Annotated in this window: 51 protein-coding genes and 2 tRNA genes (1 of these 53 cut by a window edge); 27 read left to right on the forward strand and 26 right to left on the reverse strand. The window is 64.2% G+C overall.

Annotated elements, in window-relative coordinates:
• Positions 1-1,301 precede the first annotated feature (1,301 nt).
• From JQ566_RS23870 to fliI, 6 genes are all read right to left on the reverse strand, one after another.
• Positions 1,302-2,528: an NAD(P)/FAD-dependent oxidoreductase gene (locus JQ566_RS23870; RefSeq protein ID WP_212376429.1), complete on the reverse strand. Its 1,227-nt coding sequence runs from the start codon at positions 2,526-2,528 to the stop codon at positions 1,302-1,304.
• Between the two features lie 616 nt (positions 2,529-3,144).
• The gene (locus JQ566_RS23875; protein WP_212376432.1) at positions 3,145-4,104 is read right to left on the reverse strand and encodes a helix-turn-helix transcriptional regulator; all 960 of its coding nucleotides are present in this window, start codon (positions 4,102-4,104) and stop codon (positions 3,145-3,147) included.
• Positions 4,105-4,329: 225 nt separating this feature from the next.
• On the reverse strand, positions 4,330-5,364 hold the full coding sequence (locus JQ566_RS23880) for an anti-sigma factor (protein WP_212376435.1): 1,035 nt from the start codon (positions 5,362-5,364) through the stop codon (positions 4,330-4,332).
• A 37-nt stretch (positions 5,365-5,401) separates the two neighbouring features.
• Positions 5,402-5,947 carry a sigma-70 family RNA polymerase sigma factor gene (locus JQ566_RS23885; RefSeq protein WP_212376438.1) on the reverse strand — a complete coding sequence of 182 codons (546 nt, stop codon included), beginning with the start codon at positions 5,945-5,947 and terminating at the stop codon, positions 5,402-5,404.
• 244 nt (positions 5,948-6,191) lie between these two features.
• Positions 6,192-6,611 carry a flagellar export protein FliJ gene (fliJ, locus tag JQ566_RS23890; protein ID WP_011084990.1) on the reverse strand — a complete coding sequence of 140 codons (420 nt, stop codon included), beginning with the start codon at positions 6,609-6,611 and terminating at the stop codon, positions 6,192-6,194.
• A 121-nt stretch (positions 6,612-6,732) separates the two neighbouring features.
• Complete coding sequence (gene fliI, locus JQ566_RS23895) at positions 6,733-8,058, reverse strand: flagellar protein export ATPase FliI (protein WP_212376441.1); 1,326 nt, start codon at positions 8,056-8,058, stop codon at positions 6,733-6,735.
• Positions 8,059-8,509: 451 nt separating this feature from the next.
• On the opposite strand from fliI, the gene ctrA reads away from it, so the two are divergent.
• The 4 genes from ctrA (at position 8,510) to JQ566_RS23915 (ending at position 11,458) form a co-directional block, all read left to right on the forward strand.
• Positions 8,510-9,211, forward strand: a complete 702-nt coding sequence (gene ctrA, locus JQ566_RS23900) for a response regulator transcription factor CtrA (RefSeq protein ID WP_016848562.1) — start codon at positions 8,510-8,512, stop codon at positions 9,209-9,211.
• A 202-nt stretch (positions 9,212-9,413) separates the two neighbouring features.
• The gene (locus tag JQ566_RS23905; RefSeq protein ID WP_212376443.1) at positions 9,414-9,818 is read left to right on the forward strand and encodes a DUF350 domain-containing protein; all 405 of its coding nucleotides are present in this window, start codon (positions 9,414-9,416) and stop codon (positions 9,816-9,818) included.
• A gap of 1 nt (position 9,819) precedes the next feature.
• Positions 9,820-10,212, forward strand: a complete 393-nt coding sequence (locus JQ566_RS23910; protein ID WP_212376446.1) for a hypothetical protein — start codon at positions 9,820-9,822, stop codon at positions 10,210-10,212.
• 85 nt (positions 10,213-10,297) lie between these two features.
• The gene (locus JQ566_RS23915) at positions 10,298-11,458 is read left to right on the forward strand and encodes a glutathionylspermidine synthase family protein (protein WP_212376450.1); all 1,161 of its coding nucleotides are present in this window, start codon (positions 10,298-10,300) and stop codon (positions 11,456-11,458) included.
• A gap of 51 nt (positions 11,459-11,509) precedes the next feature.
• Here the strand turns inward: JQ566_RS23915 and JQ566_RS23920 are convergent, their stop codons facing one another.
• The 6 genes from JQ566_RS23920 to JQ566_RS23945 form a co-directional block, all read right to left on the reverse strand.
• Entirely contained in the window at positions 11,510-12,382 is an 873-nt protein-coding gene (locus JQ566_RS23920; protein ID WP_212376453.1) for a CheR family methyltransferase, read from the reverse strand.
• Positions 12,379-13,578, reverse strand: a complete 1,200-nt coding sequence (locus tag JQ566_RS23925) for a protein-glutamate methylesterase/protein-glutamine glutaminase (RefSeq protein WP_212376456.1) — start codon at positions 13,576-13,578, stop codon at positions 12,379-12,381. Before JQ566_RS23925 ends, JQ566_RS23920 begins: the two co-directional genes overlap by 4 nt.
• Before the next feature lie 75 nt (positions 13,579-13,653).
• Positions 13,654-14,019 carry a response regulator gene (locus JQ566_RS23930; RefSeq protein WP_007600538.1) on the reverse strand — a complete coding sequence of 122 codons (366 nt, stop codon included), beginning with the start codon at positions 14,017-14,019 and terminating at the stop codon, positions 13,654-13,656.
• 71 nt (positions 14,020-14,090) lie between these two features.
• Complete coding sequence (locus JQ566_RS23935) at positions 14,091-14,561, reverse strand: chemotaxis protein CheW (protein ID WP_100231461.1); 471 nt, start codon at positions 14,559-14,561, stop codon at positions 14,091-14,093.
• A gap of 21 nt (positions 14,562-14,582) precedes the next feature.
• Complete coding sequence (locus tag JQ566_RS23940) at positions 14,583-17,408, reverse strand: hybrid sensor histidine kinase/response regulator (RefSeq protein ID WP_212376460.1); 2,826 nt, start codon at positions 17,406-17,408, stop codon at positions 14,583-14,585.
• Between the two features lie 425 nt (positions 17,409-17,833).
• The gene (locus tag JQ566_RS23945) at positions 17,834-18,316 is read right to left on the reverse strand and encodes a response regulator (protein ID WP_434057841.1); all 483 of its coding nucleotides are present in this window, start codon (positions 18,314-18,316) and stop codon (positions 17,834-17,836) included.
• A 435-nt stretch (positions 18,317-18,751) separates the two neighbouring features.
• On the opposite strand from JQ566_RS23945, the gene JQ566_RS34680 reads away from it, so the two are divergent.
• The 4 genes from JQ566_RS34680 to JQ566_RS23965 all read left to right on the forward strand — a co-directional run bounded on the left by JQ566_RS34680 (position 18,752) and on the right by JQ566_RS23965 (position 20,866).
• Positions 18,752-19,183 carry a cyclic nucleotide-binding domain-containing protein gene (locus tag JQ566_RS34680; protein WP_249139769.1) on the forward strand — a complete coding sequence of 144 codons (432 nt, stop codon included), beginning with the start codon at positions 18,752-18,754 and terminating at the stop codon, positions 19,181-19,183.
• A gap of 41 nt (positions 19,184-19,224) precedes the next feature.
• Complete coding sequence (locus JQ566_RS23955; protein WP_212376463.1) at positions 19,225-19,932, forward strand: Crp/Fnr family transcriptional regulator; 708 nt, start codon at positions 19,225-19,227, stop codon at positions 19,930-19,932.
• 156 nt (positions 19,933-20,088) lie between these two features.
• Complete coding sequence (locus tag JQ566_RS23960; protein ID WP_212376466.1) at positions 20,089-20,466, forward strand: Hpt domain-containing protein; 378 nt, start codon at positions 20,089-20,091, stop codon at positions 20,464-20,466.
• 151 nt (positions 20,467-20,617) lie between these two features.
• The gene (locus JQ566_RS23965; RefSeq protein ID WP_212376468.1) at positions 20,618-20,866 is read left to right on the forward strand and encodes a hypothetical protein; all 249 of its coding nucleotides are present in this window, start codon (positions 20,618-20,620) and stop codon (positions 20,864-20,866) included.
• A gap of 58 nt (positions 20,867-20,924) precedes the next feature.
• Here the strand turns inward: JQ566_RS23965 and JQ566_RS23970 are convergent, their stop codons facing one another.
• A complete protein-coding gene (locus tag JQ566_RS23970; protein ID WP_212376470.1) occupies positions 20,925-21,548 on the reverse strand; it encodes a helix-turn-helix domain-containing protein in 624 nt (207 codons plus the stop codon).
• A 328-nt stretch (positions 21,549-21,876) separates the two neighbouring features.
• On the opposite strand from JQ566_RS23970, the gene JQ566_RS23975 reads away from it, so the two are divergent.
• Positions 21,877-23,040, forward strand: coding sequence for a hypothetical protein (locus JQ566_RS23975; RefSeq protein WP_212376472.1), 1,164 nt, complete (start codon positions 21,877-21,879; stop codon positions 23,038-23,040).
• 499 nt (positions 23,041-23,539) lie between these two features.
• Positions 23,540-24,754, forward strand: coding sequence for an EAL domain-containing response regulator (locus JQ566_RS23980; RefSeq protein WP_212376473.1), 1,215 nt, complete (start codon positions 23,540-23,542; stop codon positions 24,752-24,754).
• Positions 24,755-24,764: 10 nt separating this feature from the next.
• On the opposite strand, the gene JQ566_RS23985 is transcribed toward JQ566_RS23980, so the two are convergent.
• Together JQ566_RS23985 and JQ566_RS23990 are read right to left on the reverse strand one after the other, a co-directional pair.
• On the reverse strand, positions 24,765-25,625 hold the full coding sequence (locus JQ566_RS23985; protein WP_212376474.1) for a DMT family transporter: 861 nt from the start codon (positions 25,623-25,625) through the stop codon (positions 24,765-24,767).
• 428 nt (positions 25,626-26,053) lie between these two features.
• Positions 26,054-27,193 (reverse strand): FAD-dependent oxidoreductase, encoded by a 1,140-nt coding sequence (locus JQ566_RS23990; protein ID WP_212376477.1) that lies wholly within the window; start codon positions 27,191-27,193, stop codon positions 26,054-26,056.
• Positions 27,194-27,749: 556 nt separating this feature from the next.
• Between JQ566_RS23990 and JQ566_RS23995 the strand changes: the two genes are divergently transcribed.
• The gene (locus JQ566_RS23995; RefSeq protein ID WP_212376479.1) at positions 27,750-32,225 is read left to right on the forward strand and encodes an NACHT domain-containing protein; all 4,476 of its coding nucleotides are present in this window, start codon (positions 27,750-27,752) and stop codon (positions 32,223-32,225) included.
• A gap of 6 nt (positions 32,226-32,231) precedes the next feature.
• Here JQ566_RS23995 and JQ566_RS24000 read toward each other — a convergent pair.
• From JQ566_RS24000 to JQ566_RS24015, 4 genes are all read right to left on the reverse strand, one after another.
• Positions 32,232-32,320: transfer RNA gene (locus JQ566_RS24000), tRNA-Ser, on the reverse strand.
• 92 nt (positions 32,321-32,412) lie between these two features.
• Positions 32,413-33,018, reverse strand: coding sequence for a GDYXXLXY domain-containing protein (locus JQ566_RS24005; protein ID WP_212376480.1), 606 nt, complete (start codon positions 33,016-33,018; stop codon positions 32,413-32,415).
• A complete protein-coding gene (locus tag JQ566_RS24010; protein WP_212376482.1) occupies positions 33,015-34,286 on the reverse strand; it encodes a DUF2157 domain-containing protein in 1,272 nt (423 codons plus the stop codon). The genes JQ566_RS24005 and JQ566_RS24010 overlap by 4 nt, the downstream gene beginning before the upstream one ends.
• Before the next feature lie 340 nt (positions 34,287-34,626).
• Positions 34,627-35,547, reverse strand: a complete 921-nt coding sequence (locus tag JQ566_RS24015; protein ID WP_212376490.1) for a LysR family transcriptional regulator — start codon at positions 35,545-35,547, stop codon at positions 34,627-34,629.
• A gap of 140 nt (positions 35,548-35,687) precedes the next feature.
• Between JQ566_RS24015 and JQ566_RS24020 the strand changes: the two genes are divergently transcribed.
• The 6 genes from JQ566_RS24020 to JQ566_RS24045 are packed head-to-tail and all read left to right on the forward strand — an operon-like array spanning position 35,688 to position 40,255.
• Entirely contained in the window at positions 35,688-36,701 is a 1,014-nt protein-coding gene (locus JQ566_RS24020) for an ABC transporter substrate-binding protein (RefSeq protein WP_212376493.1), read from the forward strand.
• On the forward strand, positions 36,701-37,441 hold the full coding sequence (gene rutB / locus JQ566_RS24025; RefSeq protein WP_212376497.1) for a pyrimidine utilization protein B: 741 nt from the start codon (positions 36,701-36,703) through the stop codon (positions 37,439-37,441). Before JQ566_RS24020 ends, rutB begins: the two co-directional genes overlap by 1 nt.
• Positions 37,438-37,824, forward strand: a complete 387-nt coding sequence (gene rutC / locus JQ566_RS24030; protein WP_212376499.1) for a pyrimidine utilization protein C — start codon at positions 37,438-37,440, stop codon at positions 37,822-37,824. The genes rutB and rutC overlap by 4 nt, the downstream gene beginning before the upstream one ends.
• A gap of 1 nt (position 37,825) precedes the next feature.
• Positions 37,826-38,623, forward strand: a complete 798-nt coding sequence (locus tag JQ566_RS24035) for an ABC transporter permease (protein WP_212376502.1) — start codon at positions 37,826-37,828, stop codon at positions 38,621-38,623.
• Between the two features lie 34 nt (positions 38,624-38,657).
• Complete coding sequence (gene rutD / locus JQ566_RS24040; protein ID WP_212376505.1) at positions 38,658-39,449, forward strand: pyrimidine utilization protein D; 792 nt, start codon at positions 38,658-38,660, stop codon at positions 39,447-39,449.
• Positions 39,446-40,255, forward strand: a complete 810-nt coding sequence (locus JQ566_RS24045) for an ABC transporter ATP-binding protein (RefSeq protein WP_212376522.1) — start codon at positions 39,446-39,448, stop codon at positions 40,253-40,255. The genes rutD and JQ566_RS24045 overlap by 4 nt, the downstream gene beginning before the upstream one ends.
• A 9-nt stretch (positions 40,256-40,264) precedes the next feature.
• Here the strand turns inward: JQ566_RS24045 and JQ566_RS24050 are convergent, their stop codons facing one another.
• Positions 40,265-41,245, reverse strand: a complete 981-nt coding sequence (locus JQ566_RS24050; RefSeq protein ID WP_212376524.1) for a Bug family tripartite tricarboxylate transporter substrate binding protein — start codon at positions 41,243-41,245, stop codon at positions 40,265-40,267.
• 79 nt (positions 41,246-41,324) lie between these two features.
• Positions 41,325-42,965: an FAD-dependent oxidoreductase gene (locus tag JQ566_RS24055; RefSeq protein WP_212376526.1), complete on the reverse strand. Its 1,641-nt coding sequence runs from the start codon at positions 42,963-42,965 to the stop codon at positions 41,325-41,327.
• 110 nt (positions 42,966-43,075) lie between these two features.
• Here JQ566_RS24055 and JQ566_RS24060 point away from each other — a divergent pair, with 110 nt between their 5' ends.
• Entirely contained in the window at positions 43,076-43,987 is a 912-nt protein-coding gene (locus JQ566_RS24060; protein WP_212376529.1) for a LysR family transcriptional regulator, read from the forward strand.
• Positions 43,988-44,260: 273 nt separating this feature from the next.
• Here JQ566_RS24060 and JQ566_RS24065 read toward each other — a convergent pair whose 3' ends face one another.
• On the reverse strand, positions 44,261-45,157 hold the full coding sequence (locus tag JQ566_RS24065) for a DMT family transporter (protein ID WP_212376532.1): 897 nt from the start codon (positions 45,155-45,157) through the stop codon (positions 44,261-44,263).
• A gap of 133 nt (positions 45,158-45,290) precedes the next feature.
• On the opposite strand from JQ566_RS24065, the gene JQ566_RS24070 reads away from it, so the two are divergent.
• Positions 45,291-45,854 (forward strand): bifunctional transcriptional activator/DNA repair enzyme AdaA, encoded by a 564-nt coding sequence (locus tag JQ566_RS24070; protein WP_212376535.1) that lies wholly within the window; start codon positions 45,291-45,293, stop codon positions 45,852-45,854.
• 271 nt (positions 45,855-46,125) lie between these two features.
• Here the strand turns inward: JQ566_RS24070 and JQ566_RS24075 are convergent.
• Positions 46,126-46,215, reverse strand: a tRNA-Ser gene (locus JQ566_RS24075).
• A gap of 135 nt (positions 46,216-46,350) precedes the next feature.
• Here JQ566_RS24075 and JQ566_RS24080 point away from each other — a divergent pair.
• On the forward strand, positions 46,351-47,214 hold the full coding sequence (locus JQ566_RS24080) for an alpha/beta fold hydrolase (RefSeq protein WP_212376537.1): 864 nt from the start codon (positions 46,351-46,353) through the stop codon (positions 47,212-47,214).
• Between the two features lie 274 nt (positions 47,215-47,488).
• Here JQ566_RS24080 and JQ566_RS24085 read toward each other — a convergent pair whose 3' ends face one another.
• Positions 47,489-48,625 carry an ROK family protein gene (locus JQ566_RS24085; protein WP_212376540.1) on the reverse strand — a complete coding sequence of 379 codons (1,137 nt, stop codon included), beginning with the start codon at positions 48,623-48,625 and terminating at the stop codon, positions 47,489-47,491.
• Positions 48,626-48,960: 335 nt separating this feature from the next.
• Here JQ566_RS24085 and rplU point away from each other — a divergent pair, with 335 nt between their 5' ends.
• From rplU to JQ566_RS24100, 3 genes are all read left to right on the forward strand, one after another.
• Positions 48,961-49,347, forward strand: coding sequence for a 50S ribosomal protein L21 (rplU, locus tag JQ566_RS24090; RefSeq protein WP_212376543.1), 387 nt, complete (start codon positions 48,961-48,963; stop codon positions 49,345-49,347).
• 103 nt (positions 49,348-49,450) lie between these two features.
• Positions 49,451-49,720, forward strand: a complete 270-nt coding sequence (rpmA, locus tag JQ566_RS24095; RefSeq protein ID WP_018643862.1) for a 50S ribosomal protein L27 — start codon at positions 49,451-49,453, stop codon at positions 49,718-49,720.
• Positions 49,721-49,871: 151 nt separating this feature from the next.
• Positions 49,872-50,465: a GNAT family N-acetyltransferase gene (locus JQ566_RS24100; RefSeq protein ID WP_212376545.1), complete on the forward strand. Its 594-nt coding sequence runs from the start codon at positions 49,872-49,874 to the stop codon at positions 50,463-50,465.
• A gap of 167 nt (positions 50,466-50,632) precedes the next feature.
• Here the strand turns inward: JQ566_RS24100 and JQ566_RS24105 are convergent, their stop codons facing one another.
• Positions 50,633-51,547, reverse strand: a complete 915-nt coding sequence (locus tag JQ566_RS24105; protein ID WP_212376548.1) for a DMT family transporter — start codon at positions 51,545-51,547, stop codon at positions 50,633-50,635.
• Positions 51,548-51,787: 240 nt separating this feature from the next.
• On the opposite strand from JQ566_RS24105, the gene JQ566_RS24110 reads away from it, so the two are divergent.
• The 3 genes from JQ566_RS24110 (at position 51,788) to JQ566_RS24120 (ending at position 55,178) form a co-directional block, all read left to right on the forward strand.
• Positions 51,788-52,270, forward strand: a complete 483-nt coding sequence (locus tag JQ566_RS24110) for a MaoC family dehydratase (protein WP_212376551.1) — start codon at positions 51,788-51,790, stop codon at positions 52,268-52,270.
• A gap of 84 nt (positions 52,271-52,354) precedes the next feature.
• Complete coding sequence (obgE, locus tag JQ566_RS24115; protein WP_212376554.1) at positions 52,355-53,395, forward strand: GTPase ObgE; 1,041 nt, start codon at positions 52,355-52,357, stop codon at positions 53,393-53,395.
• A 148-nt stretch (positions 53,396-53,543) separates the two neighbouring features.
• Positions 53,544-55,178 (forward strand): alkaline phosphatase family protein, encoded by a 1,635-nt coding sequence (locus tag JQ566_RS24120; RefSeq protein WP_212376557.1) that lies wholly within the window; start codon positions 53,544-53,546, stop codon positions 55,176-55,178.
• A gap of 168 nt (positions 55,179-55,346) precedes the next feature.
• Here JQ566_RS24120 and JQ566_RS24125 read toward each other — a convergent pair whose 3' ends face one another.
• A complete protein-coding gene (locus JQ566_RS24125; protein WP_212376560.1) occupies positions 55,347-56,312 on the reverse strand; it encodes a Bug family tripartite tricarboxylate transporter substrate binding protein in 966 nt (321 codons plus the stop codon).
• 196 nt (positions 56,313-56,508) lie between these two features.
• Between JQ566_RS24125 and proB the strand changes: the two genes are divergently transcribed.
• Positions 56,509-56,821, forward strand: the 5' portion of a protein-coding gene (gene proB, locus JQ566_RS24130; protein ID WP_212376562.1) for a glutamate 5-kinase. Its footprint extends 809 nt past the window's final position; the window shows 313 of its 1,122 coding nt (coding positions 1-313); its start codon is at positions 56,509-56,511; the stop codon falls past the right edge of the window.

Raw genomic sequence — 56,821 nt, forward strand, 5'->3', positions numbered from 1 at the left:
GCGCTTGGGCGGCACCTGCGCGAGCCTCCCCGAAAACGTCGGTATCAATCCATGCCTGCGCTACCTTAACGCCTATGGGGAAGACCGGGTGCCGGCCGGGCACCCACGGTCCACTGTGCGAGAGATGGCAACAAGAATTTGCACAGCGGCATACAGGTGAAGCCAGGACATCCGGCCTTCCCTGCGCAGTGGTTTTACGGCTTATGTCGTGCTCTCCCCGGGGAGCGATGCACTATTGCCCCCGTCGCCTTGCGGATGACTGATGCGCCTGCCCGGTTGGGCCGCCACATCACCGCAAGACTTGGCGCACAGACCCCGGGCGCCAGGACCACACGATTTCGTCGTACGCCGATCACACCGGTCGTATGCGCGACGGCCCTTGCTCACGGTTGCCCGCCCTGCAAAACCCTTCGCGCCGATGCAATCAGCGTCCACCGCCGCCCAGCCCGCGTTCGTGACGATCGCGATACGCCCCTCTTCCTTGGGCCGGGTTGCCACGATGGATACGCCATTTCCGAATTTCGGTAAAGTGGAATATTTTTAGCGAGGTACATTGACTGGCATCTGGGTGTTTTGCCCGTCGGGCAACGCAAAGGCTTGTAGCTGGGTTCACCTCCGCCAAATTGGTTCGATCGGTAGCCCCTGTGCCAGATTTCGGGAGTTGAAACCAAAGCGCACGGTTCGCGAACCGGACCGCGAGGTCAGCTACGGGCCAGAAGGGGACATTCCATGCAAGGCTTGCTATGCTCTAAGAGCAGGATGGAGACAATGAGGTTGCCCCGCGCAAAGACAGTGGAATATTTGGCTTTCCTGCTGCTCACTACGCTGCTTGCAGGCGTGTTCGCTTTTGTCTGGCCATTCTCGGCGTTGGGCTGGGGCTTTCAGGCCGGACCAGCCAACCCGACTATTAGGAAAATTGCCCTGGCAATGATCGCGGCCTCGTATTTTGTTGGGATGCCTGCGCTCTTAATAGGGCAAGCCGCTTCTCCAATACTTTGGTTTCTTGGGCGCACGCGAGGCGCATATATCGTCCCGCTCTTGAGCATGAGCGTGTTCTTGCTTTGCGCAATTGCGGCGTCTTTGCTCTGGTAATTGCTTCGTCGGGCGGTTGGCAGACACCCGCGAGCCCCATCGCTGACGTCCGCAACGGGTCAGAAGGCGACCTCTCGGCAGCGAGCCGCAAAGTCGGCTAAGGGACTCCGGAGCGGACAAAGGCTGGCAGCTGCTCCGCTGCGGCCGACCGCGCAAACCCGTCGCCTTCGTTTCATCATTTCGCTTGGCTGGTGGACCCACGAGCCGGCTCAACGACGCGGTGCCCCATATGTCGGCGGCGGCGCCTGCACCGTCGGTGCTGCCGCCGCGAACAGATCGTCCTTGCTGCCGCTCATCGGCGGATAGATCCGCTTGCGGTTGATGGTCTGCTTGGTGGCCTTTGCGGCCGCGCCGGTCGTCTTGACCTCGCGATCCCAGCCTTCCGTGTAGAGCGCGCCCCAGGCGCCGAGATCGAGCACGGTCACGTACCAGTCGATCCGCAGCGGCAGCAGCGGCAGGCCCGCGAGATCGGCCACCACGTTGTGGCCGGCGAAGCGGCCCATGGGGCGCGCGAACTGGCAGGACATCACGGTCGGATGCAAGCCGTCGACCACGCTCGAGGCGACGTCGCCGGCCGCGAACACGCCAGGCACATCCGCAACCCGCATGAAGGGATCGACCAGCAGCCGCCCGAGGCGATCGCGCGCGCCTGCAAGGCTCCCGGCGAGCCGGCTCGCGCGCATCCCGGCGCACCAGATCACCGTCTGCGCCGCAACGAACTCGCCGGAGCTGAGGTGCACGCCGGCGGCCTCGACGGACGCGACACGCACGCCAAGCCGTGTCTCGACCTGCAATGACGACAATGCCGTCTCGATGACGGGACGCGCATGCGCGCCGATGGTGGTGCCGACCGCCGGATTGGGATCGACCAGGATGATGCGGCGGCTGCCGGTGAGGCCGGCGCGCGCGAGCCTGTCCGGCATCTCGGCCGCGACCTCGATGCCGGTGAAGCCGGCGCCGACCACCACCACCGTCGAACGCCCCGGCGACGGCGCGCTGCGGCCGAGCGAGACGAGATGATCCTCGAGGCGGAGCGCCGCGGTATAGGTGTCGACATCGAAGGCGTGCTCGGCAAGTCCGGGAATGTCGGGACGCATCACCTCGCTGCCGAGCGCCAGCACCAGGCGGTCATAGCCCAGCGTCGCCTTGCCGCTGCTGGTGACCAGCGAAATTTCGCGCCGGGCCGAATCGATGGCCTCGACCTCGCCGATCCCGTGGCTGACACCGATCGGATCGAGCAATTGCGGCAGCGGAAGCGCGACCTCGCTGAGGTCGGCCTCGTAATTGCGCACGCGGATATTGTGATAGGGGTTGCGGTCGATGAGACGGATCTCGATGTCGCGGTCGCTTGCGCCGATCTCGTCACGCTTGCGCGCAGCGCCGATGGCCGCCCACAGGCCTGCAAACCCGGCGCCGAGCACGACGATACGCGCCATCACCACCTACTGCACCTTCCAGAGGAATCCTGCGGCCTGCCCGCGCGGACAGACTAGCTCAACAGCCGGCATCGACCAAATGCGGCAGCGCGGCCGTAGGAAGGGTGGAGCGAAGCGATACCCATCGTTTCAGCCGCACAAGACGATGGGTTTCGCAGGGCTCAACCCATCCTACGGGCTGTCATTGCGAACGCTGCGACGTGTCCGCCGAGGCCTTTGGTGAAGGCGGAATCAATCGAGACTGCTGCCGCGGACAGACTCTGGATTGCTTCGCTGCGCTCGCAATGACGGAGTGTGAAGTAGCAGCGCCCACACTCTCGTGTCCCGGACGCGCTGCAGCGTTCTTACGCTGCTGCGCAGAGCCGGGACCCAGGAAGCCACAGCACGTGCTGCCACATGGGCCCCGGCACCGCCGAAGGGGCGCTGCGCAGCGTCCGGGGCACGAGACCTTTGTTACATAGCTCGTCATTGGGCCGGGTTGCGGCGACATATACGAGATTTCCGAATTTCGGTAAAGCGGAATATTTTCGGCGACACGCGTTGACCTACCGCTCGGGTGTTTTGCCCGTCGGGCAACGCAAGGGATCGTGGTCTCGTAGCGTCTACGAGTCGCCGCTTACGCCTCGCGCACCTCCGACGGCGTCGCGCCAAAACGCTTGCGGAAGGCACGGTTGAAATAGGACAGATCGGAGAAGCCGGACGAATGTGCGATGTCGCTGATCTTGCGCGCCCTGGCGCGGGGATCGCCGAGCAGCTTGCGCGCGTGGAGCAGGCGCTGCTCCAGCACGAATTCGGTGAAGGTCGTGCCGGCCTGCTCGAACAGGCGCTGTGCCTGGCGTGGGCTCAATCCCGAGCGCGTCGCGACTTCGGCGAGGCAGAGATCGTTGCGGCCGAGTGCGGCCATCACATCGGCGCGCATGAGATCGAGGCGCGCCGCCGCCTGCCCCCGGCCGCGTGCGCGGCTTGCGTGCTCCGCATCGGTGCCGAGCAGCAGGCCGACGAGATCGACCATGTGCTGCGCCGTCAGGCGCTGGCCGACCGCATCGAGATGCGGCGCGTGGTTGGCGGCGAGCGCGTGGTAGCGGAAGATGGTCTCGGCGACCGCGCCGTCTGCGAGCACCTGCGAGAGCTTGTCCTCGGCGCGCGGACTGATATCGAGCAGCGCACGGCGCGGCATGCGAATGGTGGTGAAGCGGTCCGCATCGGTGTGGCCGACGGTCCCCGTCACGCTCATGTCGACGAGCACCATCTGCGCGGGCGCGAGCTCGACGGTGTGGCCGTTCTGCCCGACGCGGACGAGCCCTGCATGGGCCGATATCAGGACGAGATCGTCGCTGCCGTCGGCAAGATGGCTCTGCGTGCGGGAATATTGCGCCGAGGCGCCTTCCGGAATGGCCAGCGCGATGTTGTCGACGACGCTGATCTGCAGCCGGCAATCGATGCTATCGCCATGGCTCGGCCCGATATCGAGGCCGCAGGGACCGACCGCCCGCTCGCGCCAATGTTCGAATGCCGCACCGTGCGGCAGCCCCGCATATTGGTGAACGAAGATGCCCGGCGTTCTCGCTGCATCCATCTGATTTTCTCGCCCTTTCCGGCATCACGGACTTCAAATTCCGGGGATTTGACGCGGCGGATGGAGCAGAGGTTCAAATCAGGGGCGGATTCAGGGGCAATTGTCGGGATGCGACGGCGGGATGGACCGTGGCGACAGCAAGGCGCCCTTGTAGCCCGCATGGAGCAAAGCGGAATGCGGGGACAGCGGTCCCGGATTACGCTGCGCTCCATCCGGGCTACGCACCTATTTCTGCGCGGGCGCCGGCGGCACGGTCTCGATCAGCTTGCCGGAAAACACCGGGGCCGAGGTCGGCTGGCCGCTCTGCGAACCGCCGGCCTGCTCGACGGTGACGGCGTAGGTCGCGCCGTTGACGACGTCGGCATCGTAGCCGGCGAGCAGCGGACGCGCGGTGAAATCGCTGGCGCCGATGACGCCGAGCGAGCGCGGGCGCGGCAGCTTGTCCGAGATCAGCCAGAGCTCGAAGCTCTTGCCCGGCTCCGGCGTCGCGCCGACCTTGCGAACCGTGAAATTCCGCGTCGCGCCGTCGATGGTGAGGATGAAGGCGGGGCCACCGCCCTGGCCCTGCAGCAGCGCGACATATTGCGCGGAGGCGGCGAGCGGCGCGGCCGGGGTCTTCACCTCGACCGTCTGGATGCGCGGCGCGGGACGCAAGGCGCCCGGCAGCGCGTCGGGCAGGAAGATCTGCAGCGACAGCGTGACCAGCAGCGCGGCCGCAAGCGCGCCGACCGCGGATGCGACGTTGCGCCAGCGCTTCACGCGGCCCTCGAGGCGAATCACATTGCCATCGTCGACGACCGGCGCCTGCGGCGCACGGACGACGTTGATATCCGGAGCATGGACCTGCGGGATGAATTGCGGCGCGATGTCGGGGATGGCGTCCGGCTCGGGACGCGGCGTCTCAGGTGCCCCGGCCTCGGGCTCTGCCGATTGCGAGCTCTCGGCCGGGGCCTCCGCAGTCTGCAGCGAGGATGACTCCGGCACAGGCGGCGGTGGCGAAGCCTCGGCAAGCGCGGGCGGCTCCTGCGCAAGGACCGTGCGCGCGATCTCGGACCTGATGTTCTCCCACACGATCGGACGCGGCTCGACCGAGCCGACCATCTGGTTGAGCGCGCCGAGCCGGTAGGACCAGGCCTGCACGATCCCGGCGAACGCCTCGTCCACCGCCATCATGGTCTCGACCTGCGCGCGCTCATCGGCGTCGAGCGTGCCGAGCGCGTATTCCGCGGCGAGCGCGATATGGTCCTCCGTGTAGGCCATCAACTGCAGTCCAGAACCTTCCTCATCGTCCGGGCCATCACAATCCGAGGCACTCCCGGATATCCAGCATGCTGCGCCGCAGCCACGTCTTCACCGTGTTGACGGGCGCGACAAATTTCTCCGCCAATTGCTCGCGGCTCCAGCCGTTGTAATAGGCGAGCAGCACGAGCTTCTGACGGTCCGGCTCGAGCCGGCCGATACATTCCAGGAGCCGCTTCAGCTCCTCGGTCATCTCGCGGCGCGCCAGCGGATCGGGACTCTCGGCCGCAACCTCCATCGCCTGGGGCTCATCCTCGATGGAGGCTTCCGACTTCTTGCGAACGATGTCGATCGCCCGGTTGCGCGCGATCGAGGCCATCCACGTGATCGGCGACGACAGCGCCGGATTGAACCGGCCGGCGCTGTTCCAGATCTTGACGTAGGTCTCCTGAATGACCTCCTCTGCGAGATCCTGCCGACGCAAGATACGGAGCACGACGCCATAGAGTTTCGCGCGCGTGGCGGCGTAGAGGCGCTCGAACGCGGCCTGATCGCCCTTCGCCACCGCCTCGATCAACCCGACCAGCTCTGCTGGCGTCAGCATTCAGCCCCCCAACACGCAGGCTCAGGCGCGTTCCGCGGAAGCCCTGGCACCGCACCACCATAGCGCGCGGCAAACCCGACCACCAAGGGTGCGCGGCGCCATGCTGTGGACAGCAGATACGAAAACCCGGACCTTGCGGGTCCGGGTTTTGGCAAATTCCTGGATAGTCCGGCTTAGATTATTGTTTGAGCATGATCTTTTCGGAAAACCGCTGCGCACTTTTCCGGATCATGCTCTGGCGCCGTCAGGCGACGGCGCCGATGCGGGCACGCATCAGGCCGATGCTGTCGAGGTCGGCCTGCTCACGGGCGTTTTCCTCGGCGCGCTCGCGGGCCTGGTCGCGCTCGTCCAGGAGCTCGACCTTCTTCAGCTCCTCGAAGGCCTCGGCCAGCGCGGCCTTGGCTTCGTCGAGCTGACCCTTGAGCTCGTCGGCCGAACGGGTCAGGTTCTCGCGGCGCTGGATCGCGGCTTTGGCATAAGTCGGATAGGCAAAGTGCGAGGGATCGTTGATCCCGGCGCGCTCCTGCTCGGTCTGGATCTCGCGTTCGAGATCGACCGACATCCGCTGGAAATCGGCGATCATGGTCTCGATCTGGGTGACCCGGCGGCGCTTCTCGTCGACCTGAAACTTCTTCAGGCGGATGAGGGTATCTCGTGACTTCATCGACTCGTACTCCCCAGAAGTCCCCCCGCTGCACGTGGGACGGCACCGGTCACCCCATAGGCCCTGTTAGGGCCAAGACCGGCTCTGCTACTCTGTGGGATCGGATGATGACCTGACAAAGTTAGCGTTCCGTTTCCAAATTGCCCAGGATTTGCGCCAACTGCCGATAGCCGTCCGCCAGCGAGGCATTCTCGTCCTTGCGCTGCCGCAGGAACGCTTCCAGCGGCTCGTGCAGGCGGATCGCCTCGTCCACCTCGGGGCTGGAGCCGGCCCGGTAGGCGCCGAGCCGGATCAATTCCTCCATGTCGGCATAGGTCGCCATCACCTGACGCGCCTTCTGGATGACCGGCCAGAACTGCGGGTCGGCCGATTTCGGCATGGTGCGCGAGACGGATTTGAGGATGTTGATGGCGGGATAGCGGCCACGCTCCGCGATCGAGCGCTGCATCACGATATGGCCGTCGAGGATGCCGCGGACGGCGTCCGCGATCGGCTCGTTGTGGTCGTCGCCGTCGACCAGCACCGTGAAGATCGCGGTGATCGCGCCCTCGCCGAGGCCAGGCCCGGCACGCTCCAGCAGCTTCGGCAATTCGGTGAACACGGTCGGCGTATAGCCCTTGGCGGTCGGCGGCTCGCCGGCGGACAGGCCGATCTCGCGCTGGGCCATGGCGAAGCGCGTCACCGAGTCCATCAGGCAGAGCACGTCCTTGTCCTCATCACGAAAATACTCGGCGACCGCGAGCGTGAGATACGCCGCCTGGCGGCGCATCAGCGCGGGCTCGTCCGAGGTCGCGACCACCACGACCGAGCGCGCGAGGCCCTCCTCGCCGAGATCGTCCTGCAGGAATTCCTGCACCTCGCGGCCGCGTTCGCCGATCAGCCCGATGACACTGACATCGGCATCGACGTTGCGCGCCAGCATCGACAGCAGCACCGACTTGCCGACGCCGGACCCTGCGAAGATGCCCATGCGCTGGCCGCGGCAGCAGGTGAGGAACGTGTTCATCGCGCGCACGCCGAGATCGAGCGGGCTGCCGACGCGCTTGCGCGAATGTGCGGGCGGCGGCGTATTGCGGAACGGCATCGGCGAGGAGCCCTGCGGCAGCGGTCCCTTGCCGTCGATCGGCTCGCCCAGCGCGTTGACGACGCGGCCGAGCCAGGCTGCGGACGGCCGCACCTGATTGGCGGCATTGGCAATGACCGCCTTGCAACCGCGGCGCACGCCGTCGAGGCCGGCAAACGGCATCACGACAGCATTGTTGCCGGAGAAGCCGATCACCTCGCAGGGAATGGTGCGGTTGGCGCCGGTCTCGATCACGAGCCGCGCGCCGACCGACATCGCGTGAATCGGACCGGCCACCTCGACCATCAGGCCACGCACGCCGACCACGCGGCCGTAAATGTTGATGCCGTCGATGTCGCCGATCTGTTCGGCAAGAGCTTTCATCGGTGGGCCTTCATCGGTGAGCCTTCATTAAGGGCCGCGCCTTGGTCATCCCCAGGGTCGCTGCGCGATCCCGGAACTTCACGGTGAAACTCTTAAGTTTCGCCATATTTCTGAACGGCGCTTAACTCCGTGTTTACCCGCATCATTAATCATTGCGTCACTGTCTTTGAGACTGAGCGTGACTCCCCTTCAGAAGAAGGCTGAGTCGCGGGAGTCGGTTAGGCCCGTCTCTTAAAGTGGAGCTTGAACGGATCGGAGTAACGAAAGCTGCTTCCTGCGCAAGACCTTAGGGCGATTCGACGAAAATTGCACCGGGGGGACTTGCGTTCCAGAATCAGAGTTTGTTAACCATCTGTTGTCAGGATCCGAATCAGTTGTTCAAAGGCGTTTTGTTGAGTGCCGCGAATGCGGCCGACCTGACGCCCAGGAGCGGCGACTATGGGGAACTGGCATGCGCGTTTTGCTGATTGAAGATGACAGCGCCGTCGCGCAGTCGATCGAGCTGATGCTGAAGTCGGAGAGCTTCAACGTCTACACGACCGATTTGGGGGAAGAAGGCGTCGATCTCGGTAAACTATACGATTACGACATTATTCTCCTCGACCTCAACCTGCCCGACATGTCCGGCTACGACGTGCTCAAGCAGCTCCGGGTCTCCAAGATCAAGACACCGATTCTGATCCTCTCCGGCCTCGCCGGCATCGAGGACAAGGTCAAGGGTCTCGGCGTCGGCGCCGACGACTACATGACCAAGCCCTTCCACAAGGACGAGCTGGTGGCCCGCATCCACGCGATCGTGCGCCGCTCCAAGGGCCACGCCCAGTCGGTCATCCAGACCGGCGACCTCGTCGTCAACCTCGACACCAAGACGGTGGAAGTCGGCGGCCAGCGCGTGCATCTGACCGGCAAGGAATATCAGATGCTGGAGCTGCTCAGCTTGCGCAAGGGCACGACCCTGACCAAGGAAATGTTCCTCAACCACCTCTATGGCGGCATGGACGAGCCCGAGCTGAAGATCATCGACGTCTTCATCTGCAAGCTCCGCAAGAAGCTCGCCAACGCCTCCGAGGGCCGCAACTTCATCGAGACCGTGTGGGGCCGCGGCTACGTGCTGCGCGAGCCGCACGAGGCCGACGAGCGCATCCCCGCCTGATCCTGGGTTCACGTCGCAAGCCCCGGGCTTGCTCCTCCCAGCCTGGACCCCGCCGCAAATGGCGGGGTTTTCGTTTTTGGGGGTTCTTCTCCCGCAAGCGGGAGAGGTGCAGCAGTCGTGCCGATGCGACTTCATCCCTCTCTAACGTTTGAACCGCTACCCTTCCCCCGCCGACGAATGGTCGCTGCACGATGGGGGAACGATGATCCTGCAATCACTCGCCGGCCTGCCCGCCTTCCTGGTCTATTTCTGCACCGGGCTGATCGCGACCGTGGCCTATCTGTTCGTCTACACCCGCATCACCGCCCATAACGAGTTCCAGCTCATCCGCGACAACGAGCCGGCCGCGGCGATCGCGCTCGGGCTCAGCCTGCTCGGCTTCGTGGCACCGCTGGTCAGCGCCATCGCGCATTCGGCCAACCTGCTGGACTGCCTGATCTGGGCGACGATCGCACTGGTCGTGCAGGTCATCGTGTTCTTCCTCGTAAAAGTTCCGGTGCCCAATCTGTCGGTGCGGATCTCCGCCGGCGAGCTTGCCCCGGCGATCTGGCTCGGCCTGTCCTCGCTCGCCGCGGGGCTGCTCAACGCCGCCAGCATGATCTACTGACATGGCCGACAAGCCCGCCAAAAGGGAGTTCGGCAAGCGCCGGCCGGTGGCCGAGCCGCCGCCTCCGCGTCCGCCGGTGAAGCGCTCCGGCCATGTCGCGCTGCTGGTGATGGGCACGATCGCAGTCGGCACCACCGCCTACACGCTGATGCCGCGGCAGACCTGCGAGCCCACTCCCGGAGCCGTGCCGGGGCAGACGACCACGACCTGCACCAGCAGCAGCAGCAGCAGCTCGTCAGGCGGCAGCAGCTCGCGCTGGTCGTCGCGATCGAGCTTCTTCAGCAGCGATTCCTCGAGCCATTCCTCGTCGGGCACGTCGTCCGATTCCGGCCACAGCAGCGTGAGCCGCGGCGGCTTCGGCTCGTTCGGTCACGGCTTCTCGGGCGGCGGCTAGCGCATGATCCGGAAAAGTGGCCACCGGTTTTCCCTCGCGACAAACGCGGAACGCGTTTGCGCGGAGATCATGCGCAGGAAATAACATGCAGCGCATAACCTGTCTCGAGCGCGACGACTGGCGAGAGACCGCAGCGAAATGCGGCTTCGTCTTCCATACCATCGACGGCGAGCGCTATTGGGACGAGCGCGCCTATTACGGCTTCACGCTCGACGAGATCGAGCGCGGCATCGAGACGCCGACCGGCGAGATCGACGCGATGTGCCTGGAGCTTGCCGGCCGCGTCATCGGCGACGAGCGCCACTTGCGGCGCTTGAAGATCCCGGAAGCGTTCTGGGGCCTGATCGCCGAGAGCTGGGAGCGCGACGACCGCAGCCTCTATGGCCGGCTCGATTTGAGGTTCAACGGCAAGTCGCCGGCAAAGCTGCTCGAATACAACGCGGACACGCCGACCTCGCTCTTCGAGGCCGCGGTGTTTCAATGGACCTGGCTCGAGCAGGCGATCGAACGCCGCGTCATCCCGTCGCGTGCCGATCAGTTCAACTCCATCCATGAGCGGCTGATCGCAGCGTGGAAGGAGATCGCCGGCGGCCGTCACGTCCATCTCACCGGCATCACCGGCAACGAGGAAGACGCCGGAACGCTCGCTTATCTCGAAGACACCGCGCGCCAGGCCGGGCTCTCGACCAGGCTGCTCGACATCGAGCAGGTCGGCTGGCGCGACGAGCCCGGCGGCTTCGTCGATCTCGACGATGGCGACATCGCACTCGCCTTCAAGCTCTATCCCTGGGAGTGGATGTTCCACGACGCCTTTGGCGCAAAGCTCAAGGACGCACCGACGCGCTGGATCGAGCCGCCGTGGAAGGCGGTGCTCTCCAACAAGGGCACGTTGCCGCTGCTCTGGGAGATGTTTCCGAACCATCCCAATCTGCTGCCGGCCTTCTTCGAGGACGATCCGCACGCCGCGGAGCTCGGGACGTCCTATGTCCGCAAGCCGCTGCTGTCGCGCGAGGGCGCCAACGTCACGCTGGTGTCCGGCGGAATGCCGCTCGACGAGCAGGCAGGTCCCTACGGCGCCGAAGGTTTCGTGCGCCAGGCATTGTCACCGCTGCCGAACTTTTCGGGCTTCTATCCGGTCATCGGAAGCTGGCTGGTGAACCACCAGCCGTGCGGATTGTCGATCCGCGAGGACGAGAGCCCGATCACGGGCAACCGCTCGCGGTTTCTGCCGCATGCGATTTTGTAGTGTCATTCCGGGGCGCGACGCAGTCGCGGCCCCGGAATGACGAGAAGCAACTCACCTCGCCGCGGCGACCTTCAGCGGCTGCGGCATCAATCCGCCCATGGGGCGGCCGGAGCGCGCGGGGTTGAGCTGATAGAGACCGCGGCGCTCGGTGACCGGGCGGAATGCATCGGTGATGCCGACGACGGACTCGGCGGCGCCGAGCAGCAGCGTTCCGTCGGCCTCCATCGCCTTCGCCATCCGCTCGAAGATCACGGCCTTGGTGTCCTGGTCGAAATAGATCAGCACGTTGCGGCAGAAGATCACGTCGAACGTGCCGAGATGCGAGAAATCCTGCAACAGATTGAGCTGGCGGAACTGCACCATGGCGCGAATATCGGCGTTGAGCTGCCAGAGCTCGCCGACTTGCGTGAAGTACTTCATCAGGTGCTGGATCGGCAGGCCGCGCTGCACCTCGAACTGGCTGTAGATTCCGGCCTTGGATTTCTCCAGCACCTCCTGCGACAGATCGGTGGCGACGATCTCGATGCGCCAGCCGGCGAGGACTGCCCCCATCTCCTTCACGCACATTGCGATCGAATAGGGCTCCTGCCCCGTCGATGAGGCCGCCGACCAGATGCGCAAACTCTTGCGCGTCGCGCGCGCCTGGATCAGACCCGGCAAAATCGTTTCGCGCAGATGATCGAACGGGATCTTGTCGCGGTAGAAGAAGGTCTCGTTGGTGGTCATGGCTTCGACCACGTCGGTCGCAAGCCGGCCGTCGCCGTTCCTGATCTTCAGCACGAGATCGGGGATGCCGGGAAGGCTTGCCTTGCGGGCGAGCGGCAGCAGCCGGCTCTCGACCAGATATTGCTTGTCGGCGGAGAGATCGAGACCGGAGCGCTCCTTCAGGAACTTGCGCAGATAGTCGTAATCCGCGGGTGTCACGAGCGGTCTCCCGCGAACAGGCGGTTGACCTTGGCGCCGATCTGGTTGAGCGGCAGGATCGCCGCGCAGATGCCGGCATTGGCCGCTGCCCCCGGCATGCCCCAGACCACGCTGGAGGCTTCGTCCTGCGCGATCACGCTGCCACCGGCCGCAACGATGTCCTTGCCGCCGCGCATGCCGTCGGAGCCCATACCCGTCAGGATCACGGAGAGGATGGCGCCATGCCAGATGTCGATGGCGGAGGTGAAGAGCGGATCGACCGCGGGCTTGCAGAAATTGACGGCGGGGCCGTCGTCGAGCGCGATCGCGACGTCCGCACCGCTGCGCGCGACGCGCATGTGCTTGCCGCCGGGCGCGAGATAGATCCGTCCGGGCTTCACCGGCTCGCCGTCAACCGCCTCGGCTGCCGGGCGGCGGCTCGAACGCGCCAGATGCTCGGCAAGGATGGTGGTGAAGGTCGGCGGCATGTGCTGGGTGATCAGCACCGGGAAGCGGTCGATCACCGGGCCGAGCTCGGTGACGAGCGACATCAGCGCCTGGGGACCGCCGGTCGAGGAGCCGATCAGCAGCACCTTCGGCGCCTGGGTCGAGAACGGGCGCGTCGACGGCGCTCCCGACGAGGGGGCGTGCACGGCCGGAGCGGGCGCAGCAGGCCGGGCGACGGCCGGCGCGCGCGCAGCCGGAGCCGGAGCCGGGCTCGCGGGCGCCAGCGGCGGGCTCGCAACGGCGGACTTGCGGCGCAGCCGCGCACCGAGATGGCGGATCTTCTGGATCAGGTCGTGATGGAAGGTGTCGGCGGCCGACGCTTCGCGCGTCGATTCCGGCTTGGGAATGTAGTCGGCCGCGCCGAGCGACAGCGCCTTGAAGCTGATCTCCGCATTGCGGCGGGTCAGCGTCGAGGCCATGATGATGACGAGATCGCGCTTCTTCGCCAGCAATTTCGGCAGCGCCGAGAGGCCATCGAGCTCGGGCATCTCGATGTCGAGCACGGCAACATCGGGATTGATGCGTTCCAGCTGGTTGACCGCCTCGAGCCCGGTGCGCAGCGAAGCTGCGACCTCCATGTCGTGCTCGGCGCCGATCCAGCGCGAGATCAGACCGCGGATGACGACGGAGTCGTCGACGATCATCACCCGCAGTGGTCCGGCTTCGCGCGACGTGCCCGTGGTCGAATTACCTGCGAACGCAACACTCATTACTCACCAACTCAGACTGAAACGGTTCAGTTGAAAACAATCGCCGAAGGATCCGTTCGGCCTCCGGGCGGTCGCTCAGATCAGGCCGACTTCCTGGAATTTCGCCGTCACGATGTCCTTGTCGAACGGCTTCATGATGTACTCGTTGGCGCCGGCGTGCAGCGCGCGTGCAATGTGCGCGACGTCGTTCTCGGTGGTGCAGAACACCACCTTGGGCTGGTCGCCGCCAGGCATGCGCCTGAGATGACCGAGAAACTCGTAGCCGTCCATGACCGGCATGTTCCAGTCGAGCAGCACTGCATCCGGCAGGCCGCGCTTGCAGGCCTCCAGCGCCTTCTCACCGTCCTCGGCTTCGAGGATCTGGAAGTCGAGGCCCTCCAGGATCCGGCGCGCAACCTTGCGGATGACGCTGGAATCGTCAACGACGAGACAAGTTCGCATGTAAACCTCTGCTTCCTCCCCTTTGCGGGGACACTTCCAATTGCAGGCCCGCCGGCGGCAGTGCCGCCGTATCAGGCCGCCATCATTTCGGGCGCAAGCTCGAGGACGCGATCGACGTCGAGCACGACCATGAGCTGGCCGTCGAGGCGATGGACGCCGCCGGCGAGCTTGGCCATGCGGGGATCGAGGTTGACGGGGTTCTCCTCCTTGCCGTCCTCGGGCAGGCGCAGCACCTCGCCGATCTGGTCGATCAGGAGGCCATAGGATTCGCCGCGCAGGTCGACGCCGACCGCCATCGGGGTCTTGCCGTCCTCGTCCCTGGGCAGGCCGAGACGGGAGCGCATGTCGACCACGGTGACGATGCGGCCGCGCAGGTTGAGGACGCCCGCGATCTCGCGCGAGGACAAGGGCACGCGGGTGACGCGCTCGGGCATGAACACGTCCTGGACGCGGGAGATCGGCAGGCCGAACAGCTGGCCGCCGATCATCGCGGTGACGTATTCGACCATGGCGCCTTCGCTGGATTGGGTCTTGCTGCTCATCGATATCTCTCCTCGTCCCTTTTAGGCCGCCGCCCGGCTCAGCTCGGAGGCGCCGGCGGCGCTTGCGGTCTGCTCCTTCAGCGCCGCGATCAGACCGGGACGGTCGAACTTCGCGACATAGTCGTGGAAGCCGGCCTGACGGCCGCGCTCGATCGCCGCCGGCGACACCAGCGCCGACAGGCCGATGATCGGCGTCGCGGCGAGGTTGTTGTCGGAGCGAACCACTTCCGCGAACTCGAACCCGTTCATGTCGGGCATCTCGATGTCGGTCAGGATCACGTCGAAGTTTTGCGCGCGCAGCGCGGCGAGGCCCTCCTGCGCGGTCGGCGCGGTGCGGACGCGGTAGCCGGCCGCCTTCAGCACCGGCGCCAGCATGTTGCGGAAGAAGGCAGAGTCGTCGACCAGCAGCACCGACTGCGAGTGCATCGACGGCTTCATCTCCTTGCGGGTGAACCAGTCGGCAAACGCCATCGGCAGGAAGTGGCCGACGTCGATCACCTCGGTGGCCTGGCCCTTGATCACGGCCGAGCCCAGGATGCCCTGGCTGGAGCCGCCGACCTCGATGTTGAGGCGTTCCTCGACGATGTCGATGATCTCGTCGACGACAAGGCCCATGGAGCGGCCGTCGTCGGCGAACACCAGGATCGGCTGGGCGCCCTGGCTCGCGATGGTGACGCCCTCCATGGCCACCAGCGGCATCAGCTGCTCGCGGTACTGCACCATGTAGCGGCCGTTCGAGAACTCGATCTTGTCGGCGGGCAGCTCTTCCAGGCGCGTGACCAGCCCGAGCGGCACCGCCTTGGGCTGCGACGAGCCGGCGCGGAAGACGAGGAGCGAGGTGGTCTGCTCGCCCGAGCCGATGTGGTGGGCGCCGTTCTCGTCGCCCATGTCATGGGCCGAGGAGCCGGCGGCGCCGAGCGCCTTGGCAATGCCGTTGGGGTCGATGATCATGATGACGGCGCCATCGCCCAGGATGGTGTTGCCGGAGAACATGTCGATGTGACGCAGCTTGGTCGACATCGGCTTGACGACGATCTCTTCCGTATGGAAGACACCATCCACGACGATGCCAAACGTCTGGCTGCCGACCTGCGTCACCACGATGAAGCCGTTCTCGGGATCGGAGGCCGCGCCGTCGTCGATCTTCAAGAGCTTCTTCAGGTGGATCAGCGGCAACAGCTTGTTGCGCAGGCGGAGCACAGCCGTGTCCTTGATGCGCTCGATGCGGTGCTCGGAGTTGGCGCGGGCCCGCACCAGCTCGACCACCGAGAGCTGCGGGATGGCGAAGCGGTCGCCGGCGGCTTCGACGATCAGGGCGGAGACGATCGCCAAGGTCAGCGGGATCTTGATGGTGACCGAGGAGCCCTCGCCGGCCACCGACTTGATGTCGATGGTGCCGCCGATCTGGTCGATATTGGTGCGCACCACGTCCATGCCGACGCCGCGCCCCGACACCGAGGTGATGGCGGCCGCGGTGGAGAAGCCCGGGGCGAAGATGAACTTGTGGATCTGGGCTTCGCTCATCTTCTCGAGCTCAGCCTCGGTGACGAGACCTGAGGAGAGCGCCTTGGCCTTGATCTTCTCGGTGTTGAGGCCTCTTCCGTTGTCGGCGATGCAGATGATGATGTGGCCGCCCTCGTGATAGGCGGACAGGCGAATGGTGCCCTGCTCGCCCTTGCCGCTGGCCAGGCGCTCGGCGGGGGTCTCCAGGCCATGATCGGCGGAGTTGCGCACCATATGGGTGAGCGGGTCCTTGATCAGGTCGAGCACCTGGCGGTCGAGCTCGGTGTCGGCGCCGTGCATCTCTAGCTCGATCTGCTTGCCGAGTTCGCTCGAGAGGTCGCGGACGATGCGGGGCAGCTTCTGCCAGGCATTGCCGATCGGCTGCATGCGCGTCTTCATGACGCCTTCCTGCAGCTCGGCAGTGACGTTGGAGAGGCGCTGCAAGGGCACCTTGAACTCGGTGTCCTCGTTGCGGCGGGAGATCTCCAGCAGCTGGTTGCGGGTCAGGACCAGCTCGGAGACCATGGTCATCAGATGCTCCAGCGTATCCACGTTGACGCGGATCGACTGGTTGGCGATGCGGTCGCCCTCGCTCGCCATCTCGTCGGCCATCGACTTCTTCGGCGCGGGCTTCTCCTTGGCGGCGGGCTTTGCGGCTTGCTTCGCAGCCGGCGCTTCAGCCGCCGCTGCGGGCTCGGCCTTGACGTCGGCCTTGGCAACAGGCACCGGTGCTTCGATCGCGGTCTCGCGGAAGGCGCGCTCGAGCTCGTCGAGCGAGACCTCGCCCGGACGCAGCGGGCGCTCCAGGGTCTGCTCGATCAGCGAGCCCGTGGTCATCTCTTTTGCGGGTGCGGCGGCCGGGGCTTCGGGCGCGAGCGGCGGCGCGTCGGCAACGGGAGCAGCGCCGCTCGGCATCGGCTGCGCCGAGCCGGACGCGATCGGCGAAGCCGACGCTGACATAGCCGCCATGCCCTGCTCGACCATCGCCTCCAGCTTGTCGATGAGGTCGCGGTCGTTGCCCTCCGGCTCGGCTTCGGTCGCCTCCAGGCCGGCCAAAATCTCCTTGATGCGGTCGATCGAGGACAGGATCACCGTCACCGCCTGCCCGGTCACCGGCATGCCGTCACGGAATTTGCCCATCAAGGTCTCGCCGGCATGCGCCAGCGCCTCGAGCCGCGGCAGGCCGAGGAAGCCGCAGGTGCCCTTGATGGTGTGGACCAGGCGGAAGATGTTATCCAGGATCTTGGCGTTGTTCGGCTCCTGCTCGAACTTCACCAGCTGATTGTCCACGGTGTCCAGGCTCTCGCTGGTCTCCGTCAAAAACTCCCGCAACAGATCATCCATGAGCTACGCCTTACTGACCTGGACCTAAACCCGACGCCTGAGCCACTCCTGGCACGGACGGACGCCCTATCTGGATCGTTAGACATCCCCTTTCACAGTCCCGTTAATTTCATCCTCCGTGCTACTACGGATATTGAAGAGAAGTTTGCGGTTCGACGGCAAGCTGCAGCGCTTTTCGGCAAAACCAGCTCCGCGCCGCAACGGAGAAGACGAGCGAGGTAAACGGGCCGATAACAGCGGGGCGAGTCGCGCGGGAAAGTCCTGCTCGTGAAGAACGATAGAGACGGCGTGCAGGGCGTTGGACCGAGCCGCCCACGACCGGCGGCGCCCTCGTGATCCGCGTTTTGCAGGGTTGCCGCGATCTGCGCGGTCCGCGCTTGAGGTAAACGAACGGTTACCCTGCGGCCAAGGCGGCGCGTGCCGCGCTAACCGAGCCGGGCGGCCGAGGCAATGTCGCCGTCGGGGCGATGCTCTGCCAGGCAATCGTTGATGGCGACGAGCAGCGCGTGCAGCGTGAACGGCTTGCGCAGACAGCGTGAGGCGCCGAGCTCCAGCGCCATCCGGAGGAAATCAGGTGCGGGCGAATTCAGATTTGCGAAAGCGTAGCCGGACATCGCGATCAGCGGAACGGCGGGTGCCCCGTCATGGAAGATCCGGATCGATTCGAACCCGCGCATGTGCGGCATGAATATATCGATGATCATCAGATCGAACTGTTCGTGCTCGAGGGCGCGCAGTCCGGCTTCACCTCCCTCGGCGATCGTCACCCGAAAATTGTTGCGCTGGAGGTAGATCTCGATGGCCATGCACACCATCGGGTCATCGTCGACGACGAGAATATGGCGCAGACTTTCGGTGCCCGTATGAGCTTCACGCTTCGGCGATTCAAGAATTGAACCGTGGCGCACGCCGTTCTCCTTTGTCTTCAATCAAGAGAAGGATGATCGCAAACGTCATTGGCGGAACGAGGAAAACGGAGACGACGGAAATAGGATCCGCGGTCATCGGGCGCCAAGGTTGAGTGCAATGCCGGATAGCTATGAGCACTCGTCCAACGAACGAGGCGGCGCGGATCAACCGGCGTCCGATGACCGCGGATGCAATGCTTCCGGCTCATGAAGCCCCCTTACCGCTTTTTCCTGCATGCCCGTGCAGGACACGCGCCCGCTCCAGAGCGAATCAGCACGCGTTTCTTAATTCCGCCGCAAACGAGACACCGTGTCTGCCCTCCAACGGGTATATGGACGGCGTCACAACCTTTAGATTAGTATTTATTCGCGGTGCAACTGAATGACAAACGGACGCCGCGCCGATCGTCCATCGAACCCGCCGGATAGACCTGCATGACCGCGAGCGGCCACCCGCCCAATCACCTGCTGCAGCTGCTCGACGCTGCGGATTTCGATCTGCTGCGTCCGCATCTCGCGACAGTCGAAATGGTCAGGAAATCTGTCTTGAGGGAGGTCGGCTCTGCGCTGCGATACGTCTACTTCCCACATGGTGGATCAGTTTCGATCAGGGTGGGCCTGCCCGAAGGACAGATGATCGAGGTTGCGATGCTGGGCGTTGGTGACGACGTCCTGCGGCTGCTATTCGGCGGTGAAGGCCCACCACCTGCGCCTGATGGGAACCGTGCCGTGACGGGAACACAGCGTAATCCCTGTATGCCGACGTGCACGCAGCGTCGCAGACCGATCGCCACGGACGGACAACTTGTCCCAATTGCCAATATATCCCGGCGTGAACATGATGGAGCTTACCCGCGCAGGACGTGATTTCGCGCCGCGATTCGTGGGAGGGAACGGGGGAGGCAGCTTTGGAAACGACGGTGCGTCCATCCAACGGTTTCCTGTCTGCACTGTCGGCAGACGATTATGAATTGATCCGCCCGCACCTGCGAACGGTCGATCTGCCCCATGATGCCGTGCTGGTCGAGGCCGGCGAGACGCTCAAGCGCGCCTATTTTCCCCACCGCGGCGTCATCTCGCTGGTGGTGGAACTGGCCAAGGGAGAGCATGTGCAAGTCGCCATGATCGGCCGCGACAGCATGCTCGGGACGCTTTCGATCATGGGCGATGCGTGTGCGTTGAACACCGCCATTGTGCTGGTTCCCGGCGTCGCCTCTATGGTGGATCTGGACCGGCTGCGGATCGCCGCCGATCAGAGCAGCACCGTGCGCACGTTGCTCACGCGCCATGGGCTGGCGGTCTACGCCCAGGTGCAGCAGACTGCGGGCTGCAACGCCGCCCACCCGGTGGAGTCGCGGCTGTCGCGGTGCCTGCTGCACACTCATGATCTGTCGGGCGACTCCCGGCTGCTGCTGACCCAGGAGACCATGGCGCAGATGATCGGGGCGCGGCGCAACAGCGTGTCGCTGGTCGCCAACTCCTTGCAGCACGCCCATTTCATCCACTACAGCCGCGGACACATCCAGATCACCAACCTGGACGGCCTGCGCCAGACGGCGTGCGAATGCTACGCTACCGTGAAAGCCCAGTACGACCGGCTGCTCGGCCCGCGCTGATCGCCGCGGTCGATTGGTAAACCGCCGGCTAATGCCGGCCCGCAAACACCGGTCATCCTGCTACCGGAACTGAAATTCGAAGGCCGTAGACACGGGGCATGCCTCGCGTCGGCACGTGCCGCGCGACAACAAGCCGTGATCAAGACAGGCAAGGCCATGTTTGACGTAACCGTCGCGCCAGCGCAGGCGGCGCCCGATGCCGAACCCGCGCGCGAGCCGCGCGCGTACGAAGCGCTGGTGCGCGAGATCGGCGAGGACGGCGCCTGTGAAGTGCGCGATGTGTTCTGGAGCGAGACCCACGCGCGCCTGCAACTGTTCCGCACGCTCTCGCCTGCACAGCACCACGCCAGGATCGCGCGCGAAGCGCATTCGCTGAAGAGCGCGGCCGGAACGTTCGGCTATGTCAGGCTCGCAGCGCTGGCGTTGCAGCTGGAGAAGACCGCGGAGGGCCTCGGCGAGGCCGAATTCCGCGTTCTGCTGGACCTGATGGATGCCGCCTACGCCGCCGCGCGCGCGCAGGAGCCGCAAGCCTGAATTAGCGCTCTCCTATGCTGCGCCCTCGCCAGCCCGAGTACCCCAGCGGCAGCACAGGCCGCGCGAAACCCGCCGTACTTCTACGGTTTGGGATTTTTAGAGATGGCTAATCATAGGTGGCGATAGTCGCGGAAAACCAGGAGGGTTTTCCATGTTCACCTACGAGACCGCAGACCAGAAGGAGGTTCGTCGCTTCCGCATCGCACAGTTCAACGGCCGGATGGCGACGGTGAAGGCTGGCGAGTCGACCGTGACCGGCTTCGTGCGTTCGGTGCTGGCGCAGGAATCGAGCATGCCTCCCCGCTGGATCATCACGATCATTCCGAATGCGCCGAAGGAAGAGATCAAGCCGCTGCGTCCCGCCTCGCGCACACGTCCGTTCGCCGAAGATTATTTCTGAGCGCGACCGGTTTCCAGACTTCTCCAGAAGTGGCTCGCGCCTCGTCAGCACCGCCTGTCTAGTCGATCGAATGCAGCAGCGCCGCACGGACGAGGTCCGCGGTGTTGCGCGCGCCGAGCTTGCGCATCGCCTCCGCGCGGTGGCTCTCGAACGTGCGCGGACTGATCTGCATGCGAAGCGCGCCCTGCTTGTTCGAGTAGCCTTCGCTGATCAGCCTCAGCACCTCGCGCTCGCGCTTGGTCAGCCGCTTCTGGCCGGACGGGCCGAGGAGTTCGGCGCTCGGCCCGCGCTGCGGCTGCAGCACGCGGGCAGCCTTCGATTGTGCCTCCTCGGTGCTGGACGGGATCGGCAAGCCGCCCTTGTGAGGGCCGGCAAGCTGCTTGACCAGACCGCAAACGCGCTCGGTCTGTGCCAGCGCGTTCTCCACCACCCGCTGCAAATAGGCACGATCGCTCGAAACGGGGGCGAGCTGGTCGCTGTGATGCTTGATCTCGCCCATGTAGAGCAGGAGCGCAGTCAGGGGGCCGTTGAGCTCGCGGGCGATGGCAGCGGCCATTTCGTCGGCCGCCTTAGCGCGGACGGCGCTCAGGCGGACGAAATCGGGCTCTTCAGCTGAAGCAGCGCTGCCTTCGTGCCAGTCCGACGGCCGCGAATCGGTGGCCGTATCATTCTGTGACCCCATGTCACTCATTTAGCGGAACCGGGGCCGGTCTGTGGTTAACTTTTTGCTCCGTAAGACTACGGTGATTTAGGCCGTTTTGCGCAAAAAAGGCGGCTTCGGCACAATTTGTGCTTGCGCGACGCCGCGCCCGACCATGCAGGGGTTGAGTTTTCCCCCGAAATCTTGGCCGACATGCGGAACTTCTTGGCCGCCGCCCTCCCCTGACGTCCCCCGGGTTTTACGGATTAATTAACGGCGACTTGCTTCTCTAGGGGGATTGAGAGCGCGCAAATGCCTCCACGCATTGGGCCCGCAAGCCCGCGGGACACGCTGCGAAAGATTGCGTGCCATGAACGAGATCGATCGGCTGTCGGAATTCCTGCAGAGGCTGACGCCGCTGTCGCGCAGCTGTCTGCTCAGCGAGCTCGAACGGCTCGAGCTGTGCGGCATCGACATGCCGGGTTCGGCCGACATCCAGTCCCGCCTGCGCGCCGAGTTCCGCAAGGACGGATCGACCCAGGCGCGCGCCACCAGCCCTTCGCGCTATTTCTTCGCGCCGCTGGAGCCGCTGCTGATCGACGGCGCACCCGAGCATGCCAACATGGGGCGGATCTCGCGCAACACCCTCACCCCGATCTGGGAGTGGATCTGCCGCGACCTGCTGCCGACCATGGCGCGCGACTACATCAAGGCGATCAACGACCAGATCGCGGCCAACAACCCGAAGGAGGTGCAGAAGATCGCGTCGACCTTTCAGATCAAGGTCGTCAAGGTCCTCGAGAGCACCCTCACCTCGTCCGAGAGCGCCGAATCTGCGCGCGCCAAGCTCGCGCAATACACGGCCTCGCGCACCGCCTTCGACGACGTCGTGAAGATGCTTCATGTGTTGCGCGCCGGCGATGCGCTGCCGAAGTTCAACGAGAAGCTGCCTGAGAAGATCGCGAAATTCGACGACGGCCAGGTCGCCCAGATCACCGCGCAGCTCGACGCCTTCAAGAAGACCCATCCCCAGGCGCTGCCCTTCGCGCTGGCGCTGGTGGCGCGGCGGCTGAAGACGTCCTGGCAATTGGCGCGGCTCGCCACCAAGGCCGCTGCGAGCAAGGCCGCAGCAGACGTTGCCGCCACACCCTATGCCTGCGTCGTTCCCATGGTCCTCGACCGGCTCGACGAGAAGCGCCTCGCGCTTCGTATCGCACTCCGGCACAACCGGGTGCTGGTCGCCCGCGACCTGCTCGCTGAGATCTATGACACCGAATATGCGCTCAAGGTCCGCATCGACGGCATCGAACATTGCGAGTGGGGCGTCCGCCTCCAGCAATTGATGGACGCGATCGCGGCCCTCGTGTCCGCCGAGGTGAGCCGCTTCCCCGCCAATGTCGGCCACATTCTCGGATCGCGGCGGCTGCGCAGCCACGACACTCTCGGCGGCAAGCTGACTTATCTGGCCTGGAAGGGCCGCGACGCGATGCAGGACGGTGCGGCGGCGTTCCGCAAGCTGATCGGGCAAACCTAGATCGGGGTTCGGCCGCGAAGGGCCATGTTGCGCGGCGCGGCTAACGCGGCAAGCACAGGAAGCGATCCATGAATCGCCCTGACAGCACGAATCTGAACCACCAATACATCATTCGCCGCATCGACATAGCTGCAATCCTCGACAGCCCACCACCGGCTGCGCGGAGCAATAGCGCAGGTGCAGCAATGCGCGTGTGATGCACTTCACATTTACGGCCGCCGGCCCGGACCTGTTGTCGCAGAACCGTCACGAGCGAAAGGGGACGCCGACCGCTGACGCCGCCGACCTCATCGTTGCGTCGGAGCGGCCGCGCAAGCGCACCGCTCGATGCCGTCGATCGGCATTGGCGCGCGAATTCTCTTCGAAGATTCTGTCGACAAATTAGCTCGAATTGCAGGGCTTAACGTTACTCAAATTATTCAAGAACGATGTGAAGCTCTCCTTATTTGAACCCACGCTCGGCGTTTAAGAAACCGTCACGGAACGGGAGTGGTGTACGATGAACGATGGGATTACTGAACTCGTCGGCCGGAGGCCTGTGACCTTCGGACGGCGAAAGGTGACGCCGCGCGCCTGCGTGGCCGACAGCAAGCGTCACTTGCGCGCCTTTCTCAGCGAGGTGCTCGAGGATCTCGGCTTCGTCACCTGCGAATGTGCCAGCGCCGACGAGCTGAAGACCGTGCTCGCCACCGAATTGCCGGACCTGATCCTGCTCGGCGTCGCCGCCGACGGCATCGAGCCGGGACGATTCCTCGAAATATTGGTGCGCGAGGCATTTGCCGGCAGTGTCCTCGCCGTCGGCGCCCGCGAGTCGATCATCGTCAAGGCCGTGCGGCAGGTCGGTGAGGAATACGGCCTTGCGATGCTGCCGCCGCTCACGACGCCCTTTGCCGCGGAGACGCTGCGCGAGCGTGTTGCGATGCTGCTGCCGGAGGAGCCGGCGCCGAGCCCGGCCGTGCATGTCGGCGAGGCCTTGCACGCCGGCTGGCTCGAGCTCTGGTACCAGCCCAAGATCGACGCGCGCACGCTGGTGCGCAGCGGCGCCGAGGCGCTGGTGCGGATGCGGCATCCGACCTGGGGCGTGGTGCCGCCGGCCTATTTCATCCCGGAGCCGCACGATCCGCATTTTCGCGAGCTCTCGGAGTTCGTGATCGATCGCGCCGTGCAGGACTGGCACTATCTGCTGGAGCAACAAAGCCCGGTCGATCTGTCGATCAATCTTCCTGTCTCCTATCTCAGGGAGCCGCAGGCGGTGCGCGATCTCTGCCGCCGCGTGCCGACGCATCCGGCCTTCGGCGGACTGACGGTCGAGATCGACAGCCAGGAAGCGACCCGCGATCTCGACCACCTGACCGAGGTCGCGCGCGAGGTGGGCCTGCACAACATCGGCCTGGCGGTCGACAATCTCGGCGCCGACTGGCCGGCGCTGATGGGCCTCGACAAGATTCCCTTCGTCAAGCTGAAGGCCGACCGGCAATTCGTCACCGGCAGCGGCAATGACCGGCTCAAGCGCACGGTGTGCCGTCACATCGTCGAGCTGGCCCAGAGCTTTGGCGCGCGCGCCGTGGCGCAAGGAGTCGAGAGCCGCGCCGATCTCGTCGCCGCGAACGAGCTCGGCTTCGATCTCGTGCAGGGCTTTCTGTTCGGCAAGCCGATGCCGCTGAAGAAGTTCGCAAGGAGCGCGTTGACGCGGACGGTGATGGGGCAGGCGTGAGGCACGGGCCTCACGCATACCGCCGCGCGAAGAAGACGCAGACGACCACGAGCGCGGTCGCGGCGATCATGCTCCAGGCCACGGGCTCGTGCAGCAGAAGACCTGCGAGCGCGAGACCGAAGAACGGCTGCAGCTGCTGCAACTGGCCGACACGCGCAATGCCGCCGATTGCGAGCCCGCGGTACCAGAAGATGAAGCCGACGAACATGCTGAAGACGGAGACGTAGGCGAGCCCGATCCAGGCGGGCACACCGACGCCGCTCCAGGCGGGCGGCCACGTCAGGATTGCGAGCGCCACCATCAACGGCAGCGCGAGCAGCAGCGCCCAGGAGATCACCTGCCAGCCGCCGAGGCGGCGCGACAGCGCGGCGCCTTCGGCATAGCCGAGGCCGCACAGCACGATCGCGGCCACCATCAGGAGATCGCCGGTGAGCGACGCCGAGCCGTCGCCAGCGAGGGCAAAGCCGGCCACCGTGGCGCTGCCGAGACAAGCGAACAGCCAGAACAGCGGCCGCGGCCGCTCGCCGCCGCGCAGCACGCCGAAGATCGCGGTCGACAGCGGCAAGAGGCCGATGAAGACGATCGAATGCGCCGAGGTGATGTGCTGGAGCGCGAGCGCGGTCAGCAGGGGGAAGCCGACCACGACGCCGATCGCGACGATGGCGAGCGAGGCGAGATCCTGCCGCTGCGGCCGCATCTGCCGGAGCAGGCCGAGCACCGCCGCCCCGATCAGCGCCGCGATGACGGCGCGCGCGGATGTCAGGAACAGCGCGGAGAAGCCGCCGACGGCCACGCGCGTCGCCGGCAGCGAGCCGCTGAAGATGATGACGCCGAGAAGCCCGTTGCCCCAGCCGCTGGCCGAAGAGTGCATGTTGGTCTCGCTTGGTGGACGGCGGCTGGCCTGGTGCCGTGGCAGTTGAACGCGTCGCGTTCTGCCATGGAACAACAAAAGTGCGAAAACAACCCCATGCACAGTAGACGGGGGTTGCAAGATCAATGGGTTAGGTGAGGGCGGATTGGGTGGCGGGTCGGGCGGGGTTTTGGGGGCCGAAAAGTCGGGGGATCGTGGTTTGACGCGGCTATCCGGCGCACCCGTGCGAGCTGACGGCAATTGGCGGCGAGCGGTGCGACCCATTCCGAATGACATCTGCCGTCATTTGCTTCGTCGGGCAAAACAGGGGCATAGTGGCATCATCGCAGGGGGTCGGACAGGCGGGGCTTTGGCCCGGGTCTCTTGAAGGCGTCTGCCGCCGGACGGTGCGCGTCTTGTGCACTGTCACCGCAAGATCCAGCATCCGCTCAGGCAAATCGAGAATATCGGGAAAGCTGAAAGAAGGGTTCTGCTTCGTACGACGGATCGGTGGCAAGGCGAGCAAGCCTTTGCCCGATGGCGGGCGCGAACTTCGCACCATGGCCTGAACAGGCGGAGCAGACGATCAGGCGGGACTCCGGCCAGCGATCGATGATGAATTCCTCGCCGGCATCGGGCCGGCGGTCGGCGGGCGCGGTGTTGGTGTAGAGGCAGACGTCGCGATCGATGACGGGCCCGGCCGCGCCCGGGACGAGGGCGGCCAACGCTTCGCCGACCGAGCGGAGTTCGGCATCGCTGGCCTGCGGGCCCCAGTCGTCGGGGCCGACCACGGGCCCGTGGTTGTGAGGCGCAGCTTTAACGCCGCGCTGTTCGAAATCCGGAAAGCCGTAGACCATGTCGTTTGGACCTCGGTCCAGAATGAAGATCGGGAAACGACCGAGCGCCACAGTGTCGGGGCGGCTCGGCGCGAACCAGCCGACCGCCTGTCGAGTCACGTTCAGCAGCGCGCCTAGTCGCGGGAGTGCGCGACCGAGCCATGGGCCCAGCGCCAGAATCGCGCGCTCGGCGAAGAACTCTTGGGTATCCGTGCGGATCGACACGCCGTCCCGGCGCGGCGAAAAGCTCACGCGTTCCGGAATCACGCGCTCGCCGGCGCGTGAGCGCATCAGTTTCATCACGACACCGGTGCGCAGAATCGCGCCACCGTCCTGCACGACGACGTCCCAGTCGCCGGGCAGGCTGAAAGCCGGAAATTCCTTATTCGCTTGAGCCGCGGTCAACATCGGATCCGGGCGCCCTTTCGCGATCGCGGCCGCGCGCGAGGACGCCACCATGGCGGAGCCGGGGCGGCCGGCCTCCAAAACAGGGGTTTCGGTCAGAACCGTTTGACCGCTTTCGGTCTGCAGCCGGATCCAGCCGGCATGAGCCTCGTCGCTCAGGCTGGTGTAGTTGGGGTTTTCGAAATTGAAGCGACGGAAAATTCGACATGAACCATGTGACGAGCCTCGATCCGAACCGGGACCGACAGGGTCGAAGCCGAGCGCATCGACGCCGGCATCCAGCAATGCGTTGAGCGCTGCTCCGCCCATGAGCCCCAGACCCAGCACGGCGACTTCGCATTTTCGCATAAAGGCCTCGCGAGCGATGCTACGACGCGCCGATCATCCTGATGATTTCGCGTGTTGACAAGGTCTACGGGAGGGCGGTTACGGCCGGCATCGACAACGCAGTATTAGATCAATGGGGCCGCATCAGCGCCATCAGGTCGGTCCCGCCATAGACGGCCTGCTCGCGGCAACCGCGTTGACGCGGGCGCTATGATCGCGATGAGGCTGGGCGAGGGTGACGAATCCGTTGCGCGCGGTGGAGATAGGAATTCATCATAGAGTCGATGGACGACGTCGCCCGGTCTTTGACCCGTCGAGCAAAACAGGTGCATAATCTCATCATTGCAGGAGGGTCCGATAGGCAGAGTTCCGGCTGGGCTTCTCGAACGGCGACCGAGTTGCGTGGTCGACGCTGGTTTGGACTTCTGTTTGCCGCCGGACCCTGCGCGTTTTGTGCACTCACCTCAGCGGAATCGTTGCCCCTCTTGAATGCCTCCATCTTTGTTGCATCGCAAGATACCTCTAGCCCAGCTTGACGTTCACCACGCGCTTAGATTTCGATCGATCGTTACTTGGCATGAACTTCATTGACCTCAAAAGATACTTCATCCCTGTTAAGGAAGATCAAGAGCCAAGTCTCGACGTTGGCCGCATGTGGGGGCCGCGCATAAGCGGCTGGATGTCGTGGGACGATTTGCGACAGCGACGCCGTGTCATCCTGCTTGCTGAAGCCTATAGCGGAAAGACCGAAGAGTTCCGCCATCAATGCGAAGTCTTGCAAGCCGAAGGCAAACCGGCCTTTTTCCTTCGTATCGAAGACCTCGATCAGGGGACTGAACAAGCTCTCGACGGCGCGAGCACAAGGCTATTCCGCGATTGGCTAGCGGAACCCAATGAGGCGTGGTTCTTCCTCGACTCCGTCGACGAAGCCCGCCTCAACCGTAAAAACTTCGATTCAGCTTTGCGGCGGTTTGCCAAGGAAATTGGCGACGCAAGCGAGCGCGCACATGTCTATGTATCCTGCCGGGTCACAGATTGGCGAGGCGCAGAGGATCGGGCAACCTTCCTTCGCTATTTAGCCGCATGGAAGAAGCCCGAGACCAAACCTTCTTCAACAAGCGACTACAGCGGCTTGCTTGCTCCGCTCTTCGAAAAGGCCGACCGGCCTCAGAGATCAGTACCTGACACGGAGTCAGCCAATCTTGACGACCTGACGGTCGTCCAGCTGAGCCCCCTTTCGACCGAACAATATGGCGACCTTGCCAAGGCTGCTGGTGTGCAGGATGTCCGCGCTTTTACCGAGGCGATCGCAAAACAGGGCCTTGCTGCGCTGACCGAAAGACCCGGCGACCTGGTCGACCTCGCAGACTATTGGAACACGCACGGCAAGTTCGGAGCGTTCGAGAAAATGCTCGAACACAGCATCTTCCGTAAGCTGTCCGAACCAAATCCGCACAGGCCGGATAATGAGGCTATCTCGCACGACGATGCGGTAAAGGGAGCCGAACGCATCGCTGCTGCGCTTACGCTCGGCAAGTCGTTTACCCTCCGCGCGCCGGGAAGCGAGCCCGACCCCAAATTGGCGGCAGGCGCGCTCGACCCAGCCCACATACTGCCCGACTGGACCGATGCAAAGCGGAACGCCCTGCTCCGCCGCGGCATTTTCGCGCCAGCAACTTACGGCCGCATCCGTTTCCATCACCGCTCAACGCAAGAATACCTTACAGCTAAATGGCTTGATCGTCTCATCAAGAGCGGTTGCCCGCAGACTGAAGTCTTCAATCTACTCTTCGCCGAACGCTACGGCGTCAAAACCATTGTCCCATCGCTAAGGTCTGAAGCGGCTTGGTTGTCCCTTTGGCACACGGAAATCCGCGACGAAGTCATTCGTCGCGAGCCTCTTGCCCTGCTTGGTTATGGCGATCCTGGCTCCCTGCCGCTTGGCGTTCGAGAACAAATTCTGCTCGCCTACGCTACCAGGCAGGCTTCTGGAGATACGGCGGACGACCTCCTCGAAAACCGTGATCTCTGGTTGTTCGCCGACAAGCGCCTAGCACCAGCGATACTCAAGGCATGGTCCATCAACAAACGGGAAGACTTCCATTTCGACCTCCTCCGTCTCATACGCGAAGGAGCGATCGTAGGAGCGGTGTCATTGGCAAGGTCCGTCGCCAAGGACAAGAAGGCGAATGACCATCATCGTATCGTGGCAGTACAGGGCCTCGAAGCTTGCGGTGACAATGCGAGCCTCGCCGCTATCGCTAAAGCCCTCACCAAGAAGCCGGAAGCCGCAAGCACCCGTCTCGCATCATCCTTGTCGCTTGCCCTGTATCCCGCGCTCCTCAAGACCTCAGAGTTACTTAGGATCATTGCGAAAGCAAAACCGCCGAAGGCCTACAGTACGGACGGCTTCGGCTATCATTTGCAGGACCTCTATGACAAAGCCCCCGACAATACTGCACGCAAGGCCTTTCTTAGCGGACTAGCCGATCTCTGCCTGTCGAAGCCCTTCAAAGACGATTTCTGCCGCGTTGCCCGCCAACATCAGGACATAGCCAAGCATCTCCATGACGTGACACGCGTTGAAGTTTTGCGACTTCAGAATTCGAAGCCACCGGATTACCTCGTGCGCTTACTGATGGTCGTTGAGCGTTCTGGCCGCGAAGGTTTCAATAGCGGGGAGACACCGCGGCTTTTCGAACTCGTCCGCACCAATCCGGCACTCAATCGCGCCCTCATGTGGGCAGACATCGCGGAGCAGCGTGCCAATGGCAAGCATGGCCCAGTAACCCACCCGTGGCAGGTCTTCCACGGAGGCTCGGGGCACCTCTGGGCTCTTTCCAGCAACGATCTGCCGTGGCTTGGTGAAGACCTTCGTTCACAACCCGACCTACAGGATCGTCAAGTCGCACTGAGCGGCATACTGGCGCTTCATCATCAGGCAGGACAGCTCGCAGCAGAAGAACCGCAAATCCGTTCCATGATTGGCAGCGAAGCCGTTCTACTCGCCGAACTTACCGCGGCGCTTACACCGGCCCCGGAAGATCCGATGATGCGCTCGCATCGGCTGCAAAGCGCATTTTATGATCTTCGCAACCGCTACGAAAGGATCAAAGAGAAAGAGGGTTGGGTCAACTTTCGGCGAACTGTTCTCGACAACCCAGAATTACTTCGCGATCCGAAGAACCTTTCCTCGTGGAAGAAAGGCATCTACCGACTCCACAATCTGTATAGCTGGCTTCAGCGACGTACACGATCCGAAGAAGCCAATGTCATCCTACAATGGCGACTGCTTGTAGAGGGCTTTGATCGTCAAGTTGCAGAGGCGTTCCGGGATGGAATGAAGCAGCTCTGGCGGATCGTCAAACCCGTGCGGCCTATCAAGAAGCCAGGCGGGGTAATCACTATTAAGTGGCCTTCGGTCCTGGCCTTTGCCGGCGTGGGGATCGAGGCCGCTGATGATCCTGACTGGGCCTCTAGCCTGTCGCCAAGAGAGGCAGCGCTAGCAGCGCGCCATGCTTGCCGTGCCGAGCAGCACTATCCGGAATGGCTGGATTTGCTGACTATCGCATGGCCGAAAGCCGTTGTCCCGATTATCCGCGAGCAGGTTGAACTCGAATGGAGTTCGTCCGCGAACTCGCCAAACCTTTTCTTGCACCGCTATGGCGGCGCGGCGAGCTCAATTCAACGCCCTGTACAGCTCCTTCTCATCGAGATCATCGCCTCGTCCGAGGCCAATTCAATCTCAACGCTGAACAATGCACAGCGGATAGTACGTCGGTTAGACCTCGATGCGAGCCAGAGGGGCCAGCTATTCAAGGTCTTCAGGCAACGCTTTCATCTACACCTAAAGACCAAGAAGAACGATTTCGCATTAAGCTATCTTGGCCTCCTTCTCTTGCTCGCCCCCGACGCGGCCATGCCCTTTCTCGAGAAATGGTTGAACAGCGCCCCTCCGGAGGAACGAAAATCGCGCGCCGAACTCACATTCAGCAACCTGTTCGACCGCTATGACTCGCTTATCGCCGGTTCGCTGTCTGTTGCCACGATCAAAACTCTCGAGGCCCTGCTCCACCTCGCCTATTCCCGAATTCGCCCGAAGGACGACATTATCCATGAGGGATCATACTCTCCCGATACCCGGGATCACGCTCAGCACGCCCGCGACGCCCTTCTATCGGCGTTGCTGGCACGTCCGGGGCCAGATGCTTATGGTGCAATAAGGCGACTGTCCGATGATCCGGTCTTCGCGCTGCGCTCACACCGCTTTCGCGAATTGGCGCGAGGCAAGGCCATTCGTGACTCCGAATCCCCGGCATGGACCGCCGAGGAAGTCCGCACCTTCGAAACAGGTTTCCTCGCTCCCGCCAAGACTGGCGCCGACCTGCTCCGCATCGTTCTCGGTGTTCTCGCCGAAATTGATCACAGCCTGACCAAGGACGACTTCAGCTCGCGCGCGCTCTTGGAGAAGGCCAAGGATGAAGACGAGGTCCAACCTTGGCTCGCCGAGCAACTGTTATTGCGGGCCAAAGGCCGCTTCCATCTTGTCCGCGAAGGCGAAATCGCGCTCGGCGACAAACCCGATATTTTCGTTGCCTCCACCGCGTCGCCGTTTCAGGTCGCGTTAGAGATCAAACACGGCGGCAAAGGCTGGTCAGGAAGTGACCTCGAAAACGCTTTGCACACGCAACTTGCTGAGGATTATCTGAAGCCAGAATATCGACGCCACGGTGTTCTAGTGGTGACACACCACCGCGATCGACGCTGGCAACGCAGAGATGACAACAAGAAAATCTCGTTCGCAGACCTTATCAGGTGGCTCTCTCGCTTGGCTGAGAAAGTTACCGAGAATACCTCAGGCCACATACAGGTCGAATGCGTAGGAATCAACGCATGGAAGGCCAAATCTGTCCCTCCTACCCCGAAGAGGACACGGCCGAAGGCCAAGGTTCAGGTCAAGCGACCATCGACTAACAAGAACGCCGCAAAGAAAAAGAAGGAGGCTGAGGCTCTTCCGCGCAAGCAAAGGGCCAGGGCTGCGGTAGGTGTCTAGACATAATGGCGGAGAGGGAGGGATTCGAACCCCCGATAGGCTTGCACCTATGCCGCATTTCGAGTGCGGTGCATTCAACCACTCTGCACCTCTCCTGAAGGCGCCATTGAGAGGCTGCGGCCCCTCCCGCAAGCGTGAGAGGTGGACGAGCCCCGCGGCAATCGATTCATCCTGAAACCATTCCGCCCTAATACCACGGCTCCTCATACACCGGCTGGCCGTCGAGCAGCAGCCGCTTGATGGCGGCGCGGCCTGAGGGCAGCACGGCGGCGACGATGCGCAGCTTCTGCTGATTGCGGGCCTCTTCGAGCGTCCTGCCCTCGCCCTCGGGCACGAAATAGCTTTCGAGACCGTATTTGATCGTCAGCTTGTCGCAGAAGATGGGGCTGGTCGAACCGCAGGAACGGCTGACGCGGCCGCGAATCAGGATTTCGGGCGCCGTGACCGGAACAGGCTCGGCATGCACCGAGACGGCCTCGTAAAGCCCGCCGGCATTGGGCGCGAGCTTGACGAACACGACGGGATTGCGCGTCCCGGCCGGCTTGCCGGTGAGCGCCCCCGCCTGTAGCTGCGAAATGTCATAGCGGAGCACGACATAATCGCCGCGCAGGAGATCGCGGGGGTCGACTGGCTGGGTCTGCAGGGTCACCTCACGGCCATCGCGCAGGATCTGCATGCGATCGGCGACCATCAGGACCAGCAGCACGCATTGGATCAGGATGGCGGCACCGAACAGCACGGCTTTCGGAATGCGCTGCCAGAACGCGGTGACGGATGCGATCAGCTCGGTCATCGCCCAGCCCTCGGCAGAATGCGATTGAGCGCGGTTGCAAATGCGACGGCCGCGACGCCCGCCGCCGCGAGGAAAGCCGAGCGGCGCAGCAGCGACCCCTTCACCGCCCAGGTGATGCCGGCGATGATTCCGGCGATCCCGAGCCAGCCGGCGACGATGCGCGGACGCACGTCATCGAGCATGCCGGAGACGACGAGACACAGCATGGCTGAGAGCAGCGCGGCATAGGCGAACCAGGATTCGCCGGCCATGGATGCCGGCCAGACCGGCGCCGCGAGCAGCACCAGCCCGATCGCGCCTGCCGCAAGGAGTTCTCCTGCGCGCCTGGTGATTCCAGCCGATGCCAGCGCGAGAATCACACCGGCAACCCCGCACGCAATCGCCCAAAGCGGCTGGCCCGCACCAGACCCGGTGCGGAAGCGGACGATGTCGTCGACCGTGGTCACCTCGAGGAACGCGGCGACGGCCAGTGAAAACGCGCCGTAAATCGACAGGATGCTGCCGAGCCGGAACGCCCTCGGCGACGGCGCGGCGGCGATCGCGAGCCCGGCGCCGAACAGCAAGGCCGCACCGTTCGCGAGCACGAATGACGGCTGGGCTCCGTCGAATTCGAAGCGAAACGACGTCGCGATCCACCACGGCAGCACGGCGACCGCGACGAGGTGGGCGGCGACGCGGGAATGCCAGGCGAAGGCAACAACGGCGGCGAACAGCCAGACCGCCAGGAACGGCAGATGCAGGACATCAGGCGCATCGTAGACACGCATGCAGGTCCAGACCGAGGCAGAAGCGAGGCCGACCGCAAGCGCACCGCGCGAGCCGGTCAGCACGGCCGCGGCAAACGCACCGATCGACCACAACAGCATGCCGCCGGCAAAGTCTTCGCCGAGGTGGTACATCTGCCCGACCAGCGCAATGCCGGCGCCGAAGATGATCGCACTGACGCTGGCACAGAGATCGGCAAGAACGGTGCGCCCCGTCGCGGCGAACCAGGCGCCGAGACCGCCGGCAACGGCCATGCCGGCGACCAGGATCGCAAACCGCATCAGCCGCGCGATCTCCGTCCAGTGCGCCGCAACGAAGGCGAGGAACGCGGCTGCGATCAAGAGGCCGCCGACGATGGCGACGACCACGGCGATGTTGATACCGGGCGCGAGCGGCGGCAGCGCGTTGCGGATGCTGGCGGCTGCCGCGGGCGCGATCACGCCATCGGCTTCCCATCGCGCAAGATCAGCTTCGAGGCGCTGCCGGTAGGCTTTGTCGAACATCGTGGTGAATCACTGACTCTCGCCTGCCGGCGCAGGGCTATCGCATATGAGCCGTACACTTTTGGGCACGATACTCTCCACATCGTCATGGCCGGGCTTGTCCCGGCCATCCACGCCTTGCTACGCAGCACAAAGAACGTGGATGCCCGGGCCTTCGCCTCGCCGAAGCGGCTTCGGCCGCGCAGGCGGGACAAGCCCGGGCATGACGACCTCTGGTGAAGGTTCAAATGCGATAGCCCTGCCTGCCGGCGGATGTTGCTAGGTCGGTCCGTCCCCATAGCAGGTTCAAGCCATCAATGCTCCGGTGGCGAGAGCACCGCTCTACCGGCGGCGCAAGGCGTCAATCGGCGAAGCTGCGCTCGCGGATCGCCTGCGCACCCGCCAAAATGCCGCGCTGGAGCGCGCGTGCGGCCGGCGAGAGATCGCGCCCGATGCGCCAGATCAGATAGAGCTCGCGCTCGATCACCGGCTCGACCAGCTTGCGCCAGGTGAGCACGGGATGACTGGCCTCGGGCCAGGCGAGGCTCGGCAGCGGTGCGACACCGACGCCGGCTTCGACCAGGGCCAGCAGCGTTGCCGGATGCTCGGCTTCGTGGACCGGCGTACCCTGGCCAAGCTCGGCGACACTGCGCTCGATCTCGAGACGGATGCCGGTACCTGATGCCATCACCACGAGTCCTGCTTTCGACGCCTCGGCCCAGCTCACGGCATCGCGCGCGGCGAGCGGGTGATCGCGGCGCATCACCAGCGCGAAACTGTCGACCAGCAGGCGCGAGGCGTCGAGCTCGGGATCGTCGCCCGGGACATTGGCGATGCCGAGATCGACGTCGCCGCCACGCAGCACCGCAAAGATCTGGTGCCGCGAAATCTCCTTCAGCGTCACCGCGACCATCGGATGCTCGCGCTGAAACGCGGCGAGCACGCGCGGCATCAGCCGCAGCGCCACCGACGGCACGCAGGCCACCGTGACGTGACCGCGGCGATGTTCGCGCAGGTCGCGCAGATCCTGGAGCTGGCGATCGAGATCGGCGAGCAGGCGCTGGATGCCCGGCATGAAATCCGCGCCGACCTTGCTGAGCTGGAGCTTTCGCGTGGTGCGATCGAGCAGCCGCATCCGCAAGTTTTCCTCGAGCTGACGCACCGCCTGGCTGACGGCGGATTGCGACATGCCGAGTGATCGCGCCGCAGCACTGAAGCTGCCGGTTTCGACGACGCGCACGAAGGCGCGGAGCTGTTTCAGGTCGAGCTGATCTATCAGCATTCCTTATAAATATATCTCTCTATTCTGGATTGCTAATGAAAATTTCGAATGCAAGGATTTTGGGCGAAGACCGGGGATGATCGTCAATTAGGCAGAGCAGGGCGTAACCCACTGTTCTGACAAGCCAAAGGACAAGGGACGTGATCAACAGACGCGACCTCATGAAGTATTCACTGCTCGGCGCGGCAACGGCACCGCTGGCGGGCCTGAGCGCCCCGGCTTTCGCGACCGGCAGCAAAGTGGCGATCGCCGAAGCGCTGCGGCTCGGCATGTACAACTCACTTTATGTCGCCGCGGACAAAGGGCTGTTCGCCAAGCACGGCCTGGATGCCGACCTCTCCACCGCCGGCGGCATCGCGCTGCCGGTGCCGATCCTGCTTTCGGGACGCGGCCAGATCGGTGTCACCAGTCCGGGCATGTCGGTCAACGCAGTGCGCGAGGGCGGCAAGATCAAGAACATCGCAAAGATCGTCGGCGGCGTGTCGATGTGGGGCATTGCCAAGCCCGACAGCAAGATCAGGACGATCGAGGATCTGCGCGGCAAGACCATCGCCACGCTGAAATTCCCGTCCTCGACGATTCAAGTGCCGACCTACGCGATCAAGACCATCGGCAAGTTCGATCCGAAGGAAGCCGGCGTCACCTTCCTCGAGCTTCCGCCGGGCGCGCAGGCCGCCGCGGTGAAGGACGGCCGCGCCGACATCGCCACCGCCTTCGAATGGGACGTCAGCATCGCCGCCGAGCAGTTCGGCCTCGTGCCGGTGCTGTCCTTTGCCGACGCATTGGGATCGCTCTGCTTCACCACCGCGATGGCGACGGAAGAGACCATCGCGAGCAATCCGGCGGCCGTGCAGGGTTTCTGCAACGCCATCGCGGAAGCGCAGAAGCTGATGCACGAGAACAATGCCGTCTTCACCGAAGTTGCGGAGAAATACTTCCCGAAGGTCACGCCTTCCGTCGTCGCCAGCGCAACGAAGAACTTCTTCGGTTCCAAGACCGCGATCCCGCGCAATCCGACCATCTCCGCGGATGAGTGGGACCGCGCGATGCAGCTCGAACAGGGCGGCGGCGCGGTGCAGTCCGCCCTTCCCTATGCGCAGATGGTCGACAACCGTTTTGCCGAGCAGGCCACCAAGCAGTTCGGTCTCGTGTGATGACGGTGAACACGTCCCGCGCGCGCGAGCAGCGCTATGTCACGTTGCCGGCGCGGCCAGAGCCGCTCCGGCTCGCGGTCGACGAGACTGCATTGGTCGTTGTCGACATGCAGAACGCCTATGCTTCGCCGAACGGCTATCTCGACCTCGCCGGTTTCGACATCTCCGGCGCCAAGGCTGCGATCACGGCGATACAGGATGTGCTGAGCGTCGCCCGCGGCGCCGGCGTCCCCGTGATCTTCTTCCAGAACGGCTGGGACGCGGACTATGTCGAGGCCGGCGGTCCGGGCTCGCCGAACTGGCACAAGTCGAATGCGCTGAAGACGATGCGCAAGCGGCCCGAGCTGCAAGGCAAGCTGCTCGCCAAGGGCGGCTGGGATTATGCGCTGGTCGACGACCTGCAGCCGAAGCCCGGTGACATCGTGGTGCCGAAGACGCGCTACAGCGGCTTCTTCAACAGCCAGTTCGACAGCATCTTGCGCGCCCGCGGTATCCGCAACCTGGTGTTCTGCGGCATCGCCACCAATGTCTGCGTGGAATCGACGCTGCGCGACGGCTTTCACCTCGAATATTTCGGCGTGATGCTGGAGGACGCGACCCACCAGGCCGGCCCCGACTACATCCAGAAGGCTTCCGTCTTCAACATCGAGACCTTCTTCGGCTGGGTCTCGACCGCGAGCGACTTCCGCCGCGCCTTTGCCCAGACCGAAGCCGCTCCAGCAAAAGAGGATACGCCATGACCGACCGCGCCATCATTCCGCCGGGCACCCACGCCCCCATCGCCCCGTTCTCGCCGGGCATGATGGCCGACAACGTGATCTATGTGTCGGGCACGCTGGCCTTCGATGCCAACAACGATGTCGTTCATGAGGGCGACGCCGCCGGCCAGACCCGGCACATCCTGGAAACGATCAAGCGCGTGCTGGAGACGGCCGGCTCGAGCCTTGCCGACGTCACCTTCAACTCGATCTTCATCACCGACTGGGCGAACTATGCCGCCGTCAACAAGGTCTATGCCGAGTATTTCCCCGGCGAGAAGCCGGCGCGCTTCTGCATCCAGTGCGGCCTCGTGAAGCCGGCCTGCCTCGTCGAGATCGCCTCGATCGCGCACAAGAGGGCGTGAGGTGGCCGTGCTCGACGCTGGCCAGGCCGCGGTGATGGGAACGCGATTCAAGCTGCCATCCGCGCTTCGCATCGCGCTGCTCCAGATCGCGCTGCTGGCTGCGCTGCTCGCGGCGTGGGAGCTCGCGATCCGTTTCGGGCTGATCGCGGTCTATCTCTACGGCCAGCCGAGCGGCATCATCGCCAAGGCGGGCAAGCTGATCGGCAGCGGCGAGCTCTTGCGCGACGCCGCGCTGACCGCATGGGAGGCCATCGCGGGGTTCCTGATCGGAACGGTGCTCGGCAGCGCGGCGGGCCTGTCGCTGTGGCTGGTCCCGACCGGCGCCGCAGTGCTGCGGCCCTACCTCGTCGCGCTCAACGGCCTGCCGAAAATCGCGCTGGCGCCGCTGATCATCGTCTGGTTCGGCATCGGCCTCTCCTCGAAGATCGCGATCGCGGCGATCATCACCTTCATCGTCGCTGTGATCACTGCGCTCCAGGGCGCCAAGGAGGTCGACGCCGATCTCGTCAAGCTGCTGCGCTCGCTCGGCGCCTCGCGCCTGAAGACCTGGCGCACCGTCATCGTGCCCGGCGCAATGCCGTGGATCGTCGCGGCCTTCCGCCTCAATGTCGGCTTCGCCCTGATCGGCGCCGTCGTCGGCGAGTACATCGCCTCGAAAGAGGGCCTCGGCTACATGATCTACTATGCCGGCGTGCTCTACGACCTCAACGCGGTCTGGGTCGGCATCGCGACGCTGATGGCGGTGGCACTGCTGATGTACGGCGCGATCGACCTGATCGAACGGCGCCTGCTGTCCTGATCCGAAACCACATCACTCCAATAGCTGGGACGTCATGGCTTTTGCACGCGGCAAGGATGCCGAGATCTATTATGAAGTTCACGGGCGCGGCACGCCGATTGTGCTCTCGGCCGGCATGGGCGGCAGCGGCTCGTTCTGGGCGCCGCAGTTAGAGGCGCTCGCTACGCGCCACCAGGTCATCCTCTACGACCACGTCGGCACCGGCCGCAGCGCGGCTAGCCACCGCAGCATTGCCGGCATGGCCGACGACATCGCCTGCGTGCTCGACCATGCCAGCGTGGACGCGGCCCACGTCGTCGGCCACGCCATCGGCGGCATCGTCGGCATCGAGCTGGCGCTGCGTCACCCCCGGCGGCTGCGCAGCCTCACCGTCGTCAACGGCTGGGGCTGCGCCGATCCGTTCCTGCGGCGCTGCTTCGAAATCCGCAAGCAATTGTTGAACCAGTCCGGTCCACAGGCCTATGTGCGGGCGCAGCCATTGTTCCTCTATCCGCCGCAATGGATCTCCGAGAACATCGCCCATCTCGACGCGGAGGAAGAGCGCATCCTGAGGCATTTTCCCTCCGTCGCGACGATGAACCAGCGTATCGACATGTTCCTGGCGTTCGAGGGCGGCAAGCGCCTCGCCGCAATCAACGTGCCGACGCTGCTGGCTTCCGCGAAGGACGACGCGCTGGTGCCGGCCTATCTCACCCGCGAGCTCGCCGCTGCGATTCCGGATTCTCGGGTGCACGAGGTCGATTGGGGCGCGCACGCCTTCAGCGTGGTCACTCCAGAAGTCTTCAACGACACGCTGCTCGATTTCTGCAAGGAGGTGGACCGATGAACGCGCTCGCGCACAATCTCGCTGAAGCGGCGCCGATCGTGCTGCGCGCCGACAATGTCGGCGTCACCTTCGATGGCGCGGGCCGGCCGGTCGAGGCGATCCGGAAAGTGGACTTCGAGCTCCGCCGCGGCGAGACGCTGGCGATCGTCGGCCCTTCGGGTTGCGGCAAATCCACGCTGTTCAACGCAATCGCGGGCCTGCTGCGCCCGACCCGCGGCCATGTCGAGGTCGGCGGGCGCCGCGTCGATGATGCCGCCGGTCATGTCGGCTACATGCTGCAAAAGGATCTGCTGCTGCCGTGGCGCAGCGTGCTCGACAACGTCATGCTCGGGCTGGAAATCCGCAAGACACCGAAGTCTCGCGCGCGCGAGATCGCGCTGGAGCTGATCCGGACTTACGGCCTCTCTGGCTTCGAGCACGCCAAGCCCGCGGCACTCTCCGGCGGCATGCGCCAGCGCGTCGCCATCATGCGCACGCTCGCCTTCGACCCTGACGTGATCCTGCTCGACGAGCCGTTCTCGGCGCTCGACTTCCAGACCCGGCTGCTGATGCAGGCCGACGTCTCCCGCATCATCGCCGAGCGCGGCAAGAGCGCCATCCTCGTCACCCACGACATCGGCGAAGCCATCGCCATGGCCGACCGCGTGCTGGTGCTGAGCGCACGGCCTGCCACGGTGCGGTCGCTGCACGTGATCGACCTGCCGCGTGAGGGCCGCGATCCGGCAGCGCTGCGCACCGACCCGCAGTTTCAGGAATATTTCGCGAAGATCTGGGCCGACCTGGAGAAGCCGGTTGGGGTGGCGTGACGAGCGAACCTAATTCGCCTTGATCCCGGCCTCGCTGATGAGCTTGCCCCATTTCGTGCTTTCGTTCTGAATGAAGCGGCCGAACTGCTCGGGCGACATCGGTGCTGGCTCTGCGCCGAGGGTCCGGATCTTTTCCGCGACCGAAGGATCCTTCAGGGCTTTGGTGAAGGCTTCGTTCAGCCGGCCAATGACATCCGCAGGCGTGCCGGCGGGAGCAACGAGCCCGAACCAGCCGACGGATTCGAAGCCCGCGATGCCGCTCTCGGCCAGCGTCGGGACATCGGGCAAGGACGGAAGGCGGCGCGCGGAGGAGACGCCGATCGCGTTGAGCTTGCCGTCGAGGATCAATTGCCGCGATGACGGAATGTCCAGCACCGCGAAGGGGACATGGCCCGCGAGAACATCGACCGTTGCCGGCGCTGTCCCGCGATACGGGACCAACTCCATGGCGATCCCGGCCTTCTGCGTGAACAGCGCAGCGGTCAAATGCATCGCCGTCGAGTTGCCGCCATGTCCGATCGACAGCGCGCCCGGCTTGGCCTTGGCGAGCGCGATCGCTTCCGCGGTGCTGTGCGCCGGGACATTCGCGGAGGCGACCAGCACAAAGGGAATTTCCGCGAGCAGGGTGATGGGCGCGAGATCCTTCAGCTCGAACGGCATCGCGGCATTGAGGTGCGGATTCACCGTCAGCGCGCCCGCCGGCGCCACGCCGAGCGTGTAGCCGTCGGGCTTGGCCTGCGCGACCGCAGCCATGCCGATGTTGCCGCCGGCGCCCGCGCGGTTCTCGATGACCAGACTCTGCTTGAGCTCGGCGGCGACCAAGGGCTCGAGCGCGCGGATGACGGTGTCGGCGCTGCCGCCGGGCGGGAACGTCACGATGATCTTGATCAATTGCTCGGGATAGGCGGCACGGCCTGCCTCCAGAGGCAACACAGCGAAAGTCGCAGCCGACAGCACGGCCAGGATGCGGCGCCTTGCAACGTGAAACACGTTCTCCTCCTTAAGTAGGCTCTTGTTCTTGAAGCACAGCCGGTGGCCTGCGCCGCCAGGCTGTCCGCTTGAAGTCGCCTTACGCCGCAGCGCCAGTGATGCGCGCCAGCAAGCCCAGTGGATTTTCGGGCGCGACCTGACCGCGCCAGGCGATGTGCTGATCGGGCCGCGCCAGCACCAGCTTTTCAGCATAGGCGCCGTTCGCCTCATCGGGCGCGATGTCGACCAGCGCGAGCGGCACGCCACGCTCCTTCGCGGCAGCTTGCAGTCGCGTCACATCGATCGCCGGGTCGAACCGCAGCAAGGTGTAGCCAGCGCCGAACGCATCGTAGAGCGATCGTCCGTCACGCAGGAACAGATGCGGCGCGCGGGCGCCCGGCACGGTGGAGGGCGTGAAGCTGCCCATCGCGTAAGGCGGCGGTGTCTCGCCATCATAGGCGATGATCGGCGAGGCGTCGTAATAATAGCCGAAGTTGAGGCCGGCGCAGCAATATTGCTGCACATTGAGATCGTAGGCTGCTCTCGCCAGCGCCGCGCGCGCCGCCTGGCCGCGCGGCGTGTCGTCCTCGATCTCCGCCGAGACGCCGCCGCGCTGGGCCATCATCTTCATCGCGTGGTCCATCGCAAAGCGCGACACCTGCTCGGTGATGGGCTGGCGCTCCGCCTCATAGGCATCGAGGATCGCAGCCGGCGCCCAACCGTTCAGATGCGCCGCCAATTGCCAGCAGAGATCGACGGCGTCCGCAATGCCCGCATTCATGCCGTAGCCGGCATAGGGCATCCACAGATGCGCGGCGTCGCCGCAGATGAAGACCCTGCGGTCGCGGAAGCGATCGGCCACGAGGCGGCGTCCGACCCAGTCCTCCTTGCTGAGCACCCGATATTCGAAGCGCTCGTCGACGCCGAGGATGGCACGGATGGCCCAGTCGCGATCGACCGAATCGAACTCCGGCTCGTCGGGCTTCAGATGATTGTGGATCAGCCAGCGGTCGTGACCGTCGATCGCAACCGTGGTGCCGGAGCGGCGCGGATTGAGCGAGAGCACCATCCAGGCCGGCTTGTGCCCGCCCATCAACTCCTTCAGTTGCGGCGCTTCGATGAAGGTCGATTGCACGCGCTGGATCACGGGCGTGCCGGACAGGCTGGCGCCGATCGATTTGCGAACGAGGGAGCGGCTGCCGTCGCAGCCGATCACGAAGCCGGCTTCGATGCGAAGTGAATTTCCGCTGTCGAGATCGCGCGCCAGTGCGACGACATGGTCGTCGTGCTGCTCGATCTCGGTGATTTCCGTGCGCGCCAGGATATTGATCCGCGGCTGCGCCGCGGCATGGCTGAACAGGATCGGCTCGAGATAGATCTGGTTGATCCGGTGCGGCGGCTCGGGCGTCGGCCACCAAGTGTCGGGACCGCCGGTCGCGCTATAGCGGTGCGCACGGGAGGGAATGTCGATGCGGCAGAGCTCGATGCCAGTCGCCGTGGTCCGGTAAGAGCAATCGTTGGGAAAGTCCGCAGGGAGCCCCGCATCGCGCAGCTTGGCGGCAACGCCGAGCCGTCGAAAAATCTCCATCGAGCGCGCCGAGACGTGATTGCACTTGACGCTGGGCGGATCGCCGGCGTGACGGATCTCCGCGACGACGACGTCGATCCCGCGCGAGGCCAGGTCCATCGCCGCGGTCAATCCGACGGGCCCGGCGCCCACCACCAGCACCTGTGTCCTCATGCTCGTTTCCTCTATCGCCGCGGGATTCGTTGCCCGCACAGCATGCATTTTATTGCAGGCCCGTTTATGCGATAAGCCGGAAAGAACTCATCAATTCATGAGCTTTACCTATGAATGTCACCTTGCGCCAATTGCGGGCCTTCACCGGCGTGTACCGGACGCGCAGCATCACGCGGGCTGCCCGCGAGCTCGGGATCACGCAGTCGGCGGCGAGCCTGTTGATCCAGCAGCTCGAAGCCCAGCTCGGCGTCAAACTGTTCGACCGCTCCACGCGCTCGGTGCAGCCGACGCTGGCCGCCGACGAGGCGTTCGACGCCGCCGAACGCATGCTGAGCGATGCGCAAGGCCTGTCGCGCCGCATGCGCGACCTCGCGCAGGCCCGCGCCGGCCGCGTCGCGTTTCTCGCCTCGGCCGGCACCGCATCGGCTCTGCTGCCCATGGTGCTGGCGAAATTCCGCGCCAGCCATCCCGACATCGAGATCGACATGCGGGATGTCGCCGCCGACGATCTCGTGCCGCGCCTGACCGCGACCGATGCCGAGTTCGCGATCGGCAGCGTGGAAGGCGAATTCGCCGACATGACGATCGAGACCCTGACAAGCGGCCGCCTCAGCGCCATCGGCCGCCGTACCGCCGACTTCGCTGCACGTCGTTCCCTCACATGGGATGAGCTGGCGCAACTGCCGACCATCGCGATGCGCCGGGAGACGCGGATCCGCATCCAGATCGATCAGGCCCTGAGCGCGCAGGGCAAGCGCCTCGATCCGACCTATGAAGTGACGCTGATCAACACCGCGCTCGCCATGACCGCACAGGGCCTCGGCCTCGCCATCCTCCCCGCGACGATGCTGCCGGCCGATCAGTTTCCCACCCTGATCGCAAGACCGCTGGTGCGGCCGGCCATCACGCGACCGGTGTCGCTGCTGCAGCGTCAGGGCCGGACGCTGTCGCCGGCGGCACAGGCGTTCGTCGCGACGGCGCGGACGGTGCTGGCGGGGCGAACGACACCGGCATCAGGCTGATTTGGCGGAGCTATTTGGAAGCGTCGTGTTTGATATGGCGGGCCGAAGCCGACGAAACAGAGAACTACGTCTACGCTATGGTCCTCTAAATTGCGGCAAGAGCGAATGGCTACAATGTGGTGGGTTTCGGACTGACGGCTTTTGAGGGGCGAGTGGGAAAGCCGCCCCTAGATGCCGCAAAAGTCCTCACGCTATCACCGGTCGTTGCAACAGCGTTTCACTTCGGCTGCAAGGACGGCCAGGACACGCGATACACAGGGGTTTCGCAATGTACTATTGGCGCCTTATTCGGTCAAAGACTCTCCCGTCGATTGCGAGCAGGCCAGCACCGATGAGTGCCATTCCGGCGTAATGTCGGAACGCCAGAACCTCCCCCAGGAAAAGTGCACCGAGCAAGATGGCGCTGACCGGGATAAGCAGGGTGACAAGCGCGGTGTTGACCGCTCCCGCAGAGGCCAGAAGCCGGAAGAAAACCACATATGCCAAGGCGGTTGAGGCAACGGCCAGTGCGACCAGCGAGGCGATGACCGGGAGGCTTGGAATTTGCAGATTCCAAGGCGTGTCGACAATGGACACAATCGGAATCATCATGATCGTGGTTGCGGTGATCTGGCCAAAAGCGACCTGCGATGCGGAAAGTCCCATGGTCTTGAAGTTTCGGCCATAGACCCCAGCGAACCCGTAGGAAAGCGCAGCCCCGAGGCAGGCAAGCATCCCGACGACCGCGATGCCCTCACTGTTGAGAAGATTCCCCCCTAGAAGTACCACGACACCGAGGAAGCCAAAGCCGATCCCGGTGGCCTTGTTCGCTGCCATGCGTTCGTCGGCCAACAGAAAATGCGCAACGACGATGGAAAATATCGGCGTGGTCGCATTCAGGATCGAGGCAAGCCCGCTCGGTATCATGGTTTGCGCCCAGAAAAGCAGGCAGAAGGGCAAAAGGTTGTTTAGTAGCCCCATGATAAAAAAGGCTGGTAGCGCGCGACCTCGAAATCGCCAACCCTCGCCCCGAAATCGAAGGATAACCGCTAGCGCCAGAGCGGCAAGACCTGTCCGTGAGACCACCACGGTCAGAGGTGGCAGCTCCCGCACCGCAACGGCAGCGAAGAAGAATGCCCCACCCCAAAGCAGAGACAAAAGGAGCAGCAAGCCCCAATCCTGAAATGTCATGCGCATCGCTCAACCCCCAAGTCTTAGTCTTGCCAGTGAATTACTGATTGACGCGTGTTGAGGCTGGCAGTTTTCGGACGCCATCACCTGCAAGGTCTCGCCTCTCCTGGAGGGGAAAAGCTAAGGTCAGGTCATGCTTGATTTCGACACTTGTAACGATGCGCGACTGCGACGCGACCCGGCTTATGACGGGCTGTTCTTTACCGCTGTGCGAACAACAGGCATCTATTGTCGGCCAATGTGTCCGGTTAAACATCCGCTGACGAAGAACGTCAGTTACTACCCAACAGCCGCAGCGGCAGAGCGGGCAGGGTATCGTCCTTGTCTGCGATGCCGCCCCGAGACCGCGCCATTTTGTCCAGCATGGAAGGGGACGCGAACCACCGTGGAGCGGGCCTTAAAAATGATCGAGGGCGGCGCGCTGGATCGGGGGTCGGTTGATGAGCTTGCAACCGACCTAGGCGTTGGCGGACGGCATCTTTCGCGGCTATTCGCGCAGCACGTTGGAGCGTCTCCGATTCAGACAGCACAAACACTGCGTATTGGCCGCGCGAAGCGACTGATGGACGAAACGATACTCTCACTGACCGAGATTGCGTTTCAGGCGGGATTTGGCAGCGTCAGGAGCTTCAACGCGTCATTCCTGAAACTCTACGGGCGGCCACCCTCAGCCATGCGCAGGCCGAGGCCTTCATGATGCAAGCGGCGACTGTCGGAATAATTCCGGTGAACGCGGCGCTTTGAAACTGACTTCCTCGGCAGATATGACCGCGCTCCACAGCCGCCACAACGGCAGCTATCAGGTTAGTTGTCACAGTTCCCTAGGGGCGGCGATGGGGTCGGAAGCTGCTGACTCTGCGCTCAAGATATATCGGGCCGTAGCGTAGAATCGGCGGCTTACCATCTCACCCGGTGGGCACGCGGTGGTCGGCGGCGATATCGCACTATAGAGGGCAATCGGCGCCCAATGGCGGAGAGGGAGGGATTCGAACCCCCGATAGGCTTGCACCTATGCCGCATTTCGAGTGCGGTGCATTCAACCACTCTGCCACCTCTCCTGAAGGCGCCATATAGGAGCTGCGGCCCCTGTGGTTGGGGCGTTAATAGGCGAGGATGGCGGGCCAGACAAGGCGCGAAAGGGGAAAATCCGCTGCCTCTTTCAGCCCCCTACGCCGCACTCGGGAGGAACTGCCATGGAGCACCTGACGGTCACGGCGAACGGCGCCGATTTCCACCTGGTTCGCGCTGGACGGGGCAAACCACTGCTTTTGCTGCATGGATGGCCGGAATTCTGGCTGACCTGGGAGCCGGTGATATCCAGGCTTTCGGACCGCTTCACCTTGATCGCGCCCGATCTGCGCGGCTTCGGCGACAGCGACAAGCCCGATGGCCCTTACGGGCCGGAGGGCCACGCGGCCGACATGCTGGCGCTGATGGAGGGGCTCGGCATCGACCGATTCGGCGTGGCCGGCCATGACGTCGGGGGGGCCGTGATGCAGCCCTTAGCCCGGCAGGCGCAGAAGCGGCTCGCCGGCCTCTTCTTCTTCGATTTCGTCTATCCCGGCATCGGGCCGCGCATGGCCGCGCCCGATAGGCTCAACCACATCTGGTACCAGTCCTTCCACCAGATGGAGACGGCGCCTAAGCTCATCGGCGCGAGCCGGGAGAGCTGCCGGCTCTATATCGGCCACTTCCTCAAGGGCTGGGCGCATCGGAAAGGCGCCTTCGACGACGTCCTCGACGCTTTCGCCGACAATTACTTCAAGCCCGGCAATCTCGCCGGCGGCTTTGCGCATTATCGGGCCTCCCATGCCGGGCGTCTCGCAATGATGAAAGGCGAAGCGCCAAAGCTGCCGCCGATCGATGTGCCGGCCTGCGTGCGCTGGGCCGAGCACGATCCGCTGTTTCCGTATGCGTGGACCGATCGGCTGGGCGAGACCTTCAGCGAACTCGATCTGGCGATGTTTCCGGATGTCGGCCACTTCCCGCATCGGGAAGATCCGGATCGCGCGGCGGCGGAGATCGCGGCATTCTTTCAGCGCGTCGGCTGGAGCTGAGGGCTCACGGAAATCCAAAAACGGGGTGGGACCGCCAGACGCGGTAAACACTGGCGGTCCCGTGCCGCTCATTGAAATGCTGGCCGTGAAGGGCGGCTTCGCCGGCCAGGTGAAGCGACGATTCGACCCTAGCGTGCAGCCCGCGTCCCGCAACGCAATCCGCTCCTTAACCTAACCGGTCAAGGTTACTCTGGAGGGGCGGAACGGGCTCCAGATCCTCGTCTGACGCGTTTTCTTGACGCGAACCGGTCTCCACTTCGCTCGAAAACGCTGGCTAGTCGTTCCTGCTGTTGTCCTTGGCCTTCTTTTTCCCGTTCTCCGTGGAATCCCGGTCTTTGCCGTTACCGTTCTCCTTGCGGCGGTTGGTGAAGCGGGCATTGCCGAGCCCGGTGCCGATGGTGAGCACACCCCAGCGCTCGACAGCCTGCATTAACGGCACCTCGGAGAGGCCCTGAACCACGCCGTCATTGTGCATCACGATCGCGGTGTCGTGCCCGCCGATCTCGGGGATGCCCTCGATCAGGCTCGCCGGCAGGTTGAACTTGCTGCTCTCCCAATTGCCCGGCAGGTTCTGCGCGCCCTTCTCGATCGCGCCATCCGCGTTGATCACGCCGGGACAGGCGATGCCGATGAAAGGCGCGAGCTTGAAGCCTTCGGCCTCGGCGTCCTCGATCAGGCCTTCGAGCATCTTGACCAGCCGCTTGACCGCGGCCTCGCGGCTCGGCTCATCATCGGCATGGCGCCACAAATCGGATTTGAAGACCGCCGCCTTGGACAGGTCGGGCGCCTTCTTCCAACGCGTCTCGACGATGCCGCAGCGGATGTTGGTTCCGCCAATGTCGACGGCGAGAATGCTGTCATAGGCCTCGAAGATCCAGGACGGCGCGAGGTGCAAGGCTCCAATCAGGCCGGCATCGTCAGGATCGAAGCGGATCGGCACCAGATCGACCTTGAAGCCCTCCGATTTCAGGATGATCCCGGCCCGGGCAATGGCAATTTCGCCGAGCCGGCTGGCGCGAAAGCCGCCACCGACCACGATGCATTCGGTCTTGGCCCAGGCCTTGGTCTTGAGGAACCGCCGCGTGACGTAGGCGAGCTCCTGCGCGAAATCCTCGATCGCGCTGTGCACGACGGCCGTGGCCTCGGTATTGTCGCCGATCAGGACCGCATCGAGGGTCTTCTTGCTGATCTTGTCGGACGGCTCGTCACCGAACGGATCCTCGCCGCTCTTGCGCAGCGGCTTGCGCCATTCCTCGAGAATCTCGCGAAACGCGCCCTTGCTGGCGCGATCGCCGAGAAAGCCGTCGTCGTCCTTGATCTCGATGTTGAAGCTGTCGACATCGACCGACGGCAGCCGGCTCGCCCCGTGCTGGGCGATACCCGTTGTCTTGACCAGCTCGTCTGTCGCCATGATAAGCCCTTGCCCGCGTGTCCGATTTGCGAGGACACAACGGGGAGGGAACCCGTTGGTTGCAGAGCAGGCCGGAGATTCGTCCGGACATCGGAAATGGTCCAAATCCTTCAAATCCGGACCCTTTTTGGCAGTTTTCCTTGACTCTCCGCTGCCGGCGGCTATAAGTCCCACAGCCGGCGCGGGGCGTTTCTCGCGCCGCTTGTTTTTGCGTGGGTTTTCAAAGGGATAACTCCCGCCCGCACAAAACGCACATAAACCCGTAGCGACTGACAAAAAGCCGGCCCGGACGATGCTCGTCCCGAGGCCGGGATTGAACACGAAGGAAAAAAACGATGTTCGCAGTCATCAAAACCGGCGGCAAGCAATACCGCGTCGTGCCGGATGATGTCTTGGAAGTAGGCAAGATCGAAGGCGAAGTCGGCTCGATCGTGCAGTTGAATGAAGTTCTGGTGGTCGGCGGCGACACGCCGGTGCTGGGCGTGCCGACGGTCGCAGGTGCGTCCGTCGCGGTCGAGGTGCTCGACCACAAGCGCGGCCCCAAGGTCATCGCCTTCAAGAAGCGCCGCCGCAAGAATTCGCGCCGCAAGCGCGGCTACCGTGACGAGATCAGCGTGCTGCGCATCAGCGAGATCCTGACTGATGGCGCCAAGCCCACCAAGGGCCCGCGCCCGAAGCGGGAGAAGGTGGCCAAGGAGCCGGCAGCCGAAGCCGCCGAATAAAATGGAATTGATCACGCCAATTCACGAATTGATGCGTGAGAAATTTTGAAATGATTCCGTCAAGGAATTGATCTAGAAATACGCAGGATTTCGGAGACGAGCCATGGCTCACAAAAAAGCAGGCGGTTCATCGCGCAACGGACGCGATTCCAAGGGCAAGCGCCTCGGTATCAAGGCGTTCGGCGGGGAGATCGTCACTCCCGGCAACATCATTGCGCGTCAGCGCGGCACCACCTGGCACCCCGGCCTTAATGTCGGCATGGGCACGGACCACACTCTGTTCGCCAAGGTCGAAGGTCGTGTTGCGTTCCAGGCCAAAGCCAACGGCCGCACCTTCGTATCGGTACTCCCGATCGCAGAGGCGGCTGAATAGACGGTGGACCAAATTGGAGTCCGCCGGGTCCTACCAAACCGGCGGAGTCCTAGAGATCAAGAGATCGAAGGCTCCAAGGGGAGGCGGGAAACCGGCCTCCCCTTTTGTTTGACTTGCTCACTTTGACTTAGTGACTTTCACGGAGCCGGACATGTTGCAGGATTTCTCGAGCGTGACCTTGCGGGAGGCGAGACCTGATGTCGTCGCCACCGAGCGGCTGACCTTGCGGCGGCCGACCCTCGCCGACGTCAGGACCATCGCCCGGCTCGCCAATGACCGTCGTGTCGCCGAGAACACGCGCCGCCTGCCGCATCCCTATTCGCAGGACGACGCCGCCGAATTCATCCGCGCCACCGCCGAGCTCGGCAGCGAGACCGTGTTCCTGATCGAGCACGATACCGGACCGGTCGGCATGGTCGGCATCGATTGCTCGAAGCCCGGCAATGCCGAGCTCGGCTACTGGCTCGGTGTCGAGCATTGGGGCCAGGGCTTCGCCACCGAAGCTGCGCGCGGTGCGATCGACTTCTTCTTCGAGGAGTATGAGGACGACCATCTCCATGCCGGTGCGCGCGTCACCAATCCGGCCTCGCGCAAGGTGCTGGAGAAGTGCGGCTTCCAGTGGAGCGGTGTGCAGCTGCATCGGTTCCTGGCACTGGGCTCGTCGACACCCGTCGACTGCTTCCGCCTCTCACGCGGCGTGTGGGCCTCGCTGAAGAGCTGGAGCAGTGCAAGACGGGTGAGGTAACTTACCCTCCCCTGGAGGGGGAGGGTCGATCGCGCGAAGCGCGAGCGGGGTGGGGTGATCTCTCCGCTCGGGCAGCGTTTAATGCGGAGAGACCGTCACCCCACCCCGCTACGCATTCCGCTTCGCTACATGCGCAGCGACCCTCCCCCTCCAGGGGAGGGTGGGCATCACGCTGGCGGATTTACTTCCGCGCCCTGCCGTCCGAGATCGCGTTCGCGCAAGAAGATGTAGAACCCGGCGCCGATGATGATGGCAGCGCCGACGAGTGTTGCGATGGATGGGACGTCCCCGAACACGACGAAGCCGAAGATCACGGCCCAGACGATCATCGAATATTGATAAGGCACCACGACGCTGGCCGGCGCCAGCTTGAGCGAGCGGTTGACGCAGAACAGCGCGGTCACCGAAATGAGCCCGGCCATCGCGAAGATCACGAGGCTGCCTGAGGTCGGCGGCACCCAGTGGAATGCCGACAGCACCGCCCCCAGCGAGAACGTGCCGATGAATTGCGACGATGCCATCACGATGTCGGGCGTCTTGCGCAGGCTGCGCGTGATCAGCATCAGGGTTGCGAAGGACAGACTGCCGCCGAGCGCGATCAACGCCGGCAGGCTGACCGTCTGCGCCGAGGGGCGCAGCGCGATCAGGACGCCGCAGAAGCCGACCAGGATCGCGGTCCAGCGCCGCCAGCCGACCCGCTCCCCGAGAAAGATCGCCGACATCGCGGTGACGAAAATGGGACCGGCGAGATAATAGGTGATGACGTCGGCGAGCGGCAGGTAGACGGTGGCGAGGAAGAACGCGGCGACCTCGAGCGTCGAGAGCACGACACGAAACAGCTGCAGGCCCGGCCGCTCCAGATGCAGGAACTGGTGGCGCTGCTTCCAGATCAGCGGCGACAGCAAGAGCAGTGCCGCGCAGGCGCGCAGGAACAAGAGCTGCCCCACCGAATAAGTCCCGACCAGGAACTTGCCCATGGCATCGCCGAACGAGAACATGAAGATCGACAGCACCATGAGCGCGATGCCGGCCAGCCGCGCCGAGCGATCGTCATAGGCGGAGAGGTTCTTGAAGAAGGGCATTGATCGGACTGTCAGAGGTCGTCATTGCGAGCGCGGCGAACAATCCAGAATCTTTCCGCAGCGACGGTCTGGATCGCTGCGCTCGCAATGACGGGGAAAGAGCGTCGCCAGTAATCTTGCTTGCGGTCGTTTTAATGACGTGAGCTACAGGGACAAGCCCGCATCCGCCGAATTGAACGGATTGTCGCAGTCTTCGCATCGCGGTAGCGATAGAGGCCGCACCGGGAAAAGAGCTGTGACATGACCGAGTTCGATCCGACCCAGCATCGCATGATCCCCACGCAACGCTGGTTTGAGGATTTCGTCGTCGGCGAGCGTTTCGTGCTGCCGAGCCGCACTCAGACCTCGGCGGTGTTCGCCGCATTCCAGACCGCGAGCGGCGACACCCATCCGGTGCACTACGACGTGGAATATTGCCGCGCCCGCGGCATGCCGCATCTGCTCGCCCACGGCTTTCAGACCTTGATTCACACCGCACCCGGCGCGGGCCTGTTTCCATTCATGGTCGAGGAGTCGCTGGTCGGCTTCCTCGAGCAATCGAGCCGGTTTCTCAAGCCGGTGTTCGCCGACGACACCATCTATCCGGCGCTCGAGGTCACCGAGCTGGTGCCGGGACGCACCACCGGTGTGGTGGCGCTCACGAGCACCGTGTTCAACCAGCGCAAGGAGCTGGTGCTGGAGGGCACGCAGAAATTCCTGATCCGGCGCCGGCCGGCTGGTTAATCACGGCGCCAAAATCGCGGAGATTCCGCCGCCACTCGGTCAATTCGGGTTGCCGGAGGGGGCCGGCTGGCCTACCTATGGCCCATGAAATTCCTCGACGAAGCAAAGGTCTATATCCGCTCCGGTGACGGCGGGAACGGCTGCGTGGCGTTCCGCCGCGAGAAGTTCATCGAATTCGGCGGTCCCTCCGGCGGCAATGGCGGCCGCGGCGGCAATGTCATCATCGAGGTCGCCGACGGGCTGAACACGCTGATCGACTACCGCTACCAGCAGCACTTCAAGGCCCAGAAGGGCGAGAACGGCATGGGCTCCGACCGTCACGGCGCCAACGGCAAGAACATCGTGCTCAAGGTCCCGGTCGGCACGCAGATCTTCGACGAGGATCGCGAGACGCTGATCCACGACTTCACCAAGGTCGGCGAGAAATTCGTGCTGGCCGAGGGCGGCAATGGCGGCTTCGGAAATGCGCATTTCAAGTCGTCGACCAACCGCGCGCCGCGCAACGCCAATCCCGGTCAGCCCGGCGAGGAGCGCTGGATCTGGCTGCGGCTGAAACTGATCGCCGACGCCGGCGTGGTCGGCCTGCCCAATGCCGGCAAGTCGACGTTCCTCTCCAAGGTCAGCGCGGCGAAGCCGAAGATCGCGGACTATCCCTTCACCACGCTGCATCCGCAGCTCGGCGTCGTGAATGCCGACGGCCGCGAATTCGTGCTGGCGGATATTCCCGGTTTGATCGAGGGTGCACATGAAGGCGCCGGCCTCGGCGATCGCTTCCTCGGCCATGTCGAACGCTGCCGCGTGCTGCTGCATCTGGTCGATGCGACCTGCGAGCACGCCGGCAAGGCGTACAAGACCGTGCGCAAGGAGCTCGATGCCTATGGCGGGCAGCTCACCGACAAGATCGAGATCGTCGCACTGAACAAGATCGACGCGGTCGAGCCGGACGAGCTCAAGAAGCAGAAGGACCGCCTCAAGCGCGCCGCCAAGAAGACGCCGCTGCTGCTGTCAGGCGCGACCGGCCAGGGCGTGAAAGAAGCGTTGCGCGCATTGGCCGACGTGATCGGCGAAAGCCCGGTCTCCGCCAAGGCGAAGAGCGCGGCCGAAGCGGAGCCGTGGTCGGCGTGACCTCTCCCGCTTAGAGACCCTCATGGTGAGGAGCGCGGAACGCGCGTCTCGAACCATGAAGGCCCGGCTCTCGCCCGCGGCGCGCTGGCTTGTCACCGGCGCTCCAATATCGCAGCATCGAACAAGCAAGAAACAACAGGGATGACGCATGGCGCGCGCGAAGAACGTTCTCTGGATCATGTGCGACCAGCTTCGCTATGATTATCTCGGCTGCACCGGCCATCCCACGCTGAAGACGCCGAACATCGACGCCATGGCGAAGCGCGGCGTGCTGTTCACCAAGGCCTATGTGCAATCGCCGATCTGCGGGCCCTCGCGGATGTCGTTCTACACCGGGCGCTACATGCGCTCGCACGGCTCGCACTGGAACGGCTGGCCGCTGCGCGTCGGCGAGCCCACGCTCGGCGATCATCTCAACAAGATCGGCGTGCGCAACGTGCTGGTCGGCAAGACCCACATGGCCCCTGATATCGAAGGCATGAAGGCGCTCGGCATCCCGCCGGAATCGATCATCGGCGTGCATGTCGCCGAATGCGGCTTCGAACCTTATGAGCGCGACGACGGCCTGCATCCGACGGGGCGGCCGCGGCCGAAATACGATGAGTATTTGCGCCAGCAAGGTTTTGACGCCACCAATCCCTGGGAGCATTGGGCCAATTCGGGTGCGACTGACGACGGTAGCTTGCAGAACGGCTGGCTGCTGGTGCACGCCGACAAGGCCGCGCGCGTGCCGGACGAGCATTCCGAGACGCCCTACATGACGCGGCGCGCGATGGATTTCATCCGCGAGGCCGAGACCGACGGCCGGCCGTGGTGCCTGCATTTGTCCTACATCAAGCCGCACTGGCCCTATATCGCGCCAGAACCCTACGCCAGCATGTATTCGACGTCGGACATGATTCCGGTGATCCGCTCCGAGCGCGAGCGCTCGAGGCCGCATCCGGTGTTCGGCGCCTATATGGACATGCGCTACTCCCGCAACATGGCGCGCGACGAGGCCCGCGAGAAGGTGATCCCGACCTATATGGGCCTGATCACCCAGATCGACGACCAGATGGGCGTGCTGATGAAGTTTCTGGAGGCGCGCGGTCTGCTGGACACGACGATGATCGTGTTCACCTCCGATCATGGCGACTATCTCGGCGATCACTGGATGGGCGAGAAGGACCTGTTCCACGAGCAGTCGGCGAAGATCCCGCTGATCATCATCGACCCGTCGCAGGAAGCCGACGCTACGCGCGGCACGCGCAGCGATGCGCTGGTCGAGGCGATCGACCTCGCGCCGACCTTCGTCGACTATTTCGGCGGCAAGGTGCCGGGCCACATCCTCGAAGGACGTTCGCTGCTGCCGCTGCTGCGCGGGCCCACGCCATCAGATTGGCGCAAGGTGGCGTTCTCCGAATACGACTACGCCATGCAGGACGTGCGGCTGAAGCTCAACCAGCCGATCGAGCGCTGCCGCCTGTTCATGGTGTTCGACGGCCGCTGGAAATACATCCACGCCTCCGGCTTCCGCCCGATGCTGTACGACCTCGAAACCGATCCGGAAGAATTTCTGGATCGCGGCGACGATCCTGAATGCGCTGGTATCATCGCGCGGCTGCAGGCCGAGCTGTTCGACTGGGCCCTGCATCCGAGCGGCCACATCACCACGCCGCGCGAGAAGATCGCCTCCTATGCCGACAACCAGCTCCAGGTGAAGGGCGGAGTCTTGATCGGCATCTGGGACGAGGCAGAACTTGCGGCGATCAAGGACGGCATCGCCCAGCGCGCGAAGATGTGAGCTTGTCTTCGCCTCTCCCCGCCTGCGGGGAGAGGCCGGATCGCATCGCCAGATGCGATCCGGGTGAGGGGGACTCTCCGCGAGTCCAACGGCCAGCGCTTTTGCGGAGGCCGCCCCTCACCCCAACCCTCTCCCCGTAAGAACGGGGAGAGGGAGAAGAGCAACACCTCAATTCTCGATTTTATATCCCGTCGCCTTCACGATCGGTTGCCACAGCGCGATGTTCGCGGCGAGTTCCTTCGTCAATCCCTCCGGCGTCGAGCCGACCGGAATGAGCCCGATCGCGGTGAGCTTCTCCTTCACCTCGGGCTTGGCAAGCGCCGCGCTCGCGGCCGCGCCGAGCTTGCTCGCAAACTCCGGCGGGCTGCTGGCGGGAAGCCACATGCCGTACCAGGCATCCGCAACGAGATCGATGCCGCTCTCCTTCAGCGTCGGCACCTCAGGCGCGAACGGCGAACGTTCCGTGCTCGAGACCGCGATGATCTTCACACCCCTGGCGCGGTGCTGCGGCAGCGCGTCGGCCAACGTGGTGATGCCGAACGCGATGTGGCCGCCGACGAGGTCGTTGAGGATGGGGGCGCTGCCGCGATAGGGCACGCGGGTCAGGGGAATGCCGAGATCCTTCTCGAGCCTGGAGCCCATGAAATGCGGAATGGTGCCGTTGCTTGGCACCCCGAACGAGGTCTTGTCCGGATGCGCCTTGAGCCACGTTACGAAGCTCTTGAAATCGGTGGCGTCGACCGCAGGGTTGATCACCAGCGCAAATTCGAACCGCGCCAGCAGCGACACCGGCATGAAATCCTTCGACGTGTCGAAGCTCGGTGTCGTCTCCACCATCGGCAGCAGGTACATGGTCGGTCCCGTCGTCACCAGCACCATGCTGCCGTCAGGGCTTGCGCCCTTCACCGCCTTGATGCCGATCAGGCCGTCGCCGCCGGTGCGGTTCTCGACCACGATGGTCCGTTGCAGCACCGGCGCCATCTCCTGCGCGATCAGCCGGCAGAGCGTGTCGCCGCCGGCTCCGGCCGCGAAGGGAAAGATGATCTTGCTCAGCCCGGCCTGCGCTTGCGCCCCGCCCGCCTGCGCCAAGAGTGGCAGCCCCAAGCATCCGGTCATGAATTTGCGGCGGTCCATACGTTTCCTCTCCAGCCCCGTTTTTGGTTGCCGGCATTAGAACCGGAACGGCGTCCAAGACAAGGCCGCCGTCGGCCGTTTACCATCTCGCCCGCCTTGCGCCGGCCATCGTCCTGCTGCAAAAGCAGGCCTCACCGGCGCCGCTCTCTCCGCTCCGCCGTTTCCAACGCAGAGCAGATCATCCTCCAGGCGCACTATGGCCAGCCCCGAACTCAGTCAATTCCGCCGCATCGTCGTCAAGGTCGGCTCCGCCCTGCTGGTCGATTCCGACAAAGGCGAGGTGCGGGCGTCCTGGCTCGCCGCGCTCGCCGACGACATGGCCAAGCTGCACAAGGAAGGGCGCGACGTCCTCGTCGTCTCCTCCGGCTCGATCGCGCTCGGCCGCAGCCGGCTCAAATTGCCGCGCGGCCCGCTGAAGCTGGAAGAGAGCCAGGCCGCCGCCGCGGTCGGCCAGATCGCACTGGCGCGGATCTGGTCGGAGGTGCTGGGGGCCCACGGCATCGGCGCCG

It is taken from the genome of Bradyrhizobium sp. SZCCT0231 (genome assembly GCF_018130245.1).
GTDB classification, from domain to species: domain Bacteria; phylum Pseudomonadota; class Alphaproteobacteria; order Rhizobiales; family Xanthobacteraceae; genus Bradyrhizobium; species Bradyrhizobium japonicum_F.

Bases quoted from the DNA above. Each gene is read 5' to 3' on its own strand.
- JQ566_RS24125 (WP_212376560.1), bottom strand. From the start codon at position 56,312: ATGGACCGCCGCAAATTCATGACCGGATGCTTGGGGCTGCCACTCTTG.
- JQ566_RS23975 (WP_212376472.1), top strand. From the start codon at position 21,877: ATGAACGAGATCGATCGGCTGTCGGAATTCCTGCAGAGGCTGACGCCG.
- JQ566_RS23965 (WP_212376468.1), top strand. From the start codon at position 20,618: ATGTTCACCTACGAGACCGCAGACCAGAAGGAGGTTCGTCGCTTCCGC.
- JQ566_RS24105 (WP_212376548.1), bottom strand. From the start codon at position 51,547: ATGCCCTTCTTCAAGAACCTCTCCGCCTATGACGATCGCTCGGCGCGG.
- JQ566_RS23960 (WP_212376466.1), top strand. From the start codon at position 20,089: ATGTTTGACGTAACCGTCGCGCCAGCGCAGGCGGCGCCCGATGCCGAA.
- JQ566_RS23995 (WP_212376479.1), top strand. From the start codon at position 27,750: ATGAACTTCATTGACCTCAAAAGATACTTCATCCCTGTTAAGGAAGAT.
- JQ566_RS24085 (WP_212376540.1), bottom strand. From the start codon at position 48,625: ATGGCGACAGACGAGCTGGTCAAGACAACGGGTATCGCCCAGCACGGG.
- JQ566_RS24065 (WP_212376532.1), bottom strand. From the start codon at position 45,157: ATGACATTTCAGGATTGGGGCTTGCTGCTCCTTTTGTCTCTGCTTTGG.
- JQ566_RS24060 (WP_212376529.1), top strand. From the start codon at position 43,076: ATGAATGTCACCTTGCGCCAATTGCGGGCCTTCACCGGCGTGTACCGG.
- JQ566_RS23985 (WP_212376474.1), bottom strand. From the start codon at position 25,625: ATGCACTCTTCGGCCAGCGGCTGGGGCAACGGGCTTCTCGGCGTCATC.
- JQ566_RS23870 (WP_212376429.1), bottom strand. From the start codon at position 2,528: ATGGCGCGTATCGTCGTGCTCGGCGCCGGGTTTGCAGGCCTGTGGGCG.
- JQ566_RS24120 (WP_212376557.1), top strand. From the start codon at position 53,544: ATGGCGCGCGCGAAGAACGTTCTCTGGATCATGTGCGACCAGCTTCGC.
- ctrA (WP_016848562.1), top strand. From the start codon at position 8,510: ATGCGCGTTTTGCTGATTGAAGATGACAGCGCCGTCGCGCAGTCGATC.
- JQ566_RS24110 (WP_212376551.1), top strand. From the start codon at position 51,788: ATGACCGAGTTCGATCCGACCCAGCATCGCATGATCCCCACGCAACGC.
- JQ566_RS23915 (WP_212376450.1), top strand. From the start codon at position 10,298: ATGCAGCGCATAACCTGTCTCGAGCGCGACGACTGGCGAGAGACCGCA.
- JQ566_RS24070 (WP_212376535.1), top strand. From the start codon at position 45,291: ATGCTTGATTTCGACACTTGTAACGATGCGCGACTGCGACGCGACCCG.
- JQ566_RS23970 (WP_212376470.1), bottom strand. From the start codon at position 21,548: ATGGGGTCACAGAATGATACGGCCACCGATTCGCGGCCGTCGGACTGG.
- JQ566_RS23935 (WP_100231461.1), bottom strand. From the start codon at position 14,561: ATGAGCAGCAAGACCCAATCCAGCGAAGGCGCCATGGTCGAATACGTC.
- rutD (WP_212376505.1), top strand. From the start codon at position 38,658: ATGGCTTTTGCACGCGGCAAGGATGCCGAGATCTATTATGAAGTTCAC.
- JQ566_RS24055 (WP_212376526.1), bottom strand. From the start codon at position 42,965: ATGAGGACACAGGTGCTGGTGGTGGGCGCCGGGCCCGTCGGATTGACC.
- JQ566_RS24010 (WP_212376482.1), bottom strand. From the start codon at position 34,286: ATGTTCGACAAAGCCTACCGGCAGCGCCTCGAAGCTGATCTTGCGCGA.
- rutB (WP_212376497.1), top strand. From the start codon at position 36,701: ATGACGGTGAACACGTCCCGCGCGCGCGAGCAGCGCTATGTCACGTTG.
- JQ566_RS34680 (WP_249139769.1), top strand. From the start codon at position 18,752: ATGACCGCGAGCGGCCACCCGCCCAATCACCTGCTGCAGCTGCTCGAC.
- JQ566_RS23910 (WP_212376446.1), top strand. From the start codon at position 9,820: ATGGCCGACAAGCCCGCCAAAAGGGAGTTCGGCAAGCGCCGGCCGGTG.
- JQ566_RS23925 (WP_212376456.1), bottom strand. From the start codon at position 13,578: ATGAGTGTTGCGTTCGCAGGTAATTCGACCACGGGCACGTCGCGCGAA.
- fliI (WP_212376441.1), bottom strand. From the start codon at position 8,058: ATGAAAGCTCTTGCCGAACAGATCGGCGACATCGACGGCATCAACATT.
- JQ566_RS24005 (WP_212376480.1), bottom strand. From the start codon at position 33,018: ATGACCGAGCTGATCGCATCCGTCACCGCGTTCTGGCAGCGCATTCCG.
- JQ566_RS23940 (WP_212376460.1), bottom strand. From the start codon at position 17,408: ATGGATGATCTGTTGCGGGAGTTTTTGACGGAGACCAGCGAGAGCCTG.
- rpmA (WP_018643862.1), top strand. From the start codon at position 49,451: ATGGCTCACAAAAAAGCAGGCGGTTCATCGCGCAACGGACGCGATTCC.
- JQ566_RS24015 (WP_212376490.1), bottom strand. From the start codon at position 35,547: ATGCTGATAGATCAGCTCGACCTGAAACAGCTCCGCGCCTTCGTGCGC.
- JQ566_RS24045 (WP_212376522.1), top strand. From the start codon at position 39,446: ATGAACGCGCTCGCGCACAATCTCGCTGAAGCGGCGCCGATCGTGCTG.
- JQ566_RS23905 (WP_212376443.1), top strand. From the start codon at position 9,414: ATGATCCTGCAATCACTCGCCGGCCTGCCCGCCTTCCTGGTCTATTTC.
- JQ566_RS23990 (WP_212376477.1), bottom strand. From the start codon at position 27,193: ATGCGAAAATGCGAAGTCGCCGTGCTGGGTCTGGGGCTCATGGGCGGA.
- JQ566_RS23880 (WP_212376435.1), bottom strand. From the start codon at position 5,364: ATGGCCTACACGGAGGACCATATCGCGCTCGCCGCGGAATACGCGCTC.
- JQ566_RS23885 (WP_212376438.1), bottom strand. From the start codon at position 5,947: ATGCTGACGCCAGCAGAGCTGGTCGGGTTGATCGAGGCGGTGGCGAAG.
- rutC (WP_212376499.1), top strand. From the start codon at position 37,438: ATGACCGACCGCGCCATCATTCCGCCGGGCACCCACGCCCCCATCGCC.
- JQ566_RS24100 (WP_212376545.1), top strand. From the start codon at position 49,872: ATGTTGCAGGATTTCTCGAGCGTGACCTTGCGGGAGGCGAGACCTGAT.
- JQ566_RS23930 (WP_007600538.1), bottom strand. From the start codon at position 14,019: ATGCGAACTTGTCTCGTCGTTGACGATTCCAGCGTCATCCGCAAGGTT.
- JQ566_RS23980 (WP_212376473.1), top strand. From the start codon at position 23,540: ATGAACGATGGGATTACTGAACTCGTCGGCCGGAGGCCTGTGACCTTC.
- JQ566_RS24080 (WP_212376537.1), top strand. From the start codon at position 46,351: ATGGAGCACCTGACGGTCACGGCGAACGGCGCCGATTTCCACCTGGTT.
- JQ566_RS23875 (WP_212376432.1), bottom strand. From the start codon at position 4,104: ATGGATGCAGCGAGAACGCCGGGCATCTTCGTTCACCAATATGCGGGG.
- obgE (WP_212376554.1), top strand. From the start codon at position 52,355: ATGAAATTCCTCGACGAAGCAAAGGTCTATATCCGCTCCGGTGACGGC.
- rplU (WP_212376543.1), top strand. From the start codon at position 48,961: ATGTTCGCAGTCATCAAAACCGGCGGCAAGCAATACCGCGTCGTGCCG.
- fliJ (WP_011084990.1), bottom strand. From the start codon at position 6,611: ATGAAGTCACGAGATACCCTCATCCGCCTGAAGAAGTTTCAGGTCGAC.